50 protein-coding genes (2 of these 50 only partly in view) are annotated in these 56,791 nt (G+C 70.8%); 27 read left to right on the forward strand and 23 right to left on the reverse strand.

All coding sequences use genetic code 11. From position 1 onward, the window contains the following. On the forward strand, positions 1-423 hold the end of the coding sequence (locus ACFYZJ_RS28965; protein ID WP_388572745.1) for an LLM class F420-dependent oxidoreductase. 534 nt of this gene lie to the left of the window's left edge; the window shows 423 of its 957 coding nt (coding positions 535-957); its start codon lies beyond the left edge, outside the window; its stop codon occupies positions 421-423. A 123-nt stretch (positions 424-546) separates the two neighbouring features. Here the strand turns inward: ACFYZJ_RS28965 and ACFYZJ_RS28970 are convergent, their stop codons facing one another. After that, positions 547-1,584: an SDR family oxidoreductase gene (locus ACFYZJ_RS28970; RefSeq protein ID WP_388572747.1), complete on the reverse strand. Its 1,038-nt coding sequence runs from the start codon at positions 1,582-1,584 to the stop codon at positions 547-549. Positions 1,585-1,590: 6 nt separating this feature from the next. Beyond that, the gene (locus ACFYZJ_RS28975; RefSeq protein ID WP_388572749.1) at positions 1,591-2,076 is read right to left on the reverse strand and encodes a phage holin family protein; all 486 of its coding nucleotides are present in this window, start codon (positions 2,074-2,076) and stop codon (positions 1,591-1,593) included. Between the two features lie 102 nt (positions 2,077-2,178). On the opposite strand from ACFYZJ_RS28975, the gene ACFYZJ_RS28980 reads away from it, so the two are divergent. Together ACFYZJ_RS28980 and ACFYZJ_RS28985 are read left to right on the forward strand one after the other, a co-directional pair. Next, a complete protein-coding gene (locus ACFYZJ_RS28980) occupies positions 2,179-2,532 on the forward strand; it encodes a VOC family protein (protein ID WP_388572750.1) in 354 nt (117 codons plus the stop codon). Between the two features lie 122 nt (positions 2,533-2,654). After that, on the forward strand, positions 2,655-4,349 hold the full coding sequence (locus ACFYZJ_RS28985; RefSeq protein ID WP_388572752.1) for a purine-cytosine permease family protein: 1,695 nt from the start codon (positions 2,655-2,657) through the stop codon (positions 4,347-4,349). Positions 4,350-4,385: 36 nt separating this feature from the next. Here ACFYZJ_RS28985 and ACFYZJ_RS28990 read toward each other — a convergent pair whose 3' ends face one another. From ACFYZJ_RS28990 to ACFYZJ_RS29040, 11 genes are all read right to left on the reverse strand, one after another. Then, entirely contained in the window at positions 4,386-4,931 is a 546-nt protein-coding gene (locus ACFYZJ_RS28990) for a GNAT family N-acetyltransferase (RefSeq protein WP_388572754.1), read from the reverse strand. 24 nt (positions 4,932-4,955) lie between these two features. After that, entirely contained in the window at positions 4,956-5,207 is a 252-nt protein-coding gene (locus tag ACFYZJ_RS28995; RefSeq protein WP_388572756.1) for a LapA family protein, read from the reverse strand. 261 nt (positions 5,208-5,468) lie between these two features. Next, positions 5,469-6,392 carry an LD-carboxypeptidase gene (locus tag ACFYZJ_RS29000; protein WP_388572758.1) on the reverse strand — a complete coding sequence of 308 codons (924 nt, stop codon included), beginning with the start codon at positions 6,390-6,392 and terminating at the stop codon, positions 5,469-5,471. After that, positions 6,389-8,353, reverse strand: a complete 1,965-nt coding sequence (locus tag ACFYZJ_RS29005) for a prolyl oligopeptidase family serine peptidase (RefSeq protein ID WP_388572760.1) — start codon at positions 8,351-8,353, stop codon at positions 6,389-6,391. Before ACFYZJ_RS29005 ends, ACFYZJ_RS29000 begins: the two co-directional genes overlap by 4 nt. A gap of 15 nt (positions 8,354-8,368) precedes the next feature. After that, positions 8,369-9,673 carry a M20/M25/M40 family metallo-hydrolase gene (locus tag ACFYZJ_RS29010; RefSeq protein ID WP_388572762.1) on the reverse strand — a complete coding sequence of 435 codons (1,305 nt, stop codon included), beginning with the start codon at positions 9,671-9,673 and terminating at the stop codon, positions 8,369-8,371. After that, entirely contained in the window at positions 9,666-10,499 is an 834-nt protein-coding gene (locus tag ACFYZJ_RS29015; protein WP_388572764.1) for a M55 family metallopeptidase, read from the reverse strand. Before ACFYZJ_RS29015 ends, ACFYZJ_RS29010 begins: the two co-directional genes overlap by 8 nt. Before the next feature lie 150 nt (positions 10,500-10,649). Next, on the reverse strand, positions 10,650-11,669 hold the full coding sequence (locus ACFYZJ_RS29020; protein ID WP_388572766.1) for a Gfo/Idh/MocA family protein: 1,020 nt from the start codon (positions 11,667-11,669) through the stop codon (positions 10,650-10,652). 23 nt (positions 11,670-11,692) lie between these two features. Next, entirely contained in the window at positions 11,693-12,601 is a 909-nt protein-coding gene (locus tag ACFYZJ_RS29025) for a sugar phosphate isomerase/epimerase family protein (protein ID WP_388572768.1), read from the reverse strand. A 1-nt stretch (position 12,602) separates the two neighbouring features. Continuing rightward, the gene (locus ACFYZJ_RS29030; RefSeq protein WP_388572770.1) at positions 12,603-13,505 is read right to left on the reverse strand and encodes an ATP-binding cassette domain-containing protein; all 903 of its coding nucleotides are present in this window, start codon (positions 13,503-13,505) and stop codon (positions 12,603-12,605) included. 6 nt (positions 13,506-13,511) lie between these two features. Beyond that, positions 13,512-14,582, reverse strand: a complete 1,071-nt coding sequence (locus tag ACFYZJ_RS29035) for an ABC transporter permease (protein ID WP_388572772.1) — start codon at positions 14,580-14,582, stop codon at positions 13,512-13,514. Positions 14,583-14,586: 4 nt separating this feature from the next. Further along, entirely contained in the window at positions 14,587-15,606 is a 1,020-nt protein-coding gene (locus ACFYZJ_RS29040) for a sugar ABC transporter substrate-binding protein (RefSeq protein WP_388572774.1), read from the reverse strand. Positions 15,607-15,918: 312 nt separating this feature from the next. Between ACFYZJ_RS29040 and iolC the strand changes: the two genes are divergently transcribed. The 6 genes from iolC (at position 15,919) to ACFYZJ_RS29070 (ending at position 23,070) form a co-directional block, all read left to right on the forward strand. After that, positions 15,919-16,875 carry a 5-dehydro-2-deoxygluconokinase gene (gene iolC / locus ACFYZJ_RS29045; protein WP_388572776.1) on the forward strand — a complete coding sequence of 319 codons (957 nt, stop codon included), beginning with the start codon at positions 15,919-15,921 and terminating at the stop codon, positions 16,873-16,875. A gap of 61 nt (positions 16,876-16,936) precedes the next feature. Next, positions 16,937-17,815 (forward strand): deoxyribose-phosphate aldolase, encoded by an 879-nt coding sequence (locus ACFYZJ_RS29050; RefSeq protein ID WP_388572778.1) that lies wholly within the window; start codon positions 16,937-16,939, stop codon positions 17,813-17,815. Between the two features lie 88 nt (positions 17,816-17,903). Continuing rightward, positions 17,904-18,788, forward strand: a complete 885-nt coding sequence (iolB, locus tag ACFYZJ_RS29055) for a 5-deoxy-glucuronate isomerase (RefSeq protein ID WP_388572869.1) — start codon at positions 17,904-17,906, stop codon at positions 18,786-18,788. Further along, positions 18,788-20,662: a 3D-(3,5/4)-trihydroxycyclohexane-1,2-dione acylhydrolase (decyclizing) gene (gene iolD, locus ACFYZJ_RS29060; RefSeq protein WP_388572780.1), complete on the forward strand. Its 1,875-nt coding sequence runs from the start codon at positions 18,788-18,790 to the stop codon at positions 20,660-20,662. The genes iolB and iolD overlap by 1 nt, the downstream gene beginning before the upstream one ends. Before the next feature lie 34 nt (positions 20,663-20,696). Further along, the gene (locus tag ACFYZJ_RS29065; protein WP_388572782.1) at positions 20,697-22,190 is read left to right on the forward strand and encodes a CoA-acylating methylmalonate-semialdehyde dehydrogenase; all 1,494 of its coding nucleotides are present in this window, start codon (positions 20,697-20,699) and stop codon (positions 22,188-22,190) included. Between the two features lie 79 nt (positions 22,191-22,269). Then, positions 22,270-23,070 (forward strand): GntR family transcriptional regulator, encoded by an 801-nt coding sequence (locus tag ACFYZJ_RS29070; RefSeq protein WP_388572871.1) that lies wholly within the window; start codon positions 22,270-22,272, stop codon positions 23,068-23,070. Between the two features lie 10 nt (positions 23,071-23,080). On the opposite strand, the gene ACFYZJ_RS29075 is transcribed toward ACFYZJ_RS29070, so the two are convergent. Then, positions 23,081-24,235 carry a Gfo/Idh/MocA family protein gene (locus ACFYZJ_RS29075; RefSeq protein WP_388572784.1) on the reverse strand — a complete coding sequence of 385 codons (1,155 nt, stop codon included), beginning with the start codon at positions 24,233-24,235 and terminating at the stop codon, positions 23,081-23,083. A gap of 131 nt (positions 24,236-24,366) precedes the next feature. On the opposite strand from ACFYZJ_RS29075, the gene ACFYZJ_RS29080 reads away from it, so the two are divergent. After that, the gene (locus ACFYZJ_RS29080) at positions 24,367-25,368 is read left to right on the forward strand and encodes a LacI family DNA-binding transcriptional regulator (RefSeq protein ID WP_388572786.1); all 1,002 of its coding nucleotides are present in this window, start codon (positions 24,367-24,369) and stop codon (positions 25,366-25,368) included. 30 nt (positions 25,369-25,398) lie between these two features. Here the strand turns inward: ACFYZJ_RS29080 and ACFYZJ_RS29085 are convergent, their stop codons facing one another. The 4 genes from ACFYZJ_RS29085 to ACFYZJ_RS29100 all read right to left on the reverse strand — a co-directional run bounded on the left by ACFYZJ_RS29085 (position 25,399) and on the right by ACFYZJ_RS29100 (position 32,136). Next, the gene (locus tag ACFYZJ_RS29085) at positions 25,399-27,849 is read right to left on the reverse strand and encodes a SpoIIE family protein phosphatase (RefSeq protein ID WP_388572788.1); all 2,451 of its coding nucleotides are present in this window, start codon (positions 27,847-27,849) and stop codon (positions 25,399-25,401) included. 157 nt (positions 27,850-28,006) lie between these two features. Beyond that, complete coding sequence (locus ACFYZJ_RS29090) at positions 28,007-30,421, reverse strand: MFS transporter (RefSeq protein ID WP_388572790.1); 2,415 nt, start codon at positions 30,419-30,421, stop codon at positions 28,007-28,009. 299 nt (positions 30,422-30,720) lie between these two features. Continuing rightward, entirely contained in the window at positions 30,721-31,164 is a 444-nt protein-coding gene (locus ACFYZJ_RS29095; RefSeq protein ID WP_388572792.1) for an SRPBCC family protein, read from the reverse strand. A 45-nt stretch (positions 31,165-31,209) separates the two neighbouring features. After that, positions 31,210-32,136, reverse strand: a complete 927-nt coding sequence (locus ACFYZJ_RS29100; protein ID WP_388572796.1) for an alpha/beta hydrolase — start codon at positions 32,134-32,136, stop codon at positions 31,210-31,212. A gap of 332 nt (positions 32,137-32,468) precedes the next feature. Between ACFYZJ_RS29100 and ACFYZJ_RS29105 the strand changes: the two genes are divergently transcribed. The 5 genes from ACFYZJ_RS29105 (at position 32,469) to ACFYZJ_RS29125 (ending at position 37,594) form a co-directional block, all read left to right on the forward strand. Further along, positions 32,469-33,671, forward strand: a complete 1,203-nt coding sequence (locus ACFYZJ_RS29105) for a cytochrome P450 (protein ID WP_388572798.1) — start codon at positions 32,469-32,471, stop codon at positions 33,669-33,671. Beyond that, a complete protein-coding gene (locus tag ACFYZJ_RS29110; RefSeq protein WP_388572800.1) occupies positions 33,668-33,889 on the forward strand; it encodes a ferredoxin in 222 nt (73 codons plus the stop codon). The genes ACFYZJ_RS29105 and ACFYZJ_RS29110 overlap by 4 nt, the downstream gene beginning before the upstream one ends. A 453-nt stretch (positions 33,890-34,342) precedes the next feature. Next, a complete protein-coding gene (locus ACFYZJ_RS29115) occupies positions 34,343-35,389 on the forward strand; it encodes an Rv2578c family radical SAM protein (protein ID WP_388572802.1) in 1,047 nt (348 codons plus the stop codon). Positions 35,390-35,529: 140 nt separating this feature from the next. Continuing rightward, positions 35,530-37,116, forward strand: a complete 1,587-nt coding sequence (locus ACFYZJ_RS29120) for an alpha/beta hydrolase (protein ID WP_388572804.1) — start codon at positions 35,530-35,532, stop codon at positions 37,114-37,116. 79 nt (positions 37,117-37,195) lie between these two features. Next, a complete protein-coding gene (locus ACFYZJ_RS29125; RefSeq protein ID WP_388572805.1) occupies positions 37,196-37,594 on the forward strand; it encodes a RidA family protein in 399 nt (132 codons plus the stop codon). 74 nt (positions 37,595-37,668) lie between these two features. Here the strand turns inward: ACFYZJ_RS29125 and ACFYZJ_RS29130 are convergent, their stop codons facing one another. Continuing rightward, positions 37,669-38,244 carry an adenylosuccinate lyase gene (locus tag ACFYZJ_RS29130; protein ID WP_388572806.1) on the reverse strand — a complete coding sequence of 192 codons (576 nt, stop codon included), beginning with the start codon at positions 38,242-38,244 and terminating at the stop codon, positions 37,669-37,671. 365 nt (positions 38,245-38,609) lie between these two features. On the opposite strand from ACFYZJ_RS29130, the gene ACFYZJ_RS29135 reads away from it, so the two are divergent. The 9 genes from ACFYZJ_RS29135 to pssA all read left to right on the forward strand — a co-directional run bounded on the left by ACFYZJ_RS29135 (position 38,610) and on the right by pssA (position 49,519). Next, positions 38,610-40,415 (forward strand): 3-hydroxyacyl-CoA dehydrogenase family protein, encoded by a 1,806-nt coding sequence (locus ACFYZJ_RS29135; RefSeq protein WP_388572808.1) that lies wholly within the window; start codon positions 38,610-38,612, stop codon positions 40,413-40,415. Positions 40,416-40,551: 136 nt separating this feature from the next. Continuing rightward, positions 40,552-41,364 (forward strand): TetR family transcriptional regulator, encoded by an 813-nt coding sequence (locus tag ACFYZJ_RS29140; RefSeq protein ID WP_388572810.1) that lies wholly within the window; start codon positions 40,552-40,554, stop codon positions 41,362-41,364. Between the two features lie 400 nt (positions 41,365-41,764). After that, positions 41,765-43,102 (forward strand): crotonyl-CoA carboxylase/reductase, encoded by a 1,338-nt coding sequence (gene ccrA, locus ACFYZJ_RS29145; RefSeq protein ID WP_388572812.1) that lies wholly within the window; start codon positions 41,765-41,767, stop codon positions 43,100-43,102. A gap of 18 nt (positions 43,103-43,120) precedes the next feature. Then, positions 43,121-45,169: a protein meaA gene (locus tag ACFYZJ_RS29150; RefSeq protein ID WP_388572814.1), complete on the forward strand. Its 2,049-nt coding sequence runs from the start codon at positions 43,121-43,123 to the stop codon at positions 45,167-45,169. Beyond that, a complete protein-coding gene (locus ACFYZJ_RS29155; protein ID WP_388572816.1) occupies positions 45,166-46,131 on the forward strand; it encodes an HpcH/HpaI aldolase/citrate lyase family protein in 966 nt (321 codons plus the stop codon). The genes ACFYZJ_RS29150 and ACFYZJ_RS29155 overlap by 4 nt, the downstream gene beginning before the upstream one ends. A gap of 5 nt (positions 46,132-46,136) precedes the next feature. After that, on the forward strand, positions 46,137-46,649 hold the full coding sequence (locus ACFYZJ_RS29160; protein ID WP_388572818.1) for a MaoC family dehydratase: 513 nt from the start codon (positions 46,137-46,139) through the stop codon (positions 46,647-46,649). 2 nt (positions 46,650-46,651) lie between these two features. Beyond that, a complete protein-coding gene (locus ACFYZJ_RS29165) occupies positions 46,652-47,857 on the forward strand; it encodes an acyl-CoA dehydrogenase family protein (protein ID WP_388572820.1) in 1,206 nt (401 codons plus the stop codon). A gap of 170 nt (positions 47,858-48,027) precedes the next feature. Next, positions 48,028-48,675 (forward strand): phosphatidylserine decarboxylase, encoded by a 648-nt coding sequence (locus ACFYZJ_RS29170; RefSeq protein WP_388572873.1) that lies wholly within the window; start codon positions 48,028-48,030, stop codon positions 48,673-48,675. Positions 48,676-48,697: 22 nt separating this feature from the next. Continuing rightward, positions 48,698-49,519 (forward strand): CDP-diacylglycerol--serine O-phosphatidyltransferase, encoded by an 822-nt coding sequence (gene pssA, locus ACFYZJ_RS29175; RefSeq protein WP_388572875.1) that lies wholly within the window; start codon positions 48,698-48,700, stop codon positions 49,517-49,519. 338 nt (positions 49,520-49,857) lie between these two features. On the opposite strand, the gene ACFYZJ_RS29180 is transcribed toward pssA, so the two are convergent. After that, positions 49,858-51,009 (reverse strand): glycerate kinase, encoded by a 1,152-nt coding sequence (locus ACFYZJ_RS29180; protein ID WP_388572822.1) that lies wholly within the window; start codon positions 51,007-51,009, stop codon positions 49,858-49,860. A gap of 152 nt (positions 51,010-51,161) precedes the next feature. On the opposite strand from ACFYZJ_RS29180, the gene ACFYZJ_RS29185 reads away from it, so the two are divergent. Beyond that, positions 51,162-52,232 (forward strand): ADP-ribosylglycohydrolase family protein, encoded by a 1,071-nt coding sequence (locus tag ACFYZJ_RS29185; protein ID WP_388572824.1) that lies wholly within the window; start codon positions 51,162-51,164, stop codon positions 52,230-52,232. 453 nt (positions 52,233-52,685) lie between these two features. Here ACFYZJ_RS29185 and ACFYZJ_RS29190 read toward each other — a convergent pair whose 3' ends face one another. Next, positions 52,686-54,044 carry an MFS transporter gene (locus ACFYZJ_RS29190; protein WP_388572826.1) on the reverse strand — a complete coding sequence of 453 codons (1,359 nt, stop codon included), beginning with the start codon at positions 54,042-54,044 and terminating at the stop codon, positions 52,686-52,688. 31 nt (positions 54,045-54,075) lie between these two features. Between ACFYZJ_RS29190 and ACFYZJ_RS29195 the strand changes: the two genes are divergently transcribed. Further along, on the forward strand, positions 54,076-55,122 hold the full coding sequence (locus tag ACFYZJ_RS29195; RefSeq protein WP_388572828.1) for a LacI family DNA-binding transcriptional regulator: 1,047 nt from the start codon (positions 54,076-54,078) through the stop codon (positions 55,120-55,122). 381 nt (positions 55,123-55,503) lie between these two features. Here the strand turns inward: ACFYZJ_RS29195 and ACFYZJ_RS29200 are convergent, their stop codons facing one another. Together ACFYZJ_RS29200 and ACFYZJ_RS29205 are read right to left on the reverse strand one after the other, a co-directional pair. Next, the gene (locus ACFYZJ_RS29200) at positions 55,504-55,980 is read right to left on the reverse strand and encodes a zinc-binding dehydrogenase (protein WP_388572830.1); all 477 of its coding nucleotides are present in this window, start codon (positions 55,978-55,980) and stop codon (positions 55,504-55,506) included. 143 nt (positions 55,981-56,123) lie between these two features. Next, positions 56,124-56,393, reverse strand: coding sequence for an alcohol dehydrogenase catalytic domain-containing protein (locus ACFYZJ_RS29205; RefSeq protein WP_388572832.1), 270 nt, complete (start codon positions 56,391-56,393; stop codon positions 56,124-56,126). A gap of 204 nt (positions 56,394-56,597) precedes the next feature. On the opposite strand from ACFYZJ_RS29205, the gene ACFYZJ_RS29210 reads away from it, so the two are divergent. After that, positions 56,598-56,791 carry the beginning of a sialidase family protein gene (locus tag ACFYZJ_RS29210; protein WP_388572834.1) on the forward strand. 1,564 nt of this gene lie beyond the right edge of the window, so only the first 194 of its 1,758 coding nucleotides appear in the window; its start codon is at positions 56,598-56,600; its stop codon lies beyond the right edge, outside the window.

Consider the following 56,791-nt stretch of genomic DNA (forward strand, 5'->3'; position numbering starts at 1 on the left):
CTGGCGGCGCGCGTCGGCGACGGCTACATCACGATGATGCCCGAGGAGTCGATGGTGACGCAGTTCCGCAAGGGCGGGGGCGGCAGCAAGCCGGTGAGCGGCGGCGCGAAGGTCTGCTACGGCACGGACCGCGAGGAGTGCGTGCGCACGGTCCGCGAGCTGTGGTCCAACGAGTTGCTGCCGGGGGAGATGGGGCAGGTGCTGCCGACGCCGAGGCACTTCGAGCAGCTGATGCCACTGGTCTCTGAGGACATGGTGCGGGAGAACAGGGTGTGCGGTGACAATGTGGACGAACACGTGTCCGCCCTCACCGCGTATGCGGACGCGGGTTTCGACGTGGTCCACGTCAATCAGATCGGCCCGGACCAGCGCGGCTTCTTCGACTTCTACCGCGCGAAGGTGCTGCCGCAGCTGCCGCACTGAACAGGGACGAACTCCGAACACGGACGAACACACACGGACGAACACATGAGCGAACCCCGGGGCCGCACCCCGGGATTCGCTCAATCATGTGCTCCTGCCGTGTTCGTGCGCTCGGCCATGCGCTCAGCCGCGGCGCCGCAGGCCGGCCGCCGTGACCGCGGCACCCAGGCCTCCGGCGAGGATTCCCGCTCCGATGCGCGTCCGGTTGCGGGACAGCCATTCCTCCACGCTGTCCGGACGGGACTCCGCGTCGAAGCGGCCGTGGGCTCCGTAGTCGTGGCCGTGCGGTCCGTCCGCCGGGGACCACAGGTTGCCCGCGGTGCCGTGCTGCCCCTCGTCGCGCTGCGAGTCGAACCCCGTACGCGCGAGGTAGCGGTCCAGCAGCCCCGGGACCACGGCGTTGGCGATGAGGGTGGCCGCCGTGGACCCGCCCACCCAGTACTCCCGGCGCCGCGGATGCCCGGCCGCGTGCACGATCGCACGGGCGGCGACCTCCGGCTGGTAGACCGGCGCCACCGGCCGCGCCCGCCCCGGCATCCGGCTGAGCACCCAGTCGAACTGCGGGGTGTTGAGCGCCGGCATCTGCACCATCGTCGTACGTACTTTCGAACCCTCGTGCAGCAGCTCGCAGCGCAGCGACTCGTTGAAGCCCTGGATCGCGTGCTTGGCCCCGCAGTACGCCGACTGCAGCGGGATGCCCCGGTAGGCCAGCGCGGAGCCGACCTGGACGATCGTCCCGTGGTCCGCGGGCAGCATGTGCCGCAGCGCGGCCCGGGTGCCGAACACATAGCCCAGGTACGTCACTTCGGTGACCCGGCGGAACTCGTCCGGCGCGATGTCCGTGAACCGCGCGAAGACACCGGCGAACGCGTTGTTGACCCAGACGTCGATGCGTCCGAACTCCTCGACGACCTGCTCCGCCGCGTCCTCGACCGCCCGCGCGTCCGACACGTCGACGGGGACGACGAGCGCCTCACCCCCGGCGCGGCGCACCTCCTCCGCGGCCGCCGCGAGGCCCTCGCGCCCTCGGGCGAGCAGAGCGACCCGGTCGCCCCGGGCGGCGAAGGCCACGGCCGTGGCCCGGCCCACGCCGCCGCTGGCCCCCGTCACCACGACTGCCCTGCGGTGCTTCGGCAGGGCTCCCGACCATGCCCTGGCCACGGCGGCTCACCGGGCCCGGTGGTGCGGCGCCCGGGGGTCCGCTCCGGGACCCGCGGTACCCGGCGCGGCCGGGTCGGTGACGCCCGGCGTGGGCGGGGTGTGCGGCATCGGCGGGTACGGCGTCCCGAGCCCGCTCTGCGGGGCGGCGGGCGGCGTACCGCGGAGGCCGTGGGCGGCGTGGTGCGACGCGGCACCGTGCCCGCCCGTGCGAGCGGCGCCACGCAGCAGGTAGGCGGCCACGCCGAGCACCGCCGCCGTGATCAGCGCGGCGGCCCAGCCGGGCAGGGCAAGCGTCAGCGCCAGGCCGAGGGCGAGCGCCACCGCGGCGCCCGCGTACAGTCCGGTGGCGCCCGAGGCCGCGTAGAGCGCGGCCGTGCGGCGCTGCTTGCGGGTCTGCTCGCGCAACTCGTCGCGCACGGCCTCCCGGGCCACCTGCGCCAGCTCGTCGATCAGATGCTTGTCCAGATGTTCCAGGTGATCCAAGCGGTTCATGTTCGCCGGGTACCCGTGCCCGGGCACGCGTAACGGCAGGTGCGCGCCCGGATCGGTGCGAAACGATCTCCCTCCCGGCCGGCCGCAACTAGGCTCGTGCGCATGGACATTCTGGGAGCCACGCTGCGTGTCTGCGTCGACGACCTGGAGGCTTCGGTCACGTTCTACGAGAGACTGACGGGCGCCCGCGCGCTGCGCTTCGGGCGCGGCGGTGTCTCGGTCGCCGCGGTCGGCTGTTTCCTGCTGATGAGCGGGCCGGAGTCCGAGCTGGAGATCCTGCGCAAGGTGGCGGCGACGATCGCGGTGCAGGACGTCGAGGAGGCCCATCGGGTGCTGACCGACCTCGGTGCGCGGATCATCGCCGGCCCCGTCCCGACCCCGGTCGGCCGCAACCTCATCGCCGTGCATCCGGACGGTTCGGTGTACGAGTACGTGGACCGCCGCCGGACGGAATGACGCACTCCAGCCCCGTAAAGGCATCGAAATCGCAGGGAAACACGGTGGCGGGACCCTTCCGTGCAACCGCACTGCCCCGGTCGTCGGGGAGGTGACGCGAGCTCGCGGAAGAGGGAAGGTTCATGACGGACATCGTCGACAAGCAGGCGCCGCCGGACACCACGAGCCGGACGTACAACGGCTGGACGCGGAACGACACGCTCGAGGACTACTCGCTGCGCTACGCGCCGAAGTCCTTCCGCCGCTGGACGCCGTACGTGGTCGCCACCACGGCCCTGGGCGGCATCGCCTATCTCGCGGACTTCGCCATCGGCGGGTCCATCGCGATCTCCAACGGCTTCTCCAGCGCCATGGTGGCGATCCTGGCCGCGGCGGTCGTCATCTTCCTCACCGGCATCCCGGTCTCGTACTACTCGGCGAAGTACTCCATCGACATGGACCTGCTGACCCGGGGCGCCGGCTTCGGCTATCTGGGTTCGACCCTGACCTCGGTCATCTACGCCAGCTTCACCTTCATCTTCTTCGCCCTCGAGGGCTCGATCATGGCGCAGGCCCTGGAACTCGGGCTGCACATACCGCTCGCGATCGGCTACGTCATCTGCTCCCTGATCATCCTGCCACTGGTGGTCTACGGCATGACGGCGCTGTCGAAGATGCAGGTGTGGACCCAGCCGATCTGGCTGGTGCTGATGGTCGCGCCGTTCGTGTCCATCGCGATCCAGGAGCCGGGGAAGTTCTCGGAGTTCACCCACTTCGCGGGCAACTCGCCCACCGGGTCGAGCATCAGCATGCTGGGGATCGGCGCGGGCGCCGGTGTGGCCCTGTCGTTGATCGCCCAGATCGGTGAGCAGGTCGACTATCTGCGCTTCATGCCGGACAAGACGCCCGAGAACGCGAGGCAGTGGTGGGGCGCGGTGTTGTCCGCCGGTCCGGGCTGGGTGGTGCTGGGCGCGGCGAAGCAGATCGGCGGGGCGTTCCTGGCCTTCTACATCGCCGGCAGCGTGGGGCTCGCCAAGGCGAACGAGCCCATCCAGCAGTACGTGCACGGCTTCCGGACCTTCGCCGCGCCGGTCGCACTCGGGCTCGCGACGTTCTTCGTGATCCTGTCCCAGATCAAGATCAACTCCACGAACGCGTACTCCGGTTCGCTGTCCTGGTCGAACTTCTTCTCCCGGCTCACCCACCGTCACCCCGGGCGCGTCGTCTACATCTTCCTCAATGTCGGCATCGCACTGGCCTTGATGGAAGGCGGCGTGTTCGGGTTCCTCAACACGGTGCTGGGCTTCTACTCGAACGTCGCCATCGCGTGGATCGGCGCGGTCGTGGCCGACCTGGTGATCAACAAGCCGCTGGGGCTCAGCCCGTCGTACATCGAGTTCAAGCGGGCGCACCTGTACAACTTCAACCCGGTCGGCTTCGGCTCGATGCTGATCGCCTCGGCGGTGTCCATCGCCGCGTATTTCGAGGCGTTCGGCGCCTACGGCAAGGCGTACTCCCCCTTCATCGCCCTGTTCCTGGCCATGGTGCTCTCGCCGCTGTTCGCGGTGGTGACCAAGGGCAGGTACTACATCGCCCGCGTCGACGCCCTCGACGCGCCGCTGCTCGACGCGCAGGGGGTGCCCTCGGCGGCGACGCTGACCTGCTCGGTGTGCGCGGACACCTTCGAGCGCCCCGACATGGCGGGCTGCCCGTTCCACTCCGGCGCGGTCTGCTCGCTGTGCTGCAGCCTGGAGAAGGACTGCCACGACGCCTGCAAGAGCGGCACGGGCAGCGGACCGGTGAGCCTCGCGGCGCCCACCGTGCGGTCGGTGGACTGACGGTCGTACCGGGGCCGTCACCGCTCGGGATACCGCTCAGGTGCGGACCATCTCCGTGGTGATGGCCCAGCGTTCGTGGTCCCGCCAGGCCCCGTCGACGAAGATCATGTCAGGTGAGAAGCCCTCCAGGCGGAAGCCACAGCGCCGGGCGAGGGCGATCGAGGCGGTGTTGCGGGGCTGCGCGTTGATCTCCAGCCGGTGCAGCCGCAGCGGCCCGAACGCGTACCGCACCACGAGGTTCAGCGCCTCCGTCATCAGCCCGCGCCCGGCGGCGTGCGCGAAGGCGCCGTAGCCGAGCGCCCCGCTCTGGAAGCCGCCCCTGACAATGTTGTTGATGTTGATGTACCCGGCGATGGCCCCGGTCTCCCTCTCGCACACCAGGAACCCCGCCCGCGTCGGGTCGTCGATGAGCCGCCCCGCATAGGCGGCGTACTCCCCGGGGGTGGTCGGCGGGAACAGCCACGGATGGTGCAGCTCCCTGCTCTCCCGGGCCCGCGCGGTGAACTCGGCCGCGTCGTCGAGGGTGAAGTGGCGTATGCCCACGCGGGAGCCTCGGGCGAGATATTCACGGGTATCGGACACGGCGACACAGTACGTGATCCACGGTCACCGGCGTCTGCTGACGAGAAGGGCCCCGCACAGTGCCCCGATCACCCCCGTGCCGAGCAGCGCCAGCCACAGCGGCATGGTCACCAGGGGCACGAGCAGCCGGATCCGGGTGTGCTGTGTGTTCTCGAAGACGAAGACCAGCAGGAGCACGGCCAGCACCAGGACGGCCACCCTGCGCGGCGTGACACCCTGCCGCTCCTGGTCTGTCCCACCGCTCGTCGCGGTTCTTCGGGAGGTCTTCGGGCTCATGGGCCCAGAATGGACGGAGCGGCCCGGCGCCGCCCGGCGGGCGCTCCGGACGGGTGACCAACGGGCGGGAGGGGCGGGTGACCGAGCAGGTGGGACGGTCAGGCCACCGACGGGGCGGGACGCGCAGGTGACCGACGGAGGAGCCGGACGGGTGACCGGCGGATGGGCCGGACAGGCGACCGACGGACGAGCTGGACAGGTGACCGACGGATCGGCGGACGGTGGACGGTGGATCGGCGGACGGTGGACGGTGGATCGGCGTCACGCCAGCGCCGGGACCTCCAACGTGAGCGTCCCCGTGTCCGCGTCCAGTTGCGCGGCGACGCCGAGCGGCATCGTCAGGGCTCCTTCGCCGTGGCCGAAACCGAACCGCTCCACAACCGGTACGCCGAGCCCGCCGAGCCGGTCGGCGAAGACGGCGCGCAGCAGCTCGTACGGGCCGCACTCCTCCCAGGAGCCGAGCGCGATCCCGGTGACGCCGTCGAGTCGGCCCGAGCGCAGGAGCTGGGTGAGGAGCCGGTCGACGCGATACGCCTTCTCGCCGATGTCCTCGAGCAGCAGCAGCCCGCCCGGCGCGCCGGGCCGGGCGTGCGGGGTGCCGACCTCGGCAGCGATCAGGGCCAGACATCCGCCGGAGGTGACGCCCCGGGCGCGGCCGGGCACGAGCGCGGTGCCGGAGGAGGCGATGGTCCGTACGGACTCCGGCGCGAAGAGGGTCGCCCGCAAGTGGTCCTGCGTGCGCGTGTTCTTGAGGAAGTCGGCGGCCGCCACCATCGGCCCGTGCAGCGTGACCAGGCCGAGGCGGGCCGCGAACGCCTCGTGCAGCGCGGTGATGTCGCTGTAGCCGACCAGCACCTTGGGCCCGGCGGCGCGCAGCGCGTCCCAGTCGAGCAGGTCCAGCATGCGTTGCACCCCGTACCCGCCGCGGGCGCACAGGACCGCCGACACCTCCGGGTCGCACCAGGCGCTCTGGAAGTCGGCGGCGCGGTCGGCGTCCGTGCCCGCGAGGTAGGGGAACTCGGGGTGCCGGTCGAGCACGTGGGGGGCCACGACCGGGTCCAGGTCCCAGCCGCGCAGGATGTCGAGACCGGCGGCGAGCCGCTCCTCGATCACGGGACCGCTGGGCGCGACGACGGCCACACGGGCGCCGGGGGCGAGTCTGGGCGGCCTGATGAGGTGGGTCACTCGGTGAGCTCCAGGGTCGGGATGCCGGGCGGGTTCAGCCCGAAGACCTGCGCGTACAGGGACAGCTCGGCCTCCAGGGCACGCACCATGGTCTCAGCCCGCCGGAAGCCGTGCCCCTCGCCCTCGAAGGCGAGGTAGGCGTGCGGGATCCGCCGCCCCCGGAGCCGGGCCAGGAACCGCTCGCACTGCGCGGGCGGGCAGATCGGGTCCTCGAGCCCCTGCAGCAGCAGGAAGGGGACGGCGATCCGGTCGGCGTGCTCCACGGGCGACCGCTCGGCGTACCGGCCGGGCACCTCGGCATACGGTCCGACCAACGTCTCCAGGTACCGCGACTCGAAGTCGTGGGTCTCCCCCGTACCCCAGCTCGCCAGGTCGAGGACCGGGTAGCTGATCGTTCCGCAGGCGTACACGTCGGTCGACGTCAGGGACACGGCCGTCGTCCAACCGCCGGCGCTGCCGCCGCGCACGGCGAGCCGGTCCCGGTCGGCGGTGCCCTCCTCGGCGAGGGCGAGCGCCACGGCCGCGCAGTCCTCGACGTCGACGACGCCCCACTGTCCGCGCAGCCGGTCGCGGTACGCGCGTCCGTAGCCGGTGGAGCCGCCGTAGTTCACCTCGGCGACGCCGATGCCGCGCGAGGTGAAGTAGGCGATCTCCAGATCGAGGACGAGGGGGGCGCGGCTGGTCGGGCCGCCGTGCGCCCAGACGACGTACGGCGGCGGTGGGCCGTCGGGCGCGACGCACTCGGGATGGCGCGGCGGGTGGACGTGCGCGTGGATCTCGCGGCCTCCGGGCCCGGTGAAGGTGCGGACCTGCGGCTCGGGGTAGTAGGCGGGGTCGACGGGGTCCTCGTGCGCCGCACCGATCACGCGGGCGTGGCCGGTGGCGACGTCCAGTTCGACGACCTCGTACGCGGTGCGCGGGCCGGCGCCGACGGCGACGACGCGGCTGCCGTGCGCGGCGAGCGTGGCGGCGAACTCGGTCCAGGGTCCGGGCACGTCGACGACCTCGCCGCCGACCGGGTCGAGGATCCCGAGCCGGCCCGCTCCCCTGCCGTGCACGACGGCGACGGTGCCGTCGTCCAGGGGCGCGAACCACTGCAGTCCGACCTTCCACAGCGGGCCGCCGAACTCCTCCTCGCGCGGGCACAGGGGCACACCGTCCCGGTAGAGGTTCCACCAGCCGGTGCGGTCGCTCACGTACAGCAGGGAGCCGTCGGGCGCCCACTCGGCCTGCGCGATCGACTCCTCGGGGCCACCGGCCACGGCACGCGGCTCCCCGAGCGTCCCCTCGCCGGTGACCTCGGCGACGAGCAACTCGGTGCCGTCCCACGGCATGCGCGGATGGTCCCAGGCGAGCCAGGCCGCGCGGCGCCCGTCCGGTGAGAGACGGGGGCCGGTGACGAACCGGTGGCGCGCGTCCGTGAGTTCGCGAACGGCGTCCCGGTCCTCGGCCGCCGAGCCGTCCAGCGGTACGGCGGCCGGCACCCGCCGCACGTCCGCGGACCCGTCGCCGGTGAACTCCTCCAGCACGCACCACACTTCACCGCGCTCGACGTGCGGTCGGGGGTCGACCCAGCGCAGTCCGCCGCCCACCGACGACCGCGGGGTGAGCGGGCGCGGCCGACTGCCCGGCGCCTCCGGCTCGTAGGCGTACAACCGCTGGTCCGCGAAGTGCACGAACATCACCAGCGGTCCCTCCGGGAGCATCGCTCCCGTCCAGGGCCGGCCGCCGTACTCCATGACGCGGCTGCGCACGTTCCACGGCGGGGGCAGGACCGAGACCTCCCGGCCGTCCGCCGTGCGCCTGACCAGGGTGCGCCGGCCTCTCTCGGCGGGGCGGGGTTCGGTCCACCACGCCTCCTCGCCCACGAAGCCCACGGCCTCCGGCTGGCCGCCGTGCGCGGCGGCCAGGGCCGCGTCGACGGGCGAGGGCCACGCCCCGTACGGCAGGGTCCGTGCCATCTCCCCCACTCCCTCCTAGGCCGTGCGCAGAAAGCGGTCGAGGACGTGGACGCCGAAGTGCAGCGCCTCCACGGGCACGCGTTCGTCGACGCCGTGAAACATGGCCTGGTAGTCGAAGCCCTCGGGGAGCTTGAGCGGTGTGAACCCGTAACCGGTGATGCCGAGGCGGGAGAACTGCTTGGCGTCCGTGCCGCCCGACATGCAGTAAGGCACCACGTGCCCCTCGGGCGCGAACTCCTGGACGGCGGCCCGCATCCGCCCGAACGTCGGCGAGTCCACCGGCGCCTGGAGGGCGACCTCCCGGTGGTGGAACTCCCAGTCCACGTCCGCTCCGGTGAGTTCGTCCAGCGTCGTGAGGAACTCGTCCTCCGTACCGGGCAGATATCGTCCGTCGACATAGGCGACGGCCTCGCCCGGGATCACGTTCACCTTGTAACCGGCGCTCAGCATGGTCGGGTTGGTGCTGTTGCGGACGGTGGCCTCGACGAGCGCGGCGGCCGGGCCGAGCTTCTTCATCAGGCCGTCCACGTCGTCGAGATCGGCCTCGATCCCGTACAGCGCGGCGAGTTCGGTGAGCGCGGAGCGCACGGTGGGGGTGAGCCGGAGCGGCCATTCGTGAGCGCCGATGCGGGTGACTGCGGCGGCGAGCCGGGTGACCGCGTTGTCGCGGTTGACCTTGGAGCCGTGGCCCGCCCGGCCGCGCGCGGTCAGCTTCAGCCATCCGGTGCCGCGCTCACCGGCCGCGATCGGGTAGATCTGCCGTCCGTCGCCGGCGTGGAAGGTGAACGCCCCCGACTCGCTGACGCCTTCCGTGCATCCCTCGAAGAGGTCCGCGTGCCGGTCCGCGAGGTATCCGGAGCCGTCCTCGGCGCTGGCCTCCTCGTCGGCGGTGAAGGCGATGACGAGATCACGCCGGGGCCTGGTGCCCGAGCGCGCCCAGTGCCGTACGACGGCGAGGATCATCGCGTCCATGTTCTTCATGTCGACCGCGCCCCGGCCCCACACCACCCCGTCGCGCACCTCGCCGGAGAACGGGTGCACGCTCCAGTCCGCGGCCTCGGCGGGCACCACGTCGAGATGGCCGTGAAGGAGCAGCGCGTCGGCGCAGGGGTCGGTGCCCTCGATGCGCGCGACGACGTTCGTCCGGCCCGGGGTGCGCTCCAGGAGCGCGGGCTCCAGGCCGGCCTCGGCCAGCCGCTCGGCCGCGTACTCGGCGGCGGGCCGCTCCCGGCAGTCGCCGCCGCCGCGGTTGGTGGTGTCGATGCGGATGAGGTCGGACGTGAACCGCACGACCTCGTCGAGTGCCTGCCGGTCAGCCATACTGTTCCTCCACCGCGGCCGAGACGATCGTGGTGACCGCCTTGAACGTCCGGATCCCCTCGTACATGGTGGCGCTCGTGTACGCCACCTTGCGCTCACCGATGCGGTCCACGCCCGGGACGACCGTGGCGGACATCGCGAGGTGCTCGGCGTCGAACTCCAGCGCGATGGTGAACGGCCCCCGCTCCACCGGCTGGTGACGCACCGCCAGGGACGCGGCTTCCTTGGCCGCGGCGCGGATGTCGGCGGCGGTCCGGGCCGGGGTGCGGCACACGGCCGCGTACCGCGACACATGGTCCTTGACGGCCACCTTGAGCGCCTCCGGCGCGTAGCCGAGCGCGTCCTCGCAGGCCACGTCGTCGCCGGTGACGAGCACGACGGGCACGCCGTACTCGGCGACGACGTGCGCGTTCAGCAGGCCCTCGCTGGCGCGGGCGTCATTGAGCCAGACCCCGGTGATGGAGTTGGCGAGGTAGGTGTGCGCCAGCACCCCCTCCATACCGGCCCCCGCGTGGTAGCCGATGAAGGCGATGCCGTCCACGTCGCCGTGCTGCACGCCCTCGACCATGGACAGCGACTTGTGCCGCCCGGTGAGCATCTGCGCCCGCTCGTCCAACCGCTCGAGGAGCAGATTGCGCATGGTCCAGTGGGCCTCGTTGATCAGCACCTCGTCCGCACCGCCGTCGAGGAAGCCGAGCACGGCGGCGTTCACGTCGGAGGTGAACATCGACCGGCACCGCTCCCACTGCGGTGTCCCGGGCAACACGTCGGCCGGCCAGGTCACACCGGTGGCGCCCTCCATGTCGGCGCTGATGAGGATCTTCATGCCACGAACGGTACGCGTCCGTGACGTTGCGTGACCAGTCCTGTGGAAAAGTGTTCCGTCCGCCTGCGGGTGCCCTGTCAAAGACGTGGGCGGGGGGCCGGTCCTTCGACCGGCCCCCCGCCGACGTCATGTGCCGGAACGCCCGGCGGATCAGCGGTAGAGCGCGGGACGTTCGATCAGTTCGACTTCGACGCGCCGCCCCTCCGCCTGCGCGCGGACGCCCGCCTCGCAGACCGCCGCCGCCGCGTAACCGTCCCAGACGCTCGGACCGGTGACCTCGCCGCGCCGGGTGGCGTCGACCCAGGCCTGCACCTCGCGGTCGTAGGCCTCGGCGAAGCGCTCCACGAAGTCCGGGGCGATGGTGCCGCCCCAGCGGCCCGCCATGTTGGTGACCATGGCGTGTCCGTCGCCGATCCGGGCGGTGCCCGACTCGCAGACCACCTCGGCCTGCACCTGGTAGCCGAAGCCGCAGTTGACGAAGATCTCGACGTCGACGAGCGCGCCGCCGTCGGTCTCGAAGACGACGAACTGCGGGTCGGAGAGGCCCTCGGGGGCGTTGCCCGACGGTGTCGGGCGCAGCACCGTCACCGCGGTGATCTCCTGGCCGAGCAGCCAGCGGGTGATGTCCATCTCATGCACGACGGAGTCGTTGATGAGCATCGCCTCGGTGAAGCCGGGCGGGCTGCCCGCGTTGCGGTGCCGGTTGTGCAGCATCAGCGGCCGGCCCAGCTGGCCGCTGTCCAGCAGCGCCTTGAGCTTGACGTACTCGGCGTCGTAGCGCCGCATGAAGCCGACCTGGACGCGCCGGTGACCCAGCTTCTGCTCGGCCTCGAGGATGCGCAGGGCCGAGGCCGCGTCGGGGGTGAGGGGCTTCTCGCACAGCACGGGCAGGTCGTGCTCGAAGGCGGTGAGCAGGGCGGCCTCGTGCGCGGGTCCGGGCGAGGCGATCAGTACGGCGTCGACGTCCTCGGCGGCCATCGCGGCGGCCGGTTCGGTGTAGGCGGTGCAGCCCTCGACGCCCGCGGCGACGGACTTGGCCCGCTCCGCGTCGACGTCCACGACGGCGGCCACCCGTGCCCCGCTGATCACCTCGTCGATGCGGCGCACATGGTCGGCACCCATCCTGCCCGTACCGATGACGGCGACTCCGAGCGTTCCACGCTGAGTCATGGTGTTGCTGGTCCCTTCGGGGGTCAGGCGCCGCAGGAGCGGAGGAACTTGCGGGTGCGGACGGCGATGGGCAGCGGCTTGTCCGGCTCGCAGGGGTACATGTCCTGCTCGACGATGGCGAACAGGTCGACGCCCAGGCCCTGAGCGGCGGCCAGCACCGGCTCCAGCGCGGGCACGCCGGCCGGGGGTTCGCACATCACGCCGCGCTGCACGGCGGGCCCGAACGGCACCCCGTTGCTGACGACGTCCGCGAGGATCTCCGGGTCGACCTGCTTGAGGTGCAGGTAGCCGATGCGCTCGCCGTAGGTCTCGATCAGCTTGACGCTGTCGCCACCGCAGTAGGCGTAGTGCCCGGTGTCCAGGCAGAGGTTGACGAGGTCGGAGTCGGTGGAGTCGAGGAAGCGCTCGACGTGCTCCTCGGTGTCGATGTGGGTGTCGGCGTGCGGGTGGACCACGATGTCGAGGCCGTAGGTCTCCTTGACCTCGTGACCGAGCCGCTCCATGCCCTTGGTCAGGTGCGCCCACTGCTCCGAGGTCAGCTCCGAGGGCTCCAGGATCTCGGCGGTCTTGTCGTCCCGCCAGAAGGAGGGGATGACCACCAGGTGCTTCGCGTCCATGGCCTGGGCGAGCGCGGCGACCTGGCTGACGTGCTCCCAGGTCGACTCCCACACGGACGGTCCGCGGTGCAGGGAGGTGAAGACCGTGCCGGCCGACACCTTCAGGTTCCGCTTGTTCACCTCGTCGGTGAGCCGCGCCGGGTCGGTCGGCAGGTAGCCGTAGGGGCCGAGCTCGATCCAGGAGTAGCCGGCCTCGGCGACCTCGTCCAGGAAGCGTTCCCAGGGCACCTGCTGCGGGTCGTCGGGGAACCAGACGCCCCAGGAGTCCGGGGCGGAGCCCACCCGGATGCGGTCCAGGGAGGGGACAGTGGTCATGTCAGGAGTTCCCTTCGGGTGATACCGCCGCGGACGCCCGGAGGTCCTTCGCTTCCGGGAGCTCCTCGACGTCGACGCCGCTGACCTGCGCCAGTTCGTGCTTGAGCGCGGCGAGTTCGGCGCCGCCTGCCATGTGGTTGGTCAGCTCCTCGAGGCTGACCTCACTGCGGGAGGCACTGAGTTCGAGGGTGCCCAGCCGCAGCACGCTGAAGTGGTCGCCGACCATGTAGGCGTGGTGCGGGTTGTGGGTGATGAAGATGACGCCGAGGCCGCGCTCGCGGGCGGCGGCGACGTACTTCAGGACCACTCCGGACTGCTTGACGCCGAGGGCGGCGGTGGGCTCGTCCAGGATGAGGACGCGGGCGCCGAAGTAGACGGCGCGGGCGATGGCGACGCACTGGCGCTGGCCGCCGGAGAGGGTGCCGATGGGCTGCTCGAGGTCGTCCAGGACGATGCCCATGTTCCGCAGCTCTTCGTCCGCGGTCTTCTTCATCCGGGCGATGTCGAGGCGACGGATGGGCCAGGGTCCCTTGGTCATCTCGGAGCCGAGGAAGAAGTTCCGCCACACCGGCATCAGCGGCACGGTCGCGAGGTCCTGGTAGACGGTGGCGATGCCCTTGTCGAGGGCGTCGCGCGGGGTGGTGAACTTCACCGGCTCGCCATCGACGAGAAACTCGCCCTCGGTGTGCTGGTGCAGCCCGGAGACGATCTTGATGAGGGTGGACTTGCCGGCGCCGTTGTCGCCGAGCACGCAGGTGACCCTGCCCGGGTGGACGGCGAGGTCGACGCCGTGCAGGGCCCGGATGTTGCCGTAGGACTTGCCGGCGCCGCGCAGTTCCACGATGGGGGCCTGGTCCGCCGGGGTGGCCGTGCCGTTTTTCTGGTCGAGGTCAGCGGTGGTCATGGGTGGTCACCTCCGGGTCGCGGACTTCTGGACCCACAGATTGATGAGCGTGGCGCCGAGAAGCATCACGCCGAGGAAGGCCTTGAACCAGTCGGGGTTCCAGCCGGCGTAGACGATGCCCTGGCTGACCATGCCGAACATGAAAGCACCGAAGACGGGACCGATCGCGGAACCGTAGCCGCCGGTGAGCAGGCAGCCGCCGATGACCGCCGCGGCGATGTAGATCAGCTCCTGGCCGACGCCCTCACCGGACTGCACGGTGTTGAAGGCGAACAGCTGGTGCATGCCGACGAACCAGGCGCCGAAGCCGACCAGCATGAACAGCGAGATCTTGGTGAACTTCACCGGGACACCGACGGCACGGGCGCTGTCCTTGTTGCCGCCGACCGCGAAGATCCAGTTGCCGTACTTGGTGCGCAGCAGCACCCAGGTCGCCAGTGCCGCGAAGAACAGCCACCACAGCACGGTGATCTTGAACTGGACGCCGCCGACGGTGAAGCTCGACGAGAAGACCGCCTTGGCCTGGTCGAAGCCGTCCATGTCGCTGATGTCGTCGGTCGCCACGTTGCCGGTGACCAGCTTGGTGACCGCGAGGTTGATGCCCTGCAGGCCGAGGAAGGTGCCGAGGGTGACCAGGAAGCTGGGCAGCCCGGTGCGCACCATCATCCAGCCGTTGAAGGCGCCGATCGCGAGCGAGACGACGAGGGCGACGACCACGCCGACCCAGACGTTCATCGTCAGCTGGAAGCTGATCATGCTCGCGGTCAGCGCGGAGGTGATCACCGCGACACCGGCCGACAGGTCGAACTCGCCGCCGATCATCAGCAGGGCCACGGGCAGGGCCATGATCCCAATGGTGGACGACTGGTAGAGGACGGTGGCCATGGCGCTGCCCGAGCGGAACGTGGGAGCCATGGCGAAGAAGAAGACGAACACGGCGACGGCGCCGAGGAAGACGCCGACCTCCGGCCGACCGAGCAGCCGCACCACGAGGGAGCGCTCCACGGTCCGGCCGTCGCGTTCCTTGGGGCCGGAGGCCGGCGGTGAGGTCACCGCCGGCACAGCCTGCTGAGTCATGGGATCACCTCGTGCCCTTGGCGGCGAACGTCGCGATGGTGTCGACGTTGGACTTGTCGACGAAGGCCGGGCCGGTCAGCACCGGCTGCTCGCCGCCGCCGCTGTAGTTGCCGTTGTTCTTGTAGAGCCACAGGGAGTCGATCGCCAGGTAGCCCTGCAGGTAGGGCTGCTGGTCGACGGCGAACTGGATGTCGCCCTTCTTGATGGCGTTGGTCAGGTCCTTGTTCAGGTCGAAGGTGGCGACCTTCGCCTTGCTGCCGGCGTCGGAGACCGACTGCACCGCGGTCAGGGCGTACGGGGCGCCCAGCGTGGCCACGTAGTCGATGGAGCCGTCCTGCTTGAGCTTCGCGCTGATCGTCGACTTCACGGACGGCATGTCGGTGCCGTTGACGTACAGGATCTGCGTCTTGCCGGTGAACGTCTTCTTCAGCCCGTCGCAGCGTTGGGTGAGGCCGACGTTGCCCTGCTCCTGGATCACACACACGGTGTTCTTGGCGCCCAGCTCGTTCAGCCGCTTGCCGAACGCCTCACCGGCCACCGTCTCGTCCTGCCCGAAGAACTCCATCAGGCCCAGCTTCTTCCAGTCGCTCAGACCGGAGTTCAGGCCGACCACGGGTATCTTCGCCTGGGTGGCCTTGCTGATGACGTCCTTCATCGCGTCCGGCTTGGCGAGGGTGACCGCGATGCCGTCGACCTTCTGGTCGATCGCGTTCTGCACCAGGTTGGCCTGGTTGCCCGCGTTGGGGTCGCTGGAGTAGACGAGCTTGATGTTGTCCTTGGCCGCCGCCGCCTCGGCTCCCTTGCGGACGATGTCCCAGAAGGTGTCGCCGGGCGCCTGGTGGGTCACCAGCGCCACCGTCATCTGAGGAGTGTTGGCCTTGCCTGCGGAGACGTTGTTGCTCGCGTCCTCCGCCTTCTTCCCGCCGGAGCTGCTGGAGCAGCCTGCGACGAGGAGCGCGGAGGCGGCGGCCAGCGCGACGAGTGGGGCGACTTTGTGGGAGCGGGGGTGAAACGTGCGGTCCATCTTTAACCTGCACCTCACTGTGCGACCGGGAGGAAGGGGAGGGTCGGCGCCGAACGGACCCCGTCAGGGCCCGGACGGACATCCGGGTCATGTGCCGGAGAACCGGCGGTTGCGTTGGCACGGGATACAAACCCCTGTCGCACCCACCTGTCAATACTTTGTTAAGACATCATTTCAGAAGCAGGTCCGAATGTAAGTACAAAGCCTTGACAGGGGCTCGTCGCGCGGCCTACACCTGTGAGGCATCCGGGGCCGGATGCCCGCCCACCCGGCGTCCGGTCGCCCGCATCCCCCGCATGAGGAGCGTCGCACATGCCTGAGCCCGCCGAACATTTCGATCTCATCACCATGGGCCGCATCGGGGTCGATCTCTACCCGCTGCAGACCGGTGTACCGCTCCCCCAGGTCGAGACCTTCGGAAAGTTCCTCGGCGGCTCGGCGGCGAACGTGGCGGTGGCCGCGGCGCGTCTCGGCCGCCACACGGCGGTGATCACCCGGACCGGGAACGACCCCTTCGGCACCTATCTGCACCAGCAGCTGAAGGAGTTCGGCGTCGACGACCGGTTCGTCACGCCCGTCGACGAGTATCCGACCCCCATCACGTTCTGCGAGATCTTCCCGCCGGACGACTTCCCCCTGTACTTCTACCGCCGGCCCAAGGCCCCCGACCTGGAGATCCACACCGACGAGCTGGACTTCTTCGCCATCCGCTCGGCCCGGATCTTCTGGATCACCGGTACCGGCCTGAGCGAGGAGCCCAGCCGCTCGGCCACGCTCGCCGCCCTCAAGGCCCGCGCCAAGGCCGGCATCACGGTGTTCGACCTCGACTGGCGCCCCATGTTCTGGAACGACCCCGAGACCGCACGCCCGTACTACCGCGAGGCGCTGGGCCACGCCACGGTGGCCGTCGGCAACCTCGACGAGTGCGAGATCGCCACCGGCGTACGCGAACCGCGGGCCTGCGCCGAGGCGTTGCTGGAGGCCGGTGTGGAGCTCGCGGTCGTCAAGCAGGGCCCCAAGGGCGTGCTCGCGGTGCACCGCGACGGCACGACGGCCGAGGTGCCGCCCGTGCCGGTGGAGGTCGTCAACGGACTCGGCGCCGGGGACGCCTTCGGCGGCTCCCTGTGCCACGGGCTGCTCGCCGGCTGGCCGCTGGAGAAGACCATGCGGCACGCCAACGCGGCCGGCGCGCTCGTCGCCTCCCGCCTCGCCTGCTCCTCCGCGATGCCGACCGAGTCGGAGGTCGCCGACCTCGTCGCCCGCGGCTGACCGTCGCCTCGCGGCCTCTCGCACGCGGCCCCACGGCCGCCACCCCTGAACGGAGCCTGTCTTGAGCATCAGCATCCCCGACCTCGCCACGGTGCGCGCCCGGCACCCGGAGGCCATCGCCGAGGCCGCGGCCCGCCGGGTCCGCCGCCCGCTGATCGGCGACAACGGCCGCCTCATGATCGTCGCCGCGGACCATCCGGCCCGTGGCGCCCTCGGTGTCGGCGACCACCACCTCGCCATGGCCAACCGCGCCGACCTGCTGGAGCGCCTGTGCATCGCGCTGTCCCGGCCCGGTGTGGACGGGGTGCTGGCCACCGCGGACATCCTGGAGGACCTGCTGCTCCTCGGCGTCCTGGACGACAAGGTCGTCATGGGCTCCATGAACCGCGGCGGACTCGCGGGCGCGTCCTTCGAGATGGACGACCGCTTCACCGGGCACCGCGCCGAGGACATCGAACGGCTCCGCTTCGACGCGGGCAAGCTGCTGCTGCGCATCGACTACGACGACCCGGGCTCCCTGACGACCCTGGAGTCCACGGCCAGGGCGGTGGACGACATGGCCGCACGCCGGCTGCCGCTGTTCATCGAACCGTTCATATCCCGCCGGGTCGACGGCCGGGTGCGCAACGACCTCAGCGGCGAGGCCGTCACCCGGTCCATCGCCATAGCCTCGGGTCTCGGCGGCACCTCCGCCTACACCTGGCTGAAACTGCCCGTCACCGACGACATCGACGACATGGCCGAGGCGCTGGAGGCCTCCACACTGCCGGCGGTGCTCCTCGGCGGGGAGGTCGGCAAGGACCAGGAGGGCGCCTACGAGAAGTGGCGCAAGGCGCTGCGCCTGCCCACCGTCCAGGGGATGGTCGTCGGCCGGTCCCTGCTGTACCCCGCCGAGGGCAGCGTGGAGACCGCGGTGGACACCGCGGTCGGGCTGCTGTGACACCGCGGCCCGCATCCCCGCCACGACCGCACGAACGCCAGGAACGCACGAACGCCACGAACGCCACATGGCCACGAAGAAGGGCATCATGACCACCGCGCACCACCTCCCCGCGGGCAAGGCCGCAACCGGCGCCTACGCGGTCGACGTCACCCCCGAGTCGGCCGACTGGGGCTACTCCAGCCTGAAGGTGCTCGAACTGCCGTCCGGCGGCTGGCACTCCTTCGACACCGGCGACAGCGAGTGGATCGTGCTCCCGCTGTCCGGCTCCTGCACCGTCGCCGTCGGCGGTGACACGTTTCGCCTGCACGGCCGCGAGAGCGTCTTCAGCGGGGTCAGTGACTTCGCGTACGTGCCGCGCGACGCCCAGGTCTCGATCGCGTCCCGCGACGGCGGCCGGTTCGCGCTCACCGGCGCCCGCTGCGAGCGCCGGCTGCCCGCCCGTTACGGGCCCGCCTCGTCCGTGCCGGTCGAGCTGCGCGGCACCGGCAACTGCTCCCGCCAGGTCAACAACTTCGGTGCCGCCGGCGTGTTCGAGTGCGACAAGCTCATCGCCGTCGAGGTGATCACGCCGGGCGGCAACTGGTCCTCCTTCCCGCCGCACAAGCACGACGAGCACCGGCCCGGCGAGGAGTCGCAGCTGGAGGAGATCTACTACTTCGAGTTCGCCGCCCACGACGGCGCGCCCGGACTCGGCTACCAGCGGGTCTCCCCCTCCGGCCAGGGCAGCAACACGGACGTGCTGGCCGAGGTGCGCGACGGTGACGTCGTGCTCATCCCGGACGGCTGGCACGGACCGTCCATCGCGGTTCCCGGCCACGACATGTACTACCTGAACGTCATGGCGGGCCCCGACCCCGACCGCGCCTGGCTGATCTGCGACCACCCCGACCACGCGTGGATCCGCGACACCTGGCCCGCGCAGCCCGTCGACCCCCGTCTCCCCCTCTACACGGCACCGGAGAAGCCCTGATGAGCAGCACTACCCGCCGTCTGACCGTCGCCCAGGCGCTGGTGCGGTTCCTGTCCGCCCAGTACACCGAGCGCGACGGCGTACGCCACCGGCTGATCGCCGGCACCTGGGGCATCTTCGGCCACGGCAACGTCGCCGGCATCGGCCAGGCGCTGCTCGAGGCCGGCGAGGACACCATGCCCTTCCACCAGGGCCGCAACGAACAGGCCATGGTGCACGCCGCCGTCGGCTACGCCCGCCAGCGGGGCCGGCTCTCCGCGCAGGCGGTCACCACCTCCATCGGCCCGGGCGCCACCAACCTGGTCACCGGCGCGGCCCTGGCCACCATCAACCGCCTGCCGGTCCTGCTGCTCCCCGGCGACTACTTCGCCACGCGCGCCGCCGACCCGCTGCTCCAGCAGCTGGAGCACCCGGTGGAGGCGGATGTGTCGGTCAACGACACGCTGCGCCCGGTCTCCCGCTACTTCGACCGGATCACCCGCCCGGAGATGCTGATCCCGTCCGCGCTCAACGCCATGCGGGTCCTCACCGACCCGGCGGAGACCGGCGCGGTCACCCTCGCGATGCCGCAGGACGTGCAGGTGGAAGGCTTCGACTGGCCGGAGGAGTTCTTCGCCGAGCGCGTCTGGCACGTACGCCGCCCGGCCCCCGACCCGCTGGAACTGGCGGAGGCGGTGCGGGCGATCCGCACAGCCGAGCGACCGCTGATCGTGGCGGGCGGCGGCGTCCACCACAGTGAGGCGGAGGAGGCCCTCAAGGCGCTGGTGGACGCGACCGGCATCCCGGTGGCCTCCACCCAGGCCGGCAAGGGATCACTGCGCCACGACCACCCGGCCGACCTGGGCGGAATCGGACACACCGGCACGGCGGTCTGCGACGACATCGCCCGCACCGCCGATCTCGTCATCGGCGTCGGCACCCGCTACAGCGACTTCACCACCGCGTCGAACACGCTGTTCCAGAACCCCGGCGTGCGGTTCGTCAACCTCAACATCACGGCCTTCGACGCCCACAAGCTCGCGGCGCTCACGCTGGTCGGGGACGCCCGCGCGGGCCTCACGGCACTCGCCGAGGGCCTGGCCGGCCACCGGGTGGGCGAGGCGTACGAGGCCGAGTACCGGGAGGGCAAGGAGCGCTGGGAGCAGGTCGTCCAGGCGGCCTACCGGGCGGACGACGAGAACTCCGTGCCGACCCAGACCCAGGTCCTCGGCGCCCTGGACGCGGTCGTGGGCGACGACGACGTGGTGATCAACGCGGCCGGCTCGCTCCCCGGCGACCTGCACAAGCTGTGGCGGGCCCGCTCTCCGCGCCAGTACCACCTGGAGTACGGCTACTCCTGCATGGGCTACGAGATCCCGGCCGGCATCGGCGTCCAGCAGGCCGCGCCCGGCACGCCGGTGTGGTCGCTGGTCGGCGACGGCACGTACCTGATGATGCCGACGGAGATCGTGACCGCGGTCCAGGAGGGCCTGCCGGTCAACCTGGTCCTGATCCAGAACCACGGCTACGCCTCCATCGGCGGCCTGTCGGAGGAGACCGGCGGCGAACGGTTCGGCACCGCCTACCGCTACCGGGCCGCCGACGGCACCTTCACCGGGGCCCCGCTCCCGGTGGACCTGGCCGCCAACGCCGCCAGCCTCGGCATGGACGTGCTGCGCGCCAAGACCGTACGGGAACTGCGCGACGCGCTCGCCGCGGCGCGCGCCTCCGATCGGCCGACCTGCGTGTACGTCGAGACCGACCCGACGCCCACCGCCCCACCCGCCGAGGCCTGGTGGGACGTGCCCGTCGCCGAGGTCGCCACCCGCGAGGCCGCCGTGTCCGCCCGCGAGCGCTACGACCGGCACGTCGCCGGCCGCCGACGCCACCTCTGACTCCTCCGCTGAACGAAAGGTCCCACTCCGCACCATGAAGACCATCACCCACTGGATCGGCGGCAAGCCCGTCGAGGGCACCTCGGGCCGCTTCGGCCCCGTCTACAACCCGGCCACCGGCGCCCAGGAGAAGCAGATCGCCTTCGCCACGGTCGACGAGGTCGACGCCGCGGTCGCCACCGCCAAGGCCGCGTTCGAGAGCTGGGGACAGAGCTCGCTCGCCAAGCGCACGGCGATCCTGTTCAAGTTCCGCGAGCTGCTGGACGCGCACCGCGACGAGATCGCCGAGCTGATCACCGCGGAGCACGGCAAGGTCCACTCCGACGCGCTCGGCGAGGTCGCGCGCGGTATGGAGATCGTGGAGCTGGCCTGCGGCATCTCCGAGAAGCTGAAGGGCGAGCTGTCCACCCAGGTCTCCACCCGGGTCGACGTCGCCTCGATCCGCCAGCCGCTCGGCGTCGTCGCCGGCATCACGCCGTTCAACTTCCCGGCCATGGTGCCGATGTGGATGTTCCCGATCGCCATCGCGACCGGCAACACCTTCGTGCTCAAGCCCAGCGAGAAGGATCCCTCGGCCTCCTTCCGCCTCGCCGAGCTGCTCGCCGAGGCGGGCCTGCCGGACGGCGTGTTCAACATCGTGCAGGGCGACAAGGTGGCCGTGGACCGGCTCCTGGAGCACCCGGACGTCGCCGCGGTCTCGTTCGTCGGCTCCACGCCGATCGCCAAGTACATCCAGCTCAAGGCGGTCGAGCACGACAAGCGCGTGCAGGCCCTCGGCGGCGCCAAGAACCACATGCTGGTGCTGCCGGACGCGGACCTGGACTTCGCCGCCGACCAGGCGATCAACGCGGCGTACGGCTCGGCGGGCGAGCGCTGCATGGCCGTGTCCGTGGTCGTGGCGGTGGGCGACACCGGTGACGAGCTGGTGGCGAAGATCGCCGAGCGCGCGAAGAACCTGCGCATCGGCCCAGGAGACGACCCGGCTTCGGAGATGGGCCCGCTGATCACGCGCGAGCACCGCGACAAGGTGGCGTCGTACGTGACGAGCGCGGCCGAGCAGGGCGCCGAGGTCGTGGTCGACGGCACCGGATACTCCGTGGAGGGCCACGAGGACGGCTTCTTCATCGGCGTGTCGCTGCTGGACAAGGTGCCCGTGACGGCGGACGCGTACCAGGACGAGATCTTCGGCCCCGTTCTGTGCGTGGTGCGTGCCGACACCTACGACGACGCGATCAAGCTGATCAACAGCTCGCGCTGGGGCAACGGCACCGCGATCTTCACGCGGGACGGCGGCGCGGCCCGCCGCTTCCAGCTGGAGGTCCAGGCGGGCATGGTCGGCGTCAACGTGCCGATCCCGGTGCCCGTCGGCTACCACTCCTTCGGTGGCTGGAAGGACTCGCTCTTCGGTGACCTGCACATCTACGGCAACGACGGCGTCGCCTTCTACACCCAGGGCAAGGTGATCACCACGCGCTGGCCCGATCCGGCCGACGGCGGTATCAACCTCGGGTTCCCCAGCAACTCCTGATGAGAGCGGCGGCGGGTGCGGGAGCGGGCGTATGGCCTCCCGCACCGGCCACACTTTCCCCTATTGTCAGGACAAGATGATGACAAGTGTTCCGGTCAACCAGTCGGCGGCATATTCTCCCCCCGTGACCACTTCCGCACCCGATGCCCTCGACTTCGCCCTCGACCGCAGCAGCCCGGTCCCCCTCTACTACCAGCTGGCGCAACAGCTGGAGGCGGCGATCGAGCACGGGGTGCTGGGCCCGGGGAGCCTGCTGGGCAACGAGATCGAGCTCGCCGGGCGGCTCGGCCTGTCCCGGCCCACGGTGCGCCAGGCCATCCAGTCGCTGGTCGACAAGGGCCTGCTGGTCCGCCGCCGGGGAGTGGGCACACAGGTGGTGCACAGCCAGGTCAAGCGCCCGCTGGAGCTGAGCAGTCTCTACGACGACCTGGAGGCCGCGGGACAGAAGCCCGCGACCCAGGTGCTGCGCAACGAGGTGGTGCGGGCCTCCGCCGAGGTCGCGGCCGCGCTGGGGATCGCCGAGGGCGGGGAGGTGCACCACCTGGAGCGCCTGCGCCTCGCACACGGAGAGCCGATGGCGTTCCTGTCCAACTACGTGCCGGCGGGCCTGCTGGACCTCGACACCGAGCGGCTCCAGGCCACGGGCCTGTACCGGATGATGCGGAGCGTCGGCATCACCCTGCACAGCGCCCGGCAGACGGTGGGCGCGCGCTGTGCCACCGCCGAGGAGGCCGAGCGGCTGGGCGAGCCGGCGGGCGCGGCCCTGCTGACCATGCAGCGCACGGCGTACGACGACACCGGCCGTGCCGTCGAGTACGGCACGCACATCTACCGCGCCTCGCGGTACTCCTTCGACTTCCAACTGCTGGTACGGCCCTGACCTGGCGGCTTCACGCCAGGTCCACCCAGGTGCGCCGCTCCGCCGAGCGGCTCATGGCGTCCAGTGCGGTGGCGCTGCGCACGGCGTCCTGAAGGGTGGGGCCGTACGCGGTGCCCTCCGCGATCGAGCGCAGGAACTGGTACGCCTCGATGACCTTCAGGTCGTCGTAGCCCATGGCGTTGGCCGCGCCGGGCTGGAAGGCGGCGTACTCGCCGTGCCCGGGGCCGACGTAGAGGGTGCTGACGGGCTGGTCCTGGTAGGCCGTGCCGCGGCTGACGCCGAGCTCGCCCATGCGCCGGAAGTCCCAGAACAGGGCGCCCTTGGTGCCGTGGAGCTCGAAGCCGTAGTTGTTCTGTTCGCCGACCGAGACCCGGCTGGCCTCCAGGACACCGCGGGCGCCCGAGGCGAAGCGCAACAGGCAGCTCACGTAGTCCTCGTTCTCGACGGGCCCCGGCTCCCCGCCGGAAGCCCGGGTGTGGCCGGCGGTGGCGCCGGTGGGGCGGGCGCGTTCGGGGATGAAGACGGCACTGTCGGCGGCCAGCGACTCGATCTCGCCGAGCAGGAACCGCGCCAGGTCCACGCCGTGCGAGGCCAGGTCGCCGAGGACCCCGCTGCCGCCGCGCTCCCGCTCGTACCGCCAGGTCAGGGCACCCTCGGGGTGGGCGGCGTAGTCGCTGAAGAGGCGGATGCGGACATGGGTGACGGTGCCGATCTCACCGGAGGCGATCAGCTCGCGGGCGGCGGCGACGGCGGGCGCGTTGCGGTAGTTGAAGCCGACCGTGCCCTGGACACCGGCCTTGCCGACCGCGTCGGCGACCGCGTGGGCGTCCTCGGCGGTCAGGCCGACCGGCTTCTCGATCCAGATGTGCTTGCCCGCCTCGGCCATGGCGACGCCGATCTCCCGGTGCAGGAAGTTGGGGGCGGCGATGCTCACCGCCTGGACCCGCGGGTCGGCGGCGACCTCGCGCCAGTCCCGTACCGCGGTGGCGAAGCCGTAGCGCGCGGCGGCCTCCTCGGCGCGTCCGGGCACCTCGTCGGCGACGGCGACCAGTTCGGGGCGCAGGGACAGCTGCGGGAAGTGGTGCGGCAGGCGGACGTAGGCCTGGGTGTGCACCCGTCCCATCCAGCCGAATCCCACGACGGCGACGCCCAGCGTACTCACCATGACTGCCCCTTTTTGGACCGGTCCACAACGTGCGCGACCCACACTGAAGGGCATAGACACCCGTTGTCAATGGTGGACCTCGGTGTGCTCGCTCTTTGACAGCGAAGCCCACCGTATGGAACGGTCCAGACATGAGACCTCCGACGATCCGCGATGTCGCCGAACGGGCCGGGGTGTCGAAGTCGCTGGTCTCCCTGGTCCTGCGCGGCTCCGACCAGGTGCGCCCGGAGAAGCGGCGCGCGGTGCTGGCCGCCGTCGAGGAGCTGGGGTACCGGCCCAACGCCGCCGCGCGCAGCCTGAGCGAGCGCCGCACCCGCACGGTCGGCGTCCTGCTGAACGACCTGCGCAACCCCTGGTTCGTGGAGCTTCTCGACGGCCTCAACTCCCGCCTGCATGACGCCGGCCTACGCATGCTGCTGGCCGACGGGCACCTCAACCGGCGCCTCGGCGAGGACCTGACCCGCACCTTCACGGACCTCCGCGTCGACGGGCTGATCGCGGTGGGCACCCTGCCGCCGTCCGAGGCGCTGCGCCAGGCCGCCGCACAGATCCCGACCGTCGTCGCGGGCGCCCGGGAGCCCCACCTGCCGGCCGTCGACATCGTCGCCGGCGACGACGAGCACGGCGCACGTCTCGCCACCGAGCACCTCATCGGCCTCGGGCACCGCCGTATCGCGCACATCGCGGGCCAGGGAGTGGTCGGCTCGCTGCGCCGGCGCGGCTTCGAGACCGTGATGCGCGAACACGGCCTCGCGGACCGGGCGCTCGTGGAACAGGGCGACCTGACGGAAGAGGGCGGCTACCGCGCCACGGTCCGCCTCCTCAGTACACCCGAACGCCCCACCGCCCTCTTCGCGTTCAACGACATCGCGTGCGTCGGCGCCCTGTCGGCGGCGGAGGAGCTGGGACTCCAGGTGCCGGGCGACCTGTCGCTCGTCGGCTACGACAACACGTACCTCTCGCGCCTGCGGCACCTGTGGCTCACCACGGTGGACAACGGCAGCCACGACGTGGGCCGCCGCGCCGCCGGGCACCTCGTGGACCGCATCGCCGACCCGGCCCGCCCGGCGGAACTGGTCCTGACGACACCGGCGTTGGAGGTGCGGGGGACGACGGGCGTGCCGTCACTCTGACAGGGGACCATCGGCACCACGGCGGGCCGGTCAGCGTCGTGCGGCACGTGGCAGCGTCAGTTCGAACCAGACCGTCTTGCCGGCGCCCGTCCGGCTGGTCCCCCACTCGCGGGCCAGCGTGCTCACCACGCGCAGTCCGCGCCCCGACTCCTCATCGGCGCCCGCGCTGAGCAGTGTGGGCAGGGTGTGGTCGTCGTCGTCCACCTCGCACAGCAGGGTGTCCCCGCGTACCAGCCGCAGTTCGACCGGGCGGCTGTGGGAGTGCCGTACGGCGTTGGTGACCAGTTCGCTGACCATCAGCTCGGCGTTGCAGGCGAGCGTGCCGAGGCCCCACTCGTGAAGCTGCTCGCGGACCGCGGCGCGGGCCCGGCCCACCTCGACGGGGTCGAGGGCGAGCCGCCGGACGGCGACATCCTCGGGTTCGATGCCGTTGAGCCGGGCCATGAGCAGTGCCACGTCGTCCTTGCGGCCGCCGTGCGTGTTGAGGGCGCGGATGATCGTGTCGCAGGCGGCGTCCATGGAGGCCGCCGGATGCGCGGCGGACTCGCAGAGGGTGGCGAGCCCGACACCGATGTCCTCGCCACGCACCTCGACCAGACCGTCGGTGCACATCACCAGCCGGTCACCGGGCGCGACCGGCACGCGTACCGACTCGAACGGCACCCCGCCGACGCCGATCGGCGCACCCGTGGGCAGATCGAGCAGTTCGCTGCGCCCGTCCTCCGCGCGGACGATCACCGGTGGGATGTGGCCGGCGTTGGCGAGGTGCAGTTCGCTCGCGATCGGGTCGTAGACGGCGTACAGGCAGGTCGCCAGGTAGGTGTCGCCGAGCCGCTGGGCGAGGTCGTCGAGGTTGCGCAGCAGCTGGGCGGGCGGCAGGTCGAGGGCGGCCATGGTCTGTACGGCCGTACGCAACTGGCCCATCATGGCGGCGGAGTTGAGCCCGTGCCCCATGACGTCTCCGACGACGAGGGCGGTGCGGGCGCCGGGCAGTTTCACCGAGTCGAACCAGTCGCCGCCGACACGGCCCAGCAGGGTGCCCGGCAGATAGCGGGTGGCGATGTCGCAGCCGGCCATGCGCGGTGCGATGTGCGGCAGCATGCTGTCCTGGAGGGTCTCCGCGACGTTCTCCTGGTACGTGTACATGCGCGCGTTGTCCAGCACGAGGGCCGCGCGGGCGGCGAGTTCGGCGCCGGTGACCCGGTCCATGTCGTTGAACTCGGGACGCTCCGGGTGGCGCATCAGCGCCATGAAGCCGAGGACCACCTGGCGCGCCTTCAGGGGCACGATCAACATGGACCGGTGGGTGATGAGGGGCCGGATGTCGCGCTTGTCGAACTGGGAGGCGATGGCGTGTCCCATCTCCTCGCTGATGCGCGGGATGACGACGGGCTCCCCGGTGGTCATGCACTGGAAGAACGGCGTCTCGGCCGGGAACGGCATGGCCTCGCCGACCGGCACGACGTCTTCCCAGCGGCCCGGCTCGTCGGTGTGCTCCAGGGCGACCCGGTGCCACATGGTGGTGGTGTCGGGCACGCCGTCGGGGAACCCCTCGCCGGCGACGACCTGTTCACGCAGGTACGTACAGGCCACGTCCGTGAAGCGGGGCACCACTGCCTTGCTGACCTCGATGATGGTCCGCGCCAGGTCCAGGGAGGTGCCGATCTTGCCGCTGACCTCGTTGAGGAACTCCAGCCGCTCGCGCACCGCGGCGTACTCGAGGTCCTCGGCCTCGTCCTGAACGTCCTGCGGCACCGGCTGCCCGGCCGCCACCGCGCGCGCCACCCGCTCCCGGCGCGCCTTGCGCTCCGCGCGCCGGGGCACGCCCCAGTCGGGCGTGACGGGCACCCGGTCGTTCTGACTGAACTCCAGGATCGGGTAGCCGAGTTCGAGGACCTGCGAGACGATACGGGCGCTCTCGCCCACGCTCATGCTGGGCAGGATCTCCGGCAGCCTGCGGGCGAGTTCCTCCGCGCCGGGGAAGTCGGTGTGCAGTGCGAAGCCCGGCGCGATGCGTTCGACGGCCACACCCTCGTCCTGACGATGCAGCGCGCCCGCGTCGGCCGCCAGCACCAGCAGCCGTTCCGGGCCGGGGCCGACGAGGGGGTACGCCCACCACAGCACGTCGGCGCGATCCCTGTCGGGGACGGAGAGGCGGGCGCGCCCCGCGGCCGGGTACGACAGCCGTCCGTCGAGCGAGGACTCCAGGTCGGGGCCGAGTCCGTCGTACGCGGTGTACGCACCGTACGGGCCGGTGTCGTGCTCCTCGGGCAGAGCACCGGAGACGGGCATCAGATCGACGGCGGGCCGGCCGAGCGCGCCCTCCCTGGGGATGCCGAACAACCTTCGTGCGCCCCGGCTCCAGTGCGAGACCAGCCCTTCGCGGTCCACCACGACCACGGCCAACGGGATACGGCCGGCCGTGGCGTGCTCCGCCGGGCCGTGCCCGGCCGAGACGCCCGTCTCGGTGCCATGGTCCATGGCCCAGGCCCTTTCTCCCCGCGTGCAAGATCTGTGCCTCACGAACACGGTACGGCCCCGCCCGGTCGCGATGTGTGGCATTGAGCGAATTGGTCACCGGGGGCGCACAGGCGCGCCCGAAGGGGCGCCAAGCGGTGGCGTGCCGAACCCCACCGCCTCAGTCCTCGTGTCCCAACTGCAGGTCACGCTCAGTCCTGCCGCCCCCGGCGACCTGCAACACCGTAGCCACCGGCGGGTACCCCGCCGCGATCACCGTGTACTCCCCCGACGACAGATCGACGAACCGATACGTGCCGTCGGCCCCGGTGGTCAGGGTGTCGACGACGTTGCCCGCGGCATCCAGCAGCGTCACCCGGGCGTCCTCGACCGGCCGCCCGTCCCCGGCGCGGACCGTGCCGCGCAGCACCGCGCCGCCCGCGAGTTCGACGTCCTGCCGGGTCTCGCGCGAGGCCTGCACGGTGACGGGGAGGGCGGCCGGGCGGAACGCGGGCGCGCTGGCGGCGAGGGTGTACTCACCGGCCACCAACTCGGTGATGACGTAGCTTCCCTCGCGCCCGCTGCGGGTGGTCGCGACCACCTCTCCGTGCACGTTGGTGAGCGTGACGGCGGCGTCCCGCACCGGGGTGCCGTCGGCCGTGACCACGCTGCCCGCCAGCCGGCCAGCGCCGCCGAGCACGACGTCCAGTTCGACCGGGCGTTCCCCGACGGTCACCGAGACCGCCTGCGGCTGGTGGCCGCCGGCCGCGGCGATGAGGACGTAGGAGCCGGATCCGGGCGTGGACAGCGCGTACCGCCCGTCCTCACCGCTCGCGCCCCGCCCGATCTGCACGCCCGCGACGTCGATGAGGGTGAGCGCCGCGCGGGGCACGACGGTGCCGTCGGGGTGCTGGACCGTGCCGCAGACGGGCACGCCTGCGGCGTACGGCGCGCGCGCCTGCGGGACCTGGGCGGCGGGCGGGCAGTCGGCTGGGGCGTTGTGGGACACCAGTGGTTTCTCCTTGAGGAAGAAGGCGATGAGCAGGCCGAGGACGATCACCGGGACGAGGTAGAGGAAGATCCGCGGCATGGCCTCGGCGTACGCCTCGATGTACGCGTTCCGCACCGTCGGCGGCAGTGCGTGGACGAGTTGCGGGGTGATGGACTCGGGGTCGGGCAGGTGCGCGCCCCCGCTCGCGGGGAGGCGTTCGCGCAGCGCGTCCGCGAGCCGGTGGGCGAACAGGGTGCCGAAGACGGCGGCGCCGACGCTGCCGCCGATCTGCCGGAAGTAGTTGTTGGCGCTGGTCGCGGTGCCGAGGTCGGCGGGGCGGACGGAGTTCTGCACGGCGAGGATCAGCACCGGCATCACCATGCCGATGCCGGCGCCGAGGACGGCCATCCAGACGCTGTACTGCAGTCGGGGTGTGTCCACATCGAGCCGGGACAGCAGCCACATGCCGATCGCGGCGAGGCCGCTGCCGAGGAGCGGGAAGGCCTTGTAGCGGCCGGTGTGGCTGATGAGCTGTCCGCTGATGATGGAGGCGCCGACGATCCCGGCCATCATCGGCAGCATCAGCAGCCCGGACTCGGTGGCGCTCGCCCCGTCGACCATCTGCAGGAAGGTGGGCAGATAGCTGGCGGCGCCGAACAGGGCGACGCCGATGACGAGTCCCACCAGTGCGGTGACGTTGAAGACGGGGTCCCTCAGCAGCCGCAGCGGCATGAGCGGTTCGACGGCGAACCGCTCGACGACCAGGAAGAGGACGCATCCGAGGGCCGCCCCCGCGCCGAGGCCGAGGATGACCCGGGAGTCCCAGGCGTACTCGGTGCCGCCCCAACTGGTCAGCAGTACCAGGCAGGTCGACGTCGCGGCCAGCAGCAGGGTGCCGAGGACGTCGAGGCGGGCCTTGGCGGCGGGCTTGGGCAGTTTCAGCACGGCTGTGATGACGGCGAAGGTGACCAGGCCGAAGGGGACGTTGACGTAGAAGCACCAGCGCCAGGAGAGGTGGTCCGTGAAGTAGCCGCCCAGCAGGGGTCCGGCGACGGAGGCGAGACCGAAGGCGGCTCCGATGACGCCCATGTAGCGGCCGCGTTCACGGGGCGGGACGATGTCCGCGATGATCGCCTGCACGCCGATCATGAGGCCGCCGGCGCCGATGCCCTGGATCGCGCGGAAGGCGATCAGCTGGTCCATGGTCGAGGCCCGGCCGGCGAGCGCGGACCCGACGACGAAGACGCCGATCGCGAACTGGAAGACGCCCTTGCGGCCGAAGAGGTCACCGCACTTGCCGTAGACCGGGAGGCCGACGGTGGAGGTCAGCAGGTAGGCGGTGATCGCCCAGGACATCCGGTCCAGGCCGTGCAGTTCGCCGACGACCTTCGGGAGCGCGGTGGCCACGATCATCTGGTCGAGGGCGGCGAGCAGCAGCGCCAGCATGAGCCCGACGAACACCAGGCGGATCCGGCGGGGGCCGAGCGCCACGGGCGGTTCCGGCGGTTCGGGTGGTTGCGTGCCGGCCGGCTTCCGGTGCGCGTCCGGGACCGCGGACAACACGGTCCGCTCGTCGTCCACGTCCACCGCAGTCGTCCCGCCCACGTACCGCTCCCCTCTTCGCGTCTGCGCCGCCCATTTCTCGCATTGCGCGACAACAGTGAGCAAGCGCGACGAGTCGCCCGCGAGGCGGGCCGAGGGAGGTATGCGCCGGTCGAAGCGCTACGGCGCACCACCGCGCACCGCGGAAAACCACCCGAATCGGTGAGCGCGAGAATCGCCCCGTCAACTGACGGCGCGCGCTCCGGGGAGCGGAACACCAGACCCGAGCCCCCGGAGCGCGCAGGGAGTCATGGCGGCGCGAGCGGGCTTCCCACCGCTCGCGCCCGACACCGTACGCCGCGTCACTTCTCCACGTCGGCGGCGAGCTTCCCGAGGATCGCGTCGTAGATCCGGGCGAGGCCCTTGGGAGCGAAGGTCTTCTCGAAGAAGCCGCCGATGCCGCCGGCGCCCTTCCAGGTGGTGGTCACGACGACCCGGGACCTGCCCTCGCCGGCCGGGGTGACCCGCCAGGTGGTGACCATGGAGGAGTTGCGGTCCTTCTCGACGAGTTCGCCGTCGGTCGGCTCGCTGACCTCCAGCAGGCAGTCACGGACGCGCTTGCTGGTGGCCTGGAGCTTCCAGTGCACGAGAGTGCCCTCGCCGTCGCCGCCCTCGCGCACCTCGTACTCGCTGAACTGCTCGGGCAGCAGCCGCGCGCGGGTGCCGCTGTAGTCGGCGAGCGCGTCGAACACCGTCTCCGCGTCCGCCGCGATGGTCCGCTCCGTGGTCGCCTCGACCTGCGCCATGACCTTCCTCTTCCTGTACGTGAGATGGGAGTGTGCGCCATCCCATCACACCCGGGGCAGGGCCTCGGACCGCACCCGTGCCGTCATCTGCCGCTGGTCCTCGGCGGACACCAGCAGGCGCTCCTCGAAGAACGCGAGCGCGCGCAGGTGGTACGCGCGGGCCGCCCGGCCCAGGCTGATGTTGTGGCCGGCGGCGGGCTGGCGTTCGACACGGACGACCGGTGCCGCGGCGAGGTGGGCGGTGAGGTCGGCGAGGTCCCGCTCCTCGTGCAGCCACCATGCCTCGTGCTCGGCGAAGGTCAGCCGTACGGGGATCCTCACGCGCGGCGCCAGGTCCTCGAACAACGCGGGCCAGTGGGCGACTTCGGCGGCCTCGCGGGCCGGCATGGGAGCGATGACCGAGCCGATCGAACGGAACGTCCCCGGCGGATAGAGCCACAGCGGACCCCAGTTGCGCCCCCGGTGCGCGCCGCGCCCGATCTCGAGCAGGTCGGCGGGCTCGACCCCGTAGCGGTGCCCGCAGCCGGAGACGTCCAGTGCGAGCAGCCCGTCGGCGCGCGCGGCCGTCACGAGGGCGAGTTTGCCGCCGTAGGAGTGCGCGAGCAGGAAGAAGCCCGCTCCGGTGGCGTACCGCGCCGCGAACGCCTCCAGCGCCGCCTGAAGCACCTCGGCCTGCTCGGCGAGGGTCTGCCCCTCGGGCAGCCGGGCGGCGGACAGGCCGTAGCCGGGCCGGTCCACCGCGAGCACCGTGAAGCCGAGGCGCGCGCCGAGCGTGAGGAGGGACAGGTCGGGATGGGCCTGCCCGTCGAAGTAGCCCGCCGTCATGCCGCCGCCGTGCAGGGCGACCACGGTGGCACGCGGCTCACCGTCCGGGACCTCGGCGAGCAGGCAGGACAGGGTGACGCCCGCGGCTTCCAGGGTGAGCCGGCGTACGCCCGTGGAGAGGGACCCCGGCGGTCTCGAGTGCTGCATCTCTCTGTTATGGCCCAGGCGGAGCCAAGGGGGTGAGGGGCGCGCCGACTTCCGGTTCGCCCGCGCGCGACGGCGTCCCCCAGAAAGCGGCAGGTCAGCGTCGAGGCTCTGAATTGGCACTCCTGGCCCGACCGCCCTCCGGCAGTGCCACCCGTGCTGCTTCTCCGCCGTGATTCATTGCAACGAGACGTTGCGTTCAACGACAGCGTCATTGCATCAATTTGGCACTATTCAGCTGGGGAAACACCTCAAGATGGATTGACGAGATTATGAATGCAACGTAGCTTTTCAGCATCCGTCAAACACGTAATATCGCGAGATGAGGAATGGCCATGAGTGAGCCCGTCCACACCGTCACGACGCTGCCGACGGCGCGCCGGTCCGGCTGCCCCTTCGACCCGCCGGCAGAGCTGCTCGACGCCCGCCGGCACGGCCCCATCAGCCGCTACACCCACCCCGGCGGAAAACCCGGCTGGCTGATCACCGGATACGACCTGGTCAGGTCGGTCCTGGCCGACTCGCGGTTCAGCTCGCGCAAAGAGCTCCTGAACGTGGGCGACTTCGAGGTACCTCCGGCGCCGCCCGGCGAGTTCCTCCTGATGGACGAGCCGCAGCACGGGCGCTACCGCAAGCCGCTGGTGGGCAAGTTCACGGTACGGCGGATGCGGCTTCTCACCGAGCGCATCGAGCAGATCACCGCCGACTGCCTGGACGCCATGGAGAAGGCCGGGCCGCCGACGGACCTGGTGACGGCGTTCGCCAAGCCCATCCCCACCATCGTCATCTGTGAGCTGCTGGGGGTGCCGTACGAGGATCGGGGCTCCTTCCAGGAGCAGATCGACACGTTCATGGGAGGGGAGACAAGCGAAGAGGAGCTGATAGCGGCCTACACGGCGACCCAGGAGTACCTCGCACAGCTGGTGGCCGCCAAGCGCGCGAACCCCACCGACGACGTGCTCAGCGAACTCACCGACAGCGATCTGACCGATGAGGAGCTGAAAGGGATCAGCCTGATCCTGCTGGCCGCCGGATTCGACACCACCGCGAACATGTTGTCCCTCGGCACCTTCGCGCTGCTGCAGAACCCGGCACAACTGGCCGCGCTGCGCGCCGACCCCGCCCTCACCGACGGGGCCGTGGAGGAGCTGCTGCGGTATCTGAGCGTCGCCAAGACGTTCATGAGGACGGCCCTTGAGGATGTCGAACTGGGCGGCCAGACCATCGAGGCCGGCACGACGGTCGTCCTGTCGTACCACACCGCCAACCGCGACCCCGAGCGCTTCACCGACCCCCACGTGCTCGACCTCCGGAGGAAGGACGCGACCGGGCACCTGGCCTTCAGCCACGGCATCCACCAGTGCCTGGGTCAGCAGCTGGCCCGCGTCGAGATGCGGGTCGCGTTCCGCGCGCTGGTCGACCGGTTCCCCACGCTGCGCCTGGCCGTACCGGCCGCAGAAGTCGGCCTGCGCCCGGAGACCGCGGACATCTACGGCGTGAAGAGCCTCCCGGTCACCTGGGACAAGGAGGAGTCATGAGCACGACGCGCCTGCGCGTCGACCGCGAGCGTTGCATCGGCGCCGGGATGTGCGCCCTGACCGCTCCGGAGGTCTTCGACCAGGATCCCGACGACGGCCGCGTGCTCCTGCTGCACGCCGTGCCGCCCACCGCCCACCGCGCGGCCGCACGGATGGCCGCCGGCGTCTGCCCCTCCGGGGCGATCACCCTCGACGGGACGGAACCCGGCGGCTCCTGACGCCGGGACGACCGCAGCCGGACCGAGAACCCCGCGCCACGCGCCGGGCATTGTGCGCGGCACTGGCCAGGGACGCCGCAGCCGGTCAGGGGTATCTACCCATACCGGACAGCACGCTCCAGCCCGGCTGGTCGAGGGCTCTGCGGCAGACCAGGCGAGGCAGCCGCGACTGCCTCGCCTGCTTGGACAAGCCCCAGAAGGGCCGGGCGGACCGCAAGGACATCACGCCGCTGTACGAGTTGGCTGACGGAATGAAGGCGTCGGCCACGGCGGTGACCGACGGGCTGCGAGCGATGGAGGACGCCCGCCGCTACTGGCCCGATCCGGTCCGGCACTCCGTACGACCGATGCCAAGTTGGACACAACCTCGATTCGAACTAAGGAGCGATTCCACGTCGCGATCAAGGGAACGCATGTTCTATTCTGTGGCGCAGTGCTACCGAGGAGGCGCCCATGCGCTGGGATCATCTGGCCGAGAACGCCGCCGCGGCCCGGGGCGCCGCGCTGTTCGACGCCGAGGCGGTGACCACCCGTACCTTCGACACCCCCGAGTTCCGCGGCGTCACCTTCCACGAGGTGCGGGCCCGTTCGATCGTGAACCGGGTGCCGGGTGCCTCGCGCATGCCCTTCGAGTGGACGGTCAATCCCTATCGGGGCTGCACGCACGCGTGCGTGTACTGCTTCGCGCGGAAGACGCACAGCTACCTGGACCTCGACACGGGGCTGGGCTTCGACACCCAGATCGTGGTGAAGGTCAACGCCCCCGAACTGCTGCGCGCCCACCTGTCCTCCCCACGGTGGCACGGCGAACACATCGCGATGGGCACCAACGTCGACTGCTACCAGCGCGCGGAGGGCCGCTACCGGCTGATGCCGGGGATCATCGCGGCGCTGCGCGACCACGCGAACCCCTTCTCGATCCTCACCAAGGGCACCCTGATCCTGCGCGACCTGGATCTGCTGAAGCAGGCCGCCGAGGTCACCGACGTCGGCATCTCCGTCTCCGTGGGCTTCACCGACCAGGAACTGTGGCGCACCGTCGAACCGGGCACCCCCGCCCCGGAGCGCCGGCTGGACGTCGTGCGCACGCTGGGCGAGCACGGCATCGGCTGCGGTGTCCTGATGGCCCCCGTGATCCCCTTTCTGAGCGACCACCCGGCCCAACTCCGCGCCACCGTACAGGCGATCGCCGCCTCGGGGGCGACCTCGGTGACCCCGCTGGTGCTGCATCTGCGCCCGGGCGCGCGCGAATGGTTCATGGCCTGGCTGGAGAGCCGGCATCCGCACCTCGTACGGCGCTACGAACGGCTGTACGCGGACGGCGCCTACGCCCCGAAGTGGTACCAACGCCGGATCACCGGCCAGGTGCACGAACTGGCCCAGGAGTACGGCATCGGCCCGACGCGCCCCGGGATGCCCCGCAGGATCCGGCCGCCCGAGCCCGAACCCGTGGCGGCGGAGCCCACGGTGAGCGGGCCGACGCAGCTCTCGCTCCTCTGATCGACGCGCATACGAGCGCCTTGCACGGCCCAATCGGGTCAACCGCTGTCTGAAGAGCGCTCTTCCGGACGACCTTTCCGGGACGATCGGCGAGGACCCGGCACTCGCGGTCCGAACCCCTCCGTCCTGGGAGGTCCTCTATGACACACCGCGCAGCCGTGCTGTGCGGCGCCGCCCTGGTGGTGGCCGGGATGTTCACGACCGTCCCGGCCGGCGCGAGCACACCGCGCACCAAGGACACCGCACCGGCGGCGCAGCTCACCTGGAAGAAGTGCGGCACCACCAAGTATCCGACGCTCCAGTGCGCGAGCGTCACGATGCCGCTGGACCACGCCAACCCGCGCGGACAGCAGATCACGCTGGCCCTGTCCCGCGTACCGCACACCGCGCCGACATATCAGGGACCGCTGCTGGTCAACCCCGGCGGGCCCGGCGGCAGCGGTCTGACCCTCGCCGGTTATGTCGCCTCCTCGCTGCCCAAGGCGGTGGCGGCGCAGTACGACGTCATCGGCTTCGACCCACGGGGCGTCGGAAAGAGCAGTCCCGCCCTGAACTGCGTGCCGGGTTACTTCACCCGGCTGCGCCCGGACTCGGTTCCCCGCACCCCGTCCCGGGAGAAGGCGAGCCTGGCGCGCGCCGCCTCCTTCGCCCGGGCGTGTGCCACCAAGTACGCGGGCGTGCTGCCGTACATCGACACGGTGAGCACCGCGCGTGACCTGGACGCGATCCGGCAGGCGCTGGGAGCTGAGAAGGTCAGCTACTTCGGCTACTCGTACGGGACCTACCTGGGCGCCGTCTACGCGAAGCTCTTCCCCCAGCGGGTGCGCCGTCTGGTGCTCGACTCCATTGTCGACCCACAGGGGGTGTGGTACGAGAACAACATCCGGCAGGACTACGCCTTCAACGACCGTCACCGGGCGTTCCTGGCGTGGGTGGCGCGTCACGACGCGGTGTACCGGCTCGGCACCGACCCGGCGGCTGTCGAGGCCAAGTGGTACGCGATGCGGGCGGCACTGGCCCGGCATCCGGCCGAGCAGAAGGTGGGTGCCTCCGAGTTGGAGGACACCTTCATGCCGGGCGGCTACTACGACGGCTACTGGCCGCACCTCGCCGAGGCGTTCGCGGCCTATGCGCACGGCGACCCGCGCCCGCTGGTCGAGGCGTACAAACGCTTCGGCGCGGTCGGCGCCTCTGGGGACAACAACTACGCCGTCTACGCCGCGGTGCAGTGCCGTGACGTCACCTGGCCGCGCGACTGGGCGCGGTGGCGCTCGGACGCATGGGCGGTGTACGCCAAGGCGCCGTTCATGACCTGGAGCAACACCTGGTACAACGCGCCGTGCGCGTTCTGGCCGACGGACTCGCTGCAGCCGGTGGACGTGGCCAACGACGCGCTGCCGCCGACGCTGCTGTTCCAGGCGACCGACGACGCCGCCACGCCCTACCACGGCGGACTGACGGTACATCAGCTGCTGCGCGGCTCCAGCCTGGTGGTGGAGCAGGGTGGCGGGAACCACGGCGTCACCCTGAGCGGGAACACCTGCATGGACAGGTATCTGGCGGCGTACCTCGCCGACGGTACGGTGCCGCGCGGCGCCGGCGACGTCGACGCGGTGTGCCGGAGGCTCCCCGAGCCCAAGCCGCTCACGGGCAAGGCCGCGTCCCCGGAGGCGTCCGGTGCGGGGCGCGGTTCGACGCTGCACGCCCTGCTGGGCTTCCGCCGCTGAGCGGCGGGGCGGACGTCACCCGTCGGGGGCGTTGACCTTGGAACGGGTCATTGTCACACCCGTGGTCCACCATGGGCCCATGAGTGATCTGACCAGGATTCCCGCCCCCGACGGTGTCGCCCCCGCCGCCCCTTACTCGCACGTCGTCATGGGCACCGGCCGCTTCGTCGCGATCTCCGGCCAACTCGCCCTCGACGAGGACGGCAAGCCGGTCGGAGAGGGCGACCCGGCGGCGCAGGCCCGGCAGGTCTTCGAGAACCTGCGCCGTTGCCTGGCCGCCGCCGGAGCCACCTTCGACGACGTCGTCAAACTCACCTGTTTCGTGACGGACATGGCGTACATGCCGGCGATCCGCGAGGCCCGCGCCGCGCACATACCCGACGACCGCCTGCCCGCGTCGTCGGCGGTACAGGTGGCGGCCCTGGTACGCCCGGAGTTCCTGATGGAGATCGAGGCGTACGCGATCCTGCCGGGTTGATCCCTGGCTCGGTGATCCCGCGCGGTGGTCATCGCGCGCCCGGGGTCGGTGGTCGTCGCCGCCCGGGGCGGAGGTCACCGCCCGTCCGCGATGCGGGCCAGTGCGTGGACCGCCGCCTCAGCCAGGGCCGGGTGGGCGAGTGCCTCGTTCAGGACGGGGCGGGCGCGGGGGTCGCCGAGTGCACCCAGCCCCTCCACGCAGGCGAGCGCCACCTTGCGGTACGGATCGTGCGGGCGGAGCCGGCGTTGCAACGTGGTGATCAGCGCGGGCACGGCCTCGGGGGCGCGCAGTTCGACGAGCAGGCGTACGGGGTGCAGGGCGTAGGCGACGCGGAGCTCGTTGGTGGCCAGGGCGGCCGCCGCTCGTGCGGTGCGCGGATCGCCGAGCCGGGCCAGGGCGTGGGCGGCCGACGCGCAACGCTGCGGATCGCGGTGGTTGAGCAGCAGGACAAGGGTCTCGAAGCTGCGCCGGTCGCCCGCCGCGCCGAGCCGGAACGCGGCCAGTTCCCGGGCCCACAGCGGTTGTCCCGGCTCGGTCAGCACGGCGGCCAGTTCGTCGAGGTCGCCGGTCGCCACCAGCCGCTCGCAGGCCGGGGACCCGCCGCTCTCGGCCCGCACACGCTCCGTGAGTGATCGCAACGCTTCGTCCATGCTCCCGAGCGTAGGTGTGCGGCCCCCGCGGCGGGACCCAGATCACAAACCCGAGGGCTGGCGCGCTCGTTACCCACCGGTTAAGCTCAGACGAGCGAGTTACCCACTCGCGAGACTCGCGGCGGCCTGGTGACGCAGCCGTCGTGAGTGCTGGTCGGTTCGGTACATCGCGTACCTCAGTACGACTCGGCTCCGGGACAGGGCCGGTCGGTATCGCCGGTCCGGGCGTGTGCACGTCCGTGACGCGGCGCCGGGCGTGTGCGCTCGTCAGCCCGGCAAGCACCCGCACTCCCTCCGCCCTGCGGTGCGCCCTCGGCGCACCCAGGCGCTCCTTCAGTCGTCACCCTCATTTCTGGAGTCCCGCGATGGCCACTCCCCTCTCCGACACCCCACTGTCCCCGCTCAAGACCGTTGCCGTCGTCGGCCTCGGCACCATGGGCACCGGCATCGCCGAGGTGCTCACCCGGGCCGGCCGCGAGGTCGTCGGCATCGACATCGACGAGGCCGCAGCCTCGAAGGCCGTCGCCACCCTGGAGACCGCCACCGCCCGCGCCGTCAGCCGCGGGCGCCTGACCGAGCGGGAACGGGACGACGCCCTCGCCCGCTTCCGCACCTTCACCGACCTGCGGGCGGCCGCCGACGCCGACCTGGTGATCGAGGTGGTCCCGGAGTCGTACGAGATCAAGCAGCAGGTCTTCCGCGCCCTCGACGGCATCGTGCGCCCGGACACCATCCTCGCCACCGGCACCAACGCCCTCTCCGTGACCCGGCTCGCCGCCGACTCGGCCCGCCCCGAGCGCGTCCTCGGGCTGCACTTCTTCAACCCGGCCCCGGCGATGCGCCTGGTGGAGATCGTCTCCTCCGTGCTGACCGCGCCGGCGGCCGTCACCGCCGTCACCAACCTCGCCCTCGACCTCGGCAAGGAGCCCGTCGCGGTGGGCGACCGGCCCGGCTTCGTCGCCGACGGACTGCTGTTCGGCTACCTGAACCAGGCGGCCGCGATGTACGAGTCCAAGTACGCCTCCCGGGAGGACATCGACGCGGCGATGAAGCTGGGCTGCGGGCTGCCCATGGGCCCGCTCGCCCTGCTCGACCTGATCGGCATCGACACGGCGCGCACGGTGCTGGAGGCCATGTACGCCGCCTCCCGTGACCGTCTGCACGCTCCCGCGCCGATCCTGAGGCAGCTCAGCGAGGCGGGCCTGACCGGCCGCAAGGCGGGCCGCGGCTTCTACACGTACGAGGCACCCGGCAGCCCGGTCGTGGTGCGTGACGCGCTGACCCCGCTGGAGGGCGGGTCACTGGTCCAGGGCCGGGAGGTCCGCTCGGTCGGTGTCGCGGGCTCCGGCACCATGGCGTCCGGGATCGCGGAGGTCTTCGCCAAGGCCGGGTACGAGGTCGTCCTCGCCGCCCGCTCCGAGGAGAAGGCCCGGGCCGCGAAGGCTCGCATCGGCAAGTCGCTGGCGCGCTCGGTCGACAAGGGCCGGATGACCACGGAGGCGGCCGCGCAGACGCTGGACCGGATCCGGCCGGCGGGCTCCTACGACGACTTCGCGGACGTCGACCTGGCCCTGGAGGCCGTCGCCGAGGACCTGGAGGTCAAGCGGCAGCTGTTCGCCACGTTCGACAAGGTCTGCAAGCCCGGCGCCATCCTCGCCACCACCACCTCCTCGCTGCCCGTCGTGGCCTGCGCCCGCGCCACCTCGCGCCCGCAGGACGTGATCGGCATGCACTTCTTCAACCCGGCGCCGGCCATGAAGCTGGTCGAGGTGGTCCGTACGGTGCTGACGGCGGAGGACGTGCACGCGACGGTCCGCGAGCTGTGCGGATCGATCAGGAAGCACCCGGTCGACTGCGGCGACCGCGCCGGGTTCATCGTCAACGCACTGCTGTTCCCGTACCTGAACAACGCCGTGAAGATGGTGCAGGAGCACTACGCGTCCCTCGACGACATCGACGCGGCGATGAAGCTGGGCGGCGGCTACCCGATGGGCCCGTTCGAACTGCTCGACGTGGTCGGACTGGACGTCTCGCTCGCCATCGAGAAGGTGCTGCACCGGGAGTTCCGCGACCCCGGTCTGGCCCCGGCACCGCTCCTGGAACACCTGGTGGCCGCGGGCTGCCTCGGCCGCAAGACCGGCCGCGGCTTCCGCGAATATGCCAAGCGCTGACCGGCGCGGCGACCGGCTCCACGGCGGCGCCGACTGGGGCGGACTGCTCGACCCGAACGGTCACCCCCCGCCAGCGCGGGGCGGGGGGAACCCGGGGCATGCGCACCAACGTGCGCAGATGCAGTACGTTCGGGTCATGTCCCAGCCCGCCAAGTCCTCACGTACACCAGCTACGCCCGACGCACCGGAGAGTGCCGCAGGCTCTCGCGCCGCCGCCCAGCGGCTCAAGATGCGCCGGGAACTGGCGGCCGCGGCGATGGAGCTGTTCGCCACCAAAGGGTACGAAGCGACCACCGTCGACGAGATCGCGGCAGCCGCGGGGGTCGCTCGCCGCACCTTCTTCCGCCACTTCCGCTCCAAGGAGGAGGCGATCTTCCCGGACCACGACGACACCCTGATCCGGGCGGAGGCGGTGCTCAACGCCGCGCCCGCGCACGAGCATCCGCTCGACACCGTGTGCCGCGGCATCAAGGAAGTCATGAAGATGTACGCGGCCCGGCCGGAGATCTCCGTGCAGCGCTACAAGCTGACGCGTGAGGTGCCGACGCTGCGCGAGGCGGAGATCGCCTCGGTCGCCCGCTATGAGCGCCTCTTCACCCGCTATCTCCTCGGCCACTTCGACGAGCACGCCCACGACGACGACGCCAACGACGACCCGCTGCTCGCCGAGGTCGCCGCCTCGGCGGTGGTCACCGCGCACAACCACGTGCTGCGGCGCTGGCTGCGGGCGGGCGGCCAGGGAGACGTCGAGGCGCAGCTGGACCACGCCTTCGCGATCGTCCGCAAGACGTTCGGGACGGGGATCGGGGCGGGACGGGAGGCCGCCCCGCGTACGGCGACGGCCTCGGCGACCACGCAGGGCGAGGTGCTGGTGACGGTGGCCAGGACGGACGCGCCCCTGGAGGAAGTCATGCGCACCATCGAGCAGGCGCTCAAGGAGCGCTCGTAACCTTCGGTAGCCACGACGGGCCGGTGGCGGCACTGGGTGCCGCCACCGGCCCGTTCGCGTGCACGTAGTCGGCAGTAGCTTTGATCGATCATCGCTCATTTGTTACGTAAAGATTTCATCTGAGGTCGATTTCTGGCACCCAGTGCCTTGCGGGGTGACACAGGGTGCCATACGGTGATGGTGTCCGGGCGGCCGGCGTGCAGAGACCTTTCGTACGCCGGCTGTCCCCGCAAGCCTTTCGGCGAGCGCGCCCGGACGCCTGCGTCACAGGCAACTTCCGCGCCACAAAGCGCTGCCAGCACCACCTTCGCCGAACCGACGGCACACCCTCTCACCAGCAGCAGCACCGACGTAACCCTCAGCGTCTCCCCTCAAGACGCCATTCGCCGGAGGCACCACCGTGAAGGACATCCTGGACGCCATTCAGTCGGGGACCGCCACGTCCGCCGACTTCGCCGCCCTTCCCCTCCCCGAGTCCTACCGCGCGGTCACCGTGCACAAGGACGAGACGGAGATGTTCGCGGGCATGCCCACCCGCGACAAGGACCCCCGCAAGTCCCTGCACGTCGACGAGGTCCCGCTGCCCGAGCTCGGCCCGGGCGAGGCCCTGGTGGCCGTCATGGCCTCGTCGGTCAACTACAACTCGGTGTGGACCTCGATCTTCGAGCCGCTGTCGACGTTCGGGTTCCTGGAGCGCTACGGCAAGCTCTCGCCCCTCACCAAGCGGCACGACCTGCCGTACCACATCATCGGCTCCGACCTCGCCGGCGTCGTGCTGCGCACCGGCCCCGGCGTCAACGCCTGGAAGCCCGGCGACGAGGTCGTCGCGCACTGCCTGAGCGTGGAGCTGGAGTCGCCCGACGGCCACGACGACACCATGCTCGACCCCGAGCAGCGCATCTGGGGCTTCGAGACGAACTTCGGCGGCCTGGCGGAGATCGCCCTGGTCAAGTCCAACCAGCTGATGCCGAAGCCGGCGCACCTGAGCTGGGAGGAGGCCGCGGCCCCGGGCCTGGTCAACTCCACCGCCTACCGGCAGCTCGTCTCCCGCAACGGCGCCCAGATGAAGCAGGGCGACAACGTCCTGATCTGGGGCGCGAGCGGCGGCCTGGGTTCGTACGCCACCCAGTTCGCGCTGGCGGGCGGCGCCACCCCGATCTGTGTCGTCTCCTCGCCGCAGAAGGCGGAGATCTGCCGCAAGATGGGCGCGGAGCTGATCATCGACCGCAACGCCGAGGACTACCGGTTCTGGAAGGACGAGAACACCCAGGACCCCAAGGAGTGGAAGCGCTTCGGCAAGCGCATCCGTGAGCTGACCGGTGGCGAGGACGTCGACATCGTCTTCGAGCACCCCGGCCGCGAGACCTTCGGCGCCTCGGTGTACGTCACCCGCAAGGGCGGCACCATCGTCACCTGTGCCTCCACCTCCGGCTACATGCACCAGTACGACAACCGCTACCTGTGGATGTCGCTGAAGCGGATCATCGGCTCGCACTTCGCGAACTACCGCGAGGCGTACGAGGCCAACCGGCTCATCGCGAAGGGCAAGATCCACCCGACGCTGTCGAAGGTCTACCCGCTGGAGGAGACCGGCCAGGCCGCCCACGACGTCCACCGCAACGTCCACCAGGGCAAGGTCGGCGTGCTGTGCCTGGCGCCCGAGGAGGGTCTGGGCGTGCGCGACCACGAGATGCGCGCCAAGCACATCGACGCCATCAACCGCTTCCGGAACGTCTGAGGCGAGCGGAGGTCATAGATGACTGAGCGTCAGCCCGCCGAAGGCAGGCGAGAGAAGGACCGGCCGTGGCTCATGCGCACGTACGCCGGTCACTCCACGGCCGAGGCGTCCAACGAGCTGTACCGGCGCAACCTCGCCAAGGGGCAGACGGGTCTGTCGGTGGCGTTCGACCTGCCGACGCAGACCGGCTACGACCCCGACCATGTCCTCGCCCGCGGCGAGGTCGGCCGGGTCGGGGTCCCCGTCTCGCACCTCGGTGACATGCGCCGGCTGTTCCAGGACATCCCCCTGGAGCAGATGAACACCTCGATGACCATCAACGCCACGGCCATGTGGCTGCTGGCGCTCTACCAGGTCGTCGCGGAGGAGCAGGGCGCGGACATCACCAAGCTCCAGGGCACGACCCAGAACGACATAGTCAAGGAGTACCTGTCCCGCGGAACGCACGTGTTCCCGCCGGGACCGTCACTCCGCCTGACGACGGACATGATCGCGTACACGGTCTCCCACATCCCGAAGTGGAACCCGATCAACATCTGCAGCTACCACCTGCAGGAGGCGGGCGCCACGCCGGTCCAGGAGATCGCGTACGCGATGTCCACCGCGATCGCCGTCCTCGACGCCGTGCGCGACTCCGGCCAGGTGCCGCAGGAGCGCATGGGCGATGTCGTCGGCCGCATCTCCTTCTTCGTGAACGCGGGCGTCCGCTTCATCGAGGAGATGTGCAAGATGCGGGCGTTCGGCCGCATCTGGGACAAGATCACGCGTGAGCGGTACGGCATCGAGAACCCCAAGCACCGCCGCTTCCGCTACGGCGTCCAGGTCAACTCCCTCGGCCTGACCGAGGCGCAGCCGGAGAACAACGTCCAGCGGATCGTGCTCGAGATGCTGGCCGTCACCCTCTCCAAGGACGCACGCGCGCGTGCCGTGCAGCTTCCGGCCTGGAACGAGGCGCTGGGCCTGCCCCGCCCCTGGGACCAGCAGTGGTCGCTGCGCATCCAGCAGGTGCTCGCCTACGAGAGCGACCTGCTGGAGTACGACGACATCTTCGAGGGCTCGAAGGTGATCGAGGCCAAGGTGGACGAGCTGGTCGAGGCGGCTCTCGCCGAGATCGACCACATCCAGGAGATGGGCGGCGCGATGGCCGCCGTCGAGTCCGGCTACCTCAAGTCGCAGCTGGTCGCCTCGCACGCGGCGCGCAGGGCCCGTATCGAATCGGGTCAGGAGAAGATCGTCGGCGTCAACATCTTCGAGGGCACCGAGCCCAACCCGCTGACCGCCGACCTGGACACCGCCATCCAGACGGTCGACCCGGCGGTGGAGGCCCGCGTCATCGAGTCCCTCCAGCGCTGGCGCGACACCCGCTACCAGCCGCCCTTCAACCACCCGCGCCCCTGCAAGGCGCTGGAGCGGCTGAAGGAGGCGGCGAAGGGGACCGACAACCTCATGGAAGCCACCCTGGAGTGCGCCCGCGCCGGGGTCACGACCGGCGAGTGGGCCGGGGCGCTGCGCGAGGTCTTCGGCGAGTTCCGCGCCCCCACCGGCGTGTCGTCCGCGCCCGTCGCGGTGGCCCCCGAGGAGGGCACCAAGCTGGCCGAGGTGCGCCGCAGGGTGGACGCCACCGCCCGCGACCTGGGCGTCGGCAAGCTGCGCTTCCTGGTCGGCAAGCCGGGCCTGGACGGGCACTCCAACGGCGCCGAGCAGATCGCCGTGCGGGCCCGTGACGCCGGGTTCGAGGTGGTCTACCAGGGCATCCGGCTCACCCCCGAGCAGATCGTGGACGCGGCCCTCGCCGAGGACGTGCACGCGGTCGGTCTGTCCATCCTCTCCGGCTCGCACGCCCAGTTGGTGCCGGACGTGCTGGAGCGGCTGCGCGAGGCCGGCGCGGCCGACATCCCGGTGATCGCGGGCGGGATCATCCCGAACGGCGACGCCGAGCAGCTCAGGGCCGCTGGAGTGGCCGCCGTCTTCACCCCGAAGGACTTCGACATCACCGGGATCATCGGCCGTATCGTCGACGAGATCCGGAAAGCGAACAAGCTCGACCCTCTGGAGGTCCCCGCATGACCACGCCTGTCAACCGCCTTCGCCCGCGGCGCTCGTGCCTGGCGGTACCGGGCTCGAACCCCCGCTTCCTGGAGAAGGCGCAGGGCCTCCCCGCCGACCAGGTCTTCCTGGACCTGGAGGACGCGTGCGCGCCGCTCGCCAAGCCGGAGGCGCGGCACACCATCGTCAAGTTCCTCAACGAGGGTGACTGGACGGGCAAGACGAGGGTGGTCCGGGTCAACGACTGGACGACCGAGTGGACGTACCGGGACGTCGTGACGGTGGTGGAGGGCGCGGGCCCCAACCTCGACTGCATCATGCTGCCGAAGGTGCAGAGCGCCGAGCAGATCGTCGCCCTGGACCTGCTGCTGACGCAGATCGAGAAGACGATGGGCTTCGAGGTCGGCCGGATCGGTATCGAGGCGCAGATCGAGAACGCCCAGGGCCTCAACAACGTCAACGCGATCGCGCAGGCGTCCCCGCGCATCGAGACGATCATCTTCGGTCCGGCCGACTTCATGGCGTCGATCAACATGAAGTCGCTCGTCGTGGGCGAGCAGCCGCCCGGCTACCCGGCGGACGCGTACCACTACATCCTGATGAAGATCCTGATGGCCGCCCGCGCCAACAACCTCCAGGCGATCGACGGCCCCTATCTGCAGATCCGCAACGTCGACGGCTTCCGCGAGGTCGCCGGCCGCGCCGCCGCGCTCGGCTTCGACGGCAAGTGGGTGCTCCACCCGGGTCAGGTCGACGCCGCCAACGAGGTGTTCTCGCCCTCGCAGGAGGACTACGACCACGCCGAGCTCATCCTGGACGCGTACGAGTACTACACGTCGGAGGCCGGCGGCAAGAAGGGCTCCGCGATGCTCGGCGACGAGATGATCGACGAGGCCAGCCGCAAGATGGCGCTGGTCATCGCGGGCAAGGGACGCGCCGCCGGCATGCAGCGCACCAGCAAGTTCGAGATCCCGGAGGCCTGAGCGGCATGCAGTTCGGACGGACCTACGAGGAGTTCGAGGTCGGGGCGACGTACAAGCACTGGCCGGGCAAGACGGTCACCGAGTACGACGACCACCTGTTCTGTCTCCTCACCATGAACCACCACCCGCTCCACATGGACACGAACTATGCGGAGAAGACGACGGACTTCGGCAGGAACGTCGTCGTGGGCAACTACATCTACTCGCTGCTGCTCGGCATGTCCGTCCCGGACATCTCCGGCAAGGCGATCGCCAACCTGGAGATCGAGTCGCTCAAGCACGTGGCGCCGACCTTCCACGGCGACACCATCTACGGCGAGACGACCGTGCTCGACAAGTGGCCGTCGAAGTCGAAGAACGACCGCGGCATCGTCCACGTCGAGACCAAGGGCTACAAGCAGGACGGCACCCTGGTGTGCGTGTTCCGCCGCAAGGTGATGGTGCCGACCGAGACGTACATCAAGGAGCGCGGCGGCGAGCAGCCCGGCCGCCCGGAGCTGAAGTCGCAGGAGAAGTAGCCATGGCACGACTCGCCCAGACCGCCGGTCTGACGGACGTCCAGCAGGAGATCATCTCCACCGTCCGGGACTTTGTCGACAAAGAGATCATCCCGGTCGCGACCGAGCTGGAGCACCGCGACGAGTACCCGCAGCAGATCGTCGACGGCCTGAAGGAGCTGGGCCTGTTCGGTCTGATGATCCCCGAGGAGTACGGGGGTCTGGGCGAGTCGCTCCTGACCTACGCGCTGTGCGTGGAGGAGATCGCCCGCGGCTGGATGTCGGTGTCCGGCATCATCAACACGCACTTCATCGTGGCGTACATGCTCAAGCAGCACGGCACGCAGGAGCAGAAGGACTACTTCCTGCCGAAGATGGCGCTCGGCGAGATCCGGGGCGCCTTCTCGATGTCGGAGCCGGGGCTGGGCTCGGACGTGTCGGCGATCACGTCGAAGGCGGTCAAGGACGGCGACGAGTACGTCCTGACCGGTCAGAAGATGTGGCTGACGAACGGCGGCACGTCCTCGCTCGTCGCCGTACTCGTCAAGAGTGACGAAGGCCACCCCGAGGGCACGGCGCCCCACAAGTCGATGACGACCTTCCTGGTGGAGAAGGAGCCCGGCTTCGGCGAGGTCCGCCCGGGTCTCACCATCCCCGGGAAGATCGACAAGATGGGCTACAAGGGGGTCGACACGACCGAGCTCATCATGGACGGCCTGCGGGTTCCGGCCAACCGGGTGCTCGGCGGGGTCACCGGCCGGGGCTTCTACCAGATGATGGACGGCGTCGAGGTCGGCCGGGTGAACGTCGCCGCCCGTGGCTGCGGGGTCGCCCAGCGTGCCTTCGAGCTCGGCGTGTCGTACGCGCAGCAGCGGCACACCTTCGGCAAGCCGATCGCCCAGCACCAGGCCATCCAGTTCAAACTGGCGGAAATGGCCACCAAGGTCGAGGCGGCGCATGCCATGATGGTGAACGCGGCACGCAAAAAGGACTCCGGGGAACGAAACGACCTAGAGGCCGGAATGGCGAAGTACCTCGCCTCCGAGTACTGCAAGGAGGTCGTGGAGGACGCCTTCCGGATCCACGGCGGCTACGGCTTCTCCAAGGAGTACGAGATCGAGCGCCTCTACCGTGAGGCCCCGATGCTGCTGATCGGTGAAGGTACCGCCGAAATCCAGAAAATGATCATTGGTCGCCGATTGCTCGAAGAGTATCGACTCCAGGGCTGAATGTCCCGGTGCGGGGTGTTTTCTTCGCGAAGAAGATCACACCCCGTCAACATTCTTCGGCCGCCGACTCGGCCTTCTGGCTTGCCCAGTTGCCGTCCGCGACCGGTACGATCGGCCGGACAGCCGCCGTCCCCCTTGAAGCGCGGCATCATCCGCTACGAAGGTCATCCATGCCCCACAGCCAAACCTCTGCACCACGCGGCCGGGTCCGCCTCGCGCGCGGAGCATCGCCGTGGCTTCTCCCGACCGTTGCCACCGCAGCACTCAGCCTGGCCCGCGCGCGCCGCTCCGGCGCCGCCAAGGCCGTGGCCGTGCCCGCCACCGCACTCGCGGCGGGCATGCTGTGGTTCTTCCGTGACCCGGAGCGCGAGATCACCCAGGGCCGGGTCATCTCGCCCGCCGACGGTGTGGTGCAGAGCATCATGCCGTGGAAGGACGGCCGCACCCGCGTCGCGATCTTCATGAGCCCGCTGAACGTCCACGTGAACCGCGCGCCGCTGGCCGGCACGGTCACGTCGGTCGAGCACATCCCGGGCGGTTTCGTTCCCGCTTTCAACAAGGAGAGCGAGAACAACGAGCGTGTCGTCTGGCACTTCGACACCGAGCTCGGCGACATCGAGATGATCCAGATCGCCGGCGCGGTGGCCCGGCGCATCGTCCCCTACGTCCCGCAGGGCACGAAGGTGGAGCAGGGCGACCGCATCGGCCTGATCCGCTTCGGCTCGCGCGTCGACCTCTACCTGCCCGAGGGTGTGGAGGTCGCGGTGGAGGTCGGCCAGAAGACCGTGGCTGGGGTGACGCGCCTTGACCGTGATTGATCCCGATACCCAGTCCGGGTGGGTGCCGGAGGCCGACGAGGTGAACGACGAGGAGGAGATGCCGCTCTCGCTCCGCCTCTCAATAGCGGACACCCTCACCCTCGGCAACGCCACGTGCGGGTTCATGGCGGTGTACTTCACCACCACCGGGATCCTCATCCCGCACCTGACGGGCAACGACGAGTCGGCGGGCATGGCGCGCCACAGCGCCGCCACGGCGGTCATCCTGATGCTGTGCGCCGCGGTCTTCGACCTGTTCGACGGCCTGGTGGCGAGGAAGCTGCGGTCGTCGCCGATGGGCGCCGAGCTGGACAACCTGTCCGACCTGATCAGCTTCGGTCTGGCACCGGCGTACTTCGTGCTGGTCTACGGCATGGTCGCGGACGACGCGCACCAGCGCGTGGCGGCGGTCGGCGCGATCGTGGTGCTGCTGGCGGTGGTGCTGAGACTCGCCCGCTTCTCGTGCGTGACGATGAAGGACGGCATGTTCCAGGGGATGCCGTCGCCGTTCGGCGCGCTGACGGTGGTCTCGATCGTGCTGCTCGAGCTGCCGTTCTTCGCCACGCTGCTGGCGATCCTGGGGACCGCGTGGCTGATGGTGAGCCGGGTGGAGTACCCCAAGCCGCGGGGCCGCCTCGCGGTGGCCATGCTGTCGTGGATCGTCCTGTCGATGGGCCTCCTCGCGGCGTGGGCCTTCGACGCCCCGAGCGGCCAGCTGCTGCTCCAGACGGGCTGCGCGCTGCAGCTGGTCATGGGCGCGGTGATCCCGCTGTTCGCCACGGCACGCCGGGTGAACAACTTCCGCGACAACCGTCGCGAGGCGCGGGCGGCGCAGTTGCCGTAGCGGTCGCATGAGCGGAGGGCCCCGAACCGGGTTGGGTTCGGGGCCCTCGGCTTTGGTGCCCGGGCGCACCTGGGGCTTGCCTCGCCCCCGCCGCCCCCACCCTTCCCTGGGGGCTGCGCCCCCGGACCTCCGCTTCGACCTGGACTGCCTCGTCCGCAAACGCCGGACGGGCTGTTCGATGCCGACCGCCGGAAAATCAGCCTCTCCGGGGCGCAGCCCGCAAGAACTCGGGGGAGGCAGTCCCCGCGGGTCCGGGGGCGGAGCCCCCGGTGGGGTCGAGGGGCCGCAACCCCTGGAGGACGGGAAGGGCAAGGGCGGCGGGGCGGAAACCCCTTGCCTCAGCCCAGGCGGTCCCGCGCGATCCGTTCCGCCACCCGCTCCAGAATGGGCCCCGCGTCCGCGATGCACCGCGCCACGTCCGGCTCCACCTCCGTCAGGGGGTAGGCCCGCCCGATGCCCGCCCGCTCCAGCGCCTCCGGCGGCAGGGCCAGGCGGCCGCAGACCGCCACGACTTCCTTGCCCGCCGCCCGAGCCGCCGCCGCGACCCCCGCCGGGGCCTTCCCGTGCAGTGTCTGCGCGTCCAGCGAGCCCTCGCCCGTGATCACCAGCGAGGCCCGCTCCAGCGCCGGCGCGAAGCCCAGCACGTCCAGCATGACCTCGATGCCGGGGCGGAACCGCGCGCCTAGGAGCAGTACCCCGTAGCCGATACCGCCCGCGGCCCCGGCCCCCGGCGCGACCGCGTACTCCGCCGCCCGGGGACCGATCGCCTCCTCCAGCACCTTGGCGTAGTGCGCGAGCGCCGCGTCCAGCGCCGCCACGTCGTCCGGCGAAGCCCCCTTCTGCGGGCCGTACACGGCGGGGGCGCCCTTCGGGCCCGTCAGCGGGTTGTCCACATCACTCGCGAGCACGAGTTCGACCGACGACAGCCGCGGATCCAGGCCCGACAGGTCCGCGCGGGCCAGCTCCGCCAGTCCCCCGCCCCCCGGCGTCACCGGCTCGTCCTCCGCGTCCAGGAACCGGGCCCCGAGCGCGGTCAGCATCCCGGCGCCCCCGTCCGTCGTCGCGCTCCCGCCGACCCCGAACACGATCGTCCGGGCCCCCGCGTCCAGCGCGGCGCGCAGCAGCTCGCCGGACCCGTACGTGGACGCCGTCAGCGGCGCGAAGACCCCGGCCGGCAGTCGCTGCAGCCCGCTCGACTCCGCCATCTCCACGACCGCGGTGTCGCCACGCAGCGCGAACGCCGCCGTCACCTCGTGTCCGAGCGGGCCAGCGACCCGCACCTCACGCCGTTCGAACCCGGCCGCGACCGCCGCGTCCACCGTCCCGTCGCCTCCGTCGGCCACGGGCAGCGCCTGAACCGCGAGGCCCGGCACGACTCTGCGCAGGCCCGTCGTCACCCGCTCCGCGACCTGGACGGCCGTCAGCGACCCCTTGAACTTGTCCGCGGCGATGAGCACCCGTCGGGTGCCGTTCACAGCAGCGTCCGCCACCTGCGATCCCCTTGCTCTCCGGGCCCTGCGCACGTCAAAAGCGTCAAGGCAGTCGCGCCGCTGTGACCTTAACCGCAGCACACCACCGCCGTCATGCCCCGTCCGGCCCGGAGACCGCGCGACCGCCCGCGGAATTGGGTAGACCTTCAGCCATGACCCCTGTGGGCACCGATCTCGCGGACCGCGTCTTCGGCGGCTGGCTGGGCCGGATCGCCGGCAACATGCTCGGCAAGCCGGTCGAGCGGGGCGATGTGTGGACGCGGGAGCGCATCGACCGCTACCTGCGGCAGGCATCGGCCCTGCCGCTCACGGACTACCTGCCCGAGCCCGCCACCGACAGCGACGCCCTCGACCTGCGCCCCGAGTGGCGTCAGTGCGTCCGCGGCCGCATCCACGGCAGCTGCCGTGACGACGACGTCGACTACGCCGTCCTGGGCCTGGACCTGCTCGAGACGCACGGCTTCGGCTTCAGCACCGAGCAGGTCGGCGACCTGTGGCTGCTCAGGCTGCCGTATCGGCAGACGTTCACAGCCGAGCGGGCCGCGTACCGCAACCTCACCCAAGGTCTCAAACCCCCGCTGACCGCCACCTACGACAACCCCTACCAGGAGTGGATCGGCGCCCTGATCCGCGCCGACGTCTACGGCTGGACCTGCCCGGGCGTTCCGCGCCGCGCCGCCTCGCTGGCCCGCCGGGACGCGGTCCTGTCCCACACCGGCAACGGGGTGTACGGGGCGATGTGGGCGGCCGCGCTGATCTCGGCGGCGTTCACCGAGCCCACGGTCCGGCACGCCCTCGACACGGCGCTGACGGTGATCCCCGCGAGCAGTCGTCTGGCCCGCACCGTACGCCGGGTGATGTCGCTCCACGAGACCGGGCTGAGCTGGGAGGAGACGCTGGAGGCGGTCTCGGAGGAGACGGCCGGGCTCGGCTGGATCCACACGATCCCGAACGCCGCGGTCCTGACCGCCGGGCTGCTGTACGGCGACGGCGACTTCACCCGCACGATCACGCTGACCGTGCGCGGCGGCCTGGACACCGACTCCAACGGCGCGACCGCGGGCTCGGTCGCGGGCGTCCTCACCGGCGCGGAGGCGATCCCCGCGCAATGGAAGGACCCCTTGGAGGACACGGTCCGCAGCGCGGTCTTCGGCTTCGACGGCGTCCGCATCAGCGAACTGGCGGAACGAACCCTACGGCTCGTGGAGACCGAGGGCGCCTGATCCGACCGGCAGACGCACAGCCCGTCGCGCCGAGGCCCCTGTCCGACGCCTGCGTGCCCTCGTACGCGACGCACGGCGTGAGACGCTCAAGCCGAACGCCGCGGACGGTGACCTGACCGGCGTCTCGTGCATCGCCCGGGCGGAACCGCGGATACCGTCCTCGAAGCCCGCGCGGCGGGGCTCCCGGTGGACGTCGTGTGGCTGAACGGCGCCGCGCGTCGCGGCTGAGTCCGAAGAGTCGCGGGCCCCCACCCTGCCAGATGGGGCCGCGTGCCTGTGACCTTCAGCGATAGGCGGCCGAAGACGACCGGAAGTCCGCCGGTGAGCGTTGCCCTCATCGGCGAGGCGCCGGAGTTCACTCAATTCGCCTTGCACTGTGGGTTGTTCGATCAGTTCGTCGATCGCGGTCCGATCACGCTCTCGGCCCACTCCCGAAGTGCGAACAGATCGAAGTCAGTCATGCGGGGCACCCTCTCCCTGGTCTTTGGCTCCGAGCCGGTCGCGCCGAAGCCCGCGTGCTTCTGACGGCTGCTCAAGCGGAGCGGACAGTTTTCGGGAGGCGCGAAGTCCGTTGCGATGCTCCCTGCGATAAGCCGAGACTGCTCCTGTTTTTGTGGTCGCACGCATGGCTGGTTGGGTGTGCGGACCGAAGCCACTGCGGCGGAGCAGGGCCGGTGTGAGGGCGAAGAGGATGACGGCGAGGGCGGCCACCGCGATCATGGCTGCGCGCAGTCCGGCAGCGTCGGCCCATTGCCCGACATAGACCGGGCCGAGAAGGAATCCGATGTAGGACACGGTCGTCACGATGGATGTTGCGCGGCCCCGGTGGGACTCCTCGACGTGTCGCGACACCACGGCGAGCAGTGTGGGGAACAGGACGGCGGTTCCGGCTCCGACAACCACCAGACCGAGCGCGGCGATGAACAGCGAAGGTGCGGTGGCGATGAGGATCGCGCCCGCCGCATCGGCCAGTGCTCCGGCGAGGATGATCCTTCGGGCTGGAGCGGAAGCGAGTGTCCCGATGGATAGCCGGGTGATGGCGACCGTTGCCGCGAAGACGGCAGGTGCGATGGCGGCAAGTCCGGGGCTGGTATGGAGCTCGTCCTGGGCGTAGACCGCGGCCCAGCTTTGGTGCGCGTTCTCGCTCGCGAAGGCGAGTGCGCCCAGGACTCCCATGAGGATGAGTGGAGCGATGGGCGAGCGCCCAGCTGTGCGATGGGGGGCGGGTCTGTCCCCAAGCTGGGTGGAAGGCAGTGTCCTGAGCATGTAGAGGCCCGCGGCCAGGCACAGTGCGGCTACCGCGAGGAATGGGGTGACAGGCGGAAGGGCGGTGGCAGAGGTCAGCCCGGTTGTGAGACTGGAGAGCACGACAGCGGCGGAGAAGACCCCGTGCGCGCGGGTGATGACCGGTCGGCCGGTGAGGTTCTCGGCACGTCCGATGATTGCGTTCATGGCCACGTCGGCAGCTCCGCTGGCAGCGCCGATCAGGCCAAGTCCGCTGCACAGGCTGGGCAGGTCCCGACCGGCCGACACCGCCCCGGCGCCGATGGCTCCCAAGGCGGTGATGGCCGCAGCCGCGACCTTCGGTCCCCACCGGTCGAGCGCTCTGCCGGTCAGCAGCATGGCCGGGAGGGCGCCGACACCCACGAAGAGCAACGCCAAGCCGAGCTGGCCGGCGGTGATGCCGGCCTGTTGTTGAACGCGCGGGATGGATGCTCCCCAGACGCCCCAGAACGCGCCAAAGGCGGCGAAAGCAGCGCTTGCCGAGGCGATCAGAGTACGCGCTGCGGTGGTCGAGTCGGGACCCGTCATGCGTGTAACGATACACAGCTAGGATGGAGGCATGGCAGACCCCGATTCGTCGAAGCGAGTGACCCTGACTCAGGTGGCCCGCGCGGCCGGGGTGTCGGTGATGACCGCCTCGTACACCTACAACCAGCCCAGTCGGGTTTCGGACGAGGCCCGGGCGAAAGTGCTCGCCGCCGCCACCGAGTTGGGGTACGCCGGACCTGACCCCAGGGCCCGGTCCCTGCGGCGCGGGACATCACGCGCCCTCGGCGTGGTACTCGGCGAGCACCTCTCCTACGCGTTCGAAGACCCGCAGGCGGCTTCCTTCTTGGCGGGCATCGCAGACGTCTGCGCAGAGCACGGGTACGGCATGACGATCTTGCCGATCACCGGCGCGGTCGACGACGCGGCTCGGATCCGCACCGCAGCCGTGGACGCGTTCATCGTGTGGACAACGACCGATGACGACCCCGTTGTGGCGGCGGTGCGTGCAATGAAGCTCCCCGCTGTGGTCCACGGCGGACCAGCTGTGCCCGGCCTGGGGCTGGTCAGCATCGACAACAGGGCCGCAGCACGCGCGGTGGGCGATGCCGCCTTCGCAGGCGCAAAACGCCCGGCCGTTGTCAGCTTCCCCCTGACTCGGGACCGGGAACGGGGCCTCATCAGTGGCCCGGACACCACTCGTGTCCTGTTCCCCGTGACACGGCACCGGCTGGAAGGCTACCGGCAGGCAGTCGAAGCCGCCGGCCTCGCCTGGAAAGACGTGACCGTCGCTGTGTGCCGACGCAACGACCCATCCGAGGGCGAGCGCGCTGCCGCCATGCTGCTGGCCGGCCCCGAACCACCCGACGCGATCGCCGCGATGAGCGACCAACTCGCCGCCGGAGTCCTGCAGGCAGCCCACACGGCCCATCGCAGCGTCCCCGGCGACCTGGCGGTCACCGGATGGGACGACGCACCCAACGCAGCCGATCTCGGGCTCACCACTGTTGCGCAATCACTGCGCACCCAGGGATCGGCCTGCGCTCAGGCCGTCCTCGGCCAGGAGGCTCCGCCGGACTCACCCTGGTCGATCGTACGCAGACGCACTACAAGACCGTGACCGCCGTGGCATCGGCCGCGGCTGGTCCGGTGAGGACGTCGTCGCAGGGCTACATCGTGCGGCCGGCTGCGGAATCGCTGTCGACCTGTGCAACGGGCGTACCGGGTTCGAACAACTCCGGTCCATGACGCGTGGTGGGCCACCGCTTTGCGGACGGGTGCCACGCGGTAGGCCGCCCGACAGCGCGTCGGCTCCAGGGCCGTGGTAGCCGGTGCAGAGTGCGCGCAGCGCCTCGCGAAAGTTCGTGTTCCGGGCCATGACGGCCCTCGGGGCAGCGCAGCCAACGGCTGATGGGGTCGGCATGGACTGGGGGCTCGCGCGGCTGCGGGCAGAGCGGCCGTCGGGGGACCCCAGGGCATGACGGCGATTCACAGACGGTTCCTAGCGCCAGGGATCAAGGGCGTGCTTGCCACTGGTCTGGCCCGTTTCGAGTTGCTGCAGCACCGCCGGCCCTTCGGCCAGGGAATGGACCTGGGGCGTGCCCGGCGGGTACACCCCTTGCTCGATGAGCGCCGTGAGTTCGGCAAGCAGCGATCGGTAGACGGACGGGGCCGCTGTCGCGAGCGCACCGATGTGCAGGCCCTTGACTTGGACCTGGTGGGTGAACACCAGGTCGTGAGTGGTGAGGCCGGCGTCGCCGGAAGCGGCACCGAACACGACGACGCGTCCGGTGAAGGGCTTGGTGACCGCCAGACTGACCTCGAACGTGGTGCGTCCCACCGATTCCAGGACCAGGTCGACACCGCCGGTCAGGCGGGTGATCTCCGCGGCCAGATCGGTCCGTGCGCTGTCCAGGACCTCGTCGGCGCCGAGCGCCCGCACGGTGTCGTGCTTGCCCGGTGACGCCGTGGCGATCACGCGCGCACCGTAGTGGCGGGCGAGGCGGACAGCCGCCTGCCCCACGCCTCCGGCTGCGGCATGAACGAGCACCACGTCCCCTGCCTTGATCTCGCCCAACGGCTTCAGGGCCGCCAAGGCGGTTGCCCAGTTGAGCGCCAGGCCTAGAGATTCGGCGTCGCTCCAGCCGAAGGCACGGGAAGCACACCCGCGGCCGGCATCGTCATGTACTGCGCGAAGGCACCCGGTCCGGTGCCGACGACGTGGGTACCAAGCGGGAGCGGGCACTCGATGTCCGGGCCGACACCCACGATCTCGCCGGCGGCTTCGAAGCCTGCCACATAGGGCGGCTGCGCTCCGCGATCTTCCTGAAGCCCTTCGCTGATCGGCTCGTCCTTGATGAGGTGGACGACCCGGGTCACGGCGGCGATCATCTCGTTGCCGTGGAACCTGACGAGGATTTACATCCGACTCCGCGCGACGGACGCCACCCACCTCCCCGTAGAGCAGACGAAGGCACCACCCGTACCGCCCCGCACCACCGTCCTCCGTCCGACTCGCGAACCCACGAGGTACTTGTGGCTCTCTTCTCCGTACTCCGTCGTCACCGCCGCCCGCGGTCGCGGGGTCCCGTCGCCGTGGGGCTGTTGGCGCTCCTCGCCGGTGCCCTGCCCGGAGTGTCGGCCGACGCCGCCACTCCGCCCTCCGGATCGGTCAGCGACACGGCACCCACGACCACGTGGAGCGCCGGTCCCTTCCTCGTCCCCAACGTCACCGGCACCACGGGCACCGTCAGCTGCGGCGACCCGCAGCTGTGCGACGACTACGCCCT

It is taken from the genome of Streptomyces sp. NPDC001848, assembly GCF_042891915.1.
Taxonomy (GTDB): domain Bacteria; phylum Actinomycetota; class Actinomycetes; order Streptomycetales; family Streptomycetaceae; genus Streptomyces.

Excerpts from the sequence above, each read along its gene's own strand:
- ACFYZJ_RS28975 (WP_388572749.1), bottom strand. The coding sequence starts at position 2,076 with ATGAACCGCTTGGATCACCTGGAACATCTGGACAAGCATCTGATCGAC.
- ACFYZJ_RS28980 (WP_388572750.1), top strand. The coding sequence starts at position 2,179 with ATGGACATTCTGGGAGCCACGCTGCGTGTCTGCGTCGACGACCTGGAG.
- ACFYZJ_RS28985 (WP_388572752.1), top strand. The coding sequence starts at position 2,655 with ATGACGGACATCGTCGACAAGCAGGCGCCGCCGGACACCACGAGCCGG.
- ACFYZJ_RS28995 (WP_388572756.1), bottom strand. The coding sequence starts at position 5,207 with ATGAGCCCGAAGACCTCCCGAAGAACCGCGACGAGCGGTGGGACAGAC.
- ACFYZJ_RS29005 (WP_388572760.1), bottom strand. The coding sequence starts at position 8,353 with ATGGCACGGACCCTGCCGTACGGGGCGTGGCCCTCGCCCGTCGACGCG.
- ACFYZJ_RS29010 (WP_388572762.1), bottom strand. The coding sequence starts at position 9,673 with ATGGCTGACCGGCAGGCACTCGACGAGGTCGTGCGGTTCACGTCCGAC.
- ACFYZJ_RS29015 (WP_388572764.1), bottom strand. The coding sequence starts at position 10,499 with ATGAAGATCCTCATCAGCGCCGACATGGAGGGCGCCACCGGTGTGACC.
- ACFYZJ_RS29020 (WP_388572766.1), bottom strand. The coding sequence starts at position 11,669 with ATGACTCAGCGTGGAACGCTCGGAGTCGCCGTCATCGGTACGGGCAGG.
- ACFYZJ_RS29025 (WP_388572768.1), bottom strand. The coding sequence starts at position 12,601 with ATGACCACTGTCCCCTCCCTGGACCGCATCCGGGTGGGCTCCGCCCCG.
- ACFYZJ_RS29030 (WP_388572770.1), bottom strand. The coding sequence starts at position 13,505 with ATGACCACCGCTGACCTCGACCAGAAAAACGGCACGGCCACCCCGGCG.
- ACFYZJ_RS29035 (WP_388572772.1), bottom strand. The coding sequence starts at position 14,582 with ATGACTCAGCAGGCTGTGCCGGCGGTGACCTCACCGCCGGCCTCCGGC.
- ACFYZJ_RS29040 (WP_388572774.1), bottom strand. The coding sequence starts at position 15,606 with ATGGACCGCACGTTTCACCCCCGCTCCCACAAAGTCGCCCCACTCGTC.
- iolC (WP_388572776.1), top strand. The coding sequence starts at position 15,919 with ATGCCTGAGCCCGCCGAACATTTCGATCTCATCACCATGGGCCGCATC.
- iolB (WP_388572869.1), top strand. The coding sequence starts at position 17,904 with ATGACCACCGCGCACCACCTCCCCGCGGGCAAGGCCGCAACCGGCGCC.
- iolD (WP_388572780.1), top strand. The coding sequence starts at position 18,788 with ATGAGCAGCACTACCCGCCGTCTGACCGTCGCCCAGGCGCTGGTGCGG.
- ACFYZJ_RS29065 (WP_388572782.1), top strand. The coding sequence starts at position 20,697 with ATGAAGACCATCACCCACTGGATCGGCGGCAAGCCCGTCGAGGGCACC.
- ACFYZJ_RS29070 (WP_388572871.1), top strand. The coding sequence starts at position 22,270 with ATGACAAGTGTTCCGGTCAACCAGTCGGCGGCATATTCTCCCCCCGTG.
- ACFYZJ_RS29075 (WP_388572784.1), bottom strand. The coding sequence starts at position 24,235 with ATGGTGAGTACGCTGGGCGTCGCCGTCGTGGGATTCGGCTGGATGGGA.
- ACFYZJ_RS29080 (WP_388572786.1), top strand. The coding sequence starts at position 24,367 with ATGAGACCTCCGACGATCCGCGATGTCGCCGAACGGGCCGGGGTGTCG.
- ACFYZJ_RS29085 (WP_388572788.1), bottom strand. The coding sequence starts at position 27,849 with ATGGACCATGGCACCGAGACGGGCGTCTCGGCCGGGCACGGCCCGGCG.
- ACFYZJ_RS29095 (WP_388572792.1), bottom strand. The coding sequence starts at position 31,164 with ATGGCGCAGGTCGAGGCGACCACGGAGCGGACCATCGCGGCGGACGCG.
- ACFYZJ_RS29100 (WP_388572796.1), bottom strand. The coding sequence starts at position 32,136 with ATGCAGCACTCGAGACCGCCGGGGTCCCTCTCCACGGGCGTACGCCGG.
- ACFYZJ_RS29105 (WP_388572798.1), top strand. The coding sequence starts at position 32,469 with ATGAGTGAGCCCGTCCACACCGTCACGACGCTGCCGACGGCGCGCCGG.
- ACFYZJ_RS29110 (WP_388572800.1), top strand. The coding sequence starts at position 33,668 with ATGAGCACGACGCGCCTGCGCGTCGACCGCGAGCGTTGCATCGGCGCC.
- ACFYZJ_RS29115 (WP_388572802.1), top strand. The coding sequence starts at position 34,343 with ATGCGCTGGGATCATCTGGCCGAGAACGCCGCCGCGGCCCGGGGCGCC.
- ACFYZJ_RS29120 (WP_388572804.1), top strand. The coding sequence starts at position 35,530 with ATGACACACCGCGCAGCCGTGCTGTGCGGCGCCGCCCTGGTGGTGGCC.
- ACFYZJ_RS29125 (WP_388572805.1), top strand. The coding sequence starts at position 37,196 with ATGAGTGATCTGACCAGGATTCCCGCCCCCGACGGTGTCGCCCCCGCC.
- ACFYZJ_RS29130 (WP_388572806.1), bottom strand. The coding sequence starts at position 38,244 with ATGGACGAAGCGTTGCGATCACTCACGGAGCGTGTGCGGGCCGAGAGC.
- ACFYZJ_RS29135 (WP_388572808.1), top strand. The coding sequence starts at position 38,610 with ATGGCCACTCCCCTCTCCGACACCCCACTGTCCCCGCTCAAGACCGTT.
- ACFYZJ_RS29140 (WP_388572810.1), top strand. The coding sequence starts at position 40,552 with ATGTCCCAGCCCGCCAAGTCCTCACGTACACCAGCTACGCCCGACGCA.
- ACFYZJ_RS29150 (WP_388572814.1), top strand. The coding sequence starts at position 43,121 with ATGACTGAGCGTCAGCCCGCCGAAGGCAGGCGAGAGAAGGACCGGCCG.
- ACFYZJ_RS29155 (WP_388572816.1), top strand. The coding sequence starts at position 45,166 with ATGACCACGCCTGTCAACCGCCTTCGCCCGCGGCGCTCGTGCCTGGCG.
- ACFYZJ_RS29160 (WP_388572818.1), top strand. The coding sequence starts at position 46,137 with ATGCAGTTCGGACGGACCTACGAGGAGTTCGAGGTCGGGGCGACGTAC.
- ACFYZJ_RS29165 (WP_388572820.1), top strand. The coding sequence starts at position 46,652 with ATGGCACGACTCGCCCAGACCGCCGGTCTGACGGACGTCCAGCAGGAG.
- ACFYZJ_RS29170 (WP_388572873.1), top strand. The coding sequence starts at position 48,028 with ATGCCCCACAGCCAAACCTCTGCACCACGCGGCCGGGTCCGCCTCGCG.
- ACFYZJ_RS29185 (WP_388572824.1), top strand. The coding sequence starts at position 51,162 with ATGACCCCTGTGGGCACCGATCTCGCGGACCGCGTCTTCGGCGGCTGG.
- ACFYZJ_RS29190 (WP_388572826.1), bottom strand. The coding sequence starts at position 54,044 with ATGACGGGTCCCGACTCGACCACCGCAGCGCGTACTCTGATCGCCTCG.
- ACFYZJ_RS29195 (WP_388572828.1), top strand. The coding sequence starts at position 54,076 with ATGGCAGACCCCGATTCGTCGAAGCGAGTGACCCTGACTCAGGTGGCC.
- ACFYZJ_RS29205 (WP_388572832.1), bottom strand. The coding sequence starts at position 56,393 with ATGATCGCCGCCGTGACCCGGGTCGTCCACCTCATCAAGGACGAGCCG.